Raw genomic sequence first — 52415 nt, 5'->3', positions numbered from 1 at the left:
GGGCCAACGCCATCAAAAACTAGGGGGTGCTTCCAAACAGTCACCAATTAGCTAGGCTAGAAGAAAGACATTTCCCTTAGCCAGGATATAAATTTTATCTGAGAACAACAAATTAGAATTTGTTAGCGGTTGTTGACGCGAGCGATCGCGAGTAACGGATTCCAAGGAAAACTCCTGATCCGGAGTAGGCGATTTCTGTTAGAAAGGCTACAATCAATGAGGTTTTAGCTAAAATTGCTCAACAGATTCCTGCACGAGACCAACCGCTGACGATTGCCTGTTCCCTGACCCTACGGGTCACACAGGATTTCTTTCAAGACCATCTCAAAGGTACCAGTGTGCGGAATCTAGAGCCTATTCCCCCGTCCAACCGCTTTCCTTAGCCGCATTCCATCATTGAAATGTGGCTGACGCTAGCGTCACCGAAGGCAACGGTTGCCGACAACACACCGACACCATATATTTAGGGAGATTTTACGAGGACAACGGCATGACCCAAGCAAATGTACTTGACGTTTACGACCCCGCAACAGCCCCCCTTGAAGATGAGGTGGCTCTGCTCAGTGACTATGGCCTTGAGGCTGTAGAGATTGAGGAAGAAGAGAGCGAAGACTTTGAGGAGGTCAGCGATGATCTCGACGACAAGCCTACAAAAGGTCGTGCCAGTCGACGACGGACCCAAGTCAAGAAGAAACATTACACCGAGGACTCGATTCGCCTCTATTTGCAAGAAATTGGCCGCATTCGTCTGTTGCGTGCCGATGAGGAAATTGAACTAGCTCGTAAAATTGCCGACCTTCTAGAAATCGAGCGGGTCCGCGATCGCCTGTGTCAAGAACTGGGCTGTACGCCTGAAGAACTAGAGCGGAATCCTGAAGCTTGGGCCAAAGAACTGGGGATGACGGTGCCGGCATTTCGCCATCGTCTTTTTGTCGGTCGCAAAGCCAAAGAAAAAATGGTTCAGTCCAACCTGCGACTGGTGGTGTCAATCGCCAAAAAATACATGAACCGGGGGCTATCCTTTCAGGACTTGATTCAAGAGGGCAGCCTAGGGCTCATCCGCGCTGCTGAGAAATTTGATCACGAAAAGGGCTATAAATTTTCCACCTATGCGACATGGTGGATTCGCCAAGCCATTACCCGCGCCATTGCCGATCAATCCCGCACCATTCGTCTGCCCGTGCACCTGTACGAAACCATTTCACGGATTAAGAAAACCACCAAACTCCTCTCCCAGGAAATGGGGCGCAAACCCACGGAAGAGGAAATTGCCGATCGCATGGAAATGACGATTGAAAAACTGCGCTTCATTGCCAAATCAGCACAACTCCCGATCTCCCTAGAAACGCCCATTGGCAAAGAAGAGGATTCCCGTCTCGGGGACTTTATTGAATCCGACGGTGAAACCCCTGAAGATCAAGTGTCGAAGCACCTGCTGCGCGAAGATTTAGAAATGGTGTTGTGCACCCTTAGCCCCCGCGAGCGAGATGTCTTAAAACTGCGCTATGGCTTGGACGATGGTCGCATGAAAACGTTGGAGGAAATTGGTCAACTCTTTAACGTAACCCGTGAGCGCATTCGCCAAATTGAGGCAAAAGCACTGCGGAAGCTGCGCCATCCCAACCGCAATAGCGTCCTCAAGGAATACATTCGCTAGGGAATAATTGCTGTTGCGTCCCCCATTGCCCTTAGCGTAGCAGTACTGCACCTAGTTCTATCCAAGCTTTCACCTGCGCAATAGCTCTGGTGCAAACCTGAGTAACCCATCATTCCTGGAGTCATCTCTAGACTCAGGGCCGGCACCATGCTACCGCACCAATGGCAGTGGGGGCAATATGGTCAGATAGAAAAACTTAAGATAGTCACGATAGCTAATGAAATGCCTTCTTTGTGAAAGCACAAGAATACAAAAACCGGAAAAATCAGAATTCAAGGCCTAGAGCATCCTGGGGGAACTCCCTTAGCTACTTGATGGGAGTGCATTACTGACAAAACAATCCGGATGATTTGGAGCGATCGTACTTGCAGTCCCCTGTTACATTCGAGTCTTTAATGTTAACCTAAGCATTTCTTTATTACTTCTTAAGCTTCAACCAGTATCTTTGTACAGACATAAGCAGCAGTTGCCCATGACTGGCTACTGCAGATTAGATTTAGGTGTTGAGGAGTGAATATGCGTTCTTGGTACAAGCTTTTAGGGAGCTGCCTACTTGGCCTGACTGTGATTTTAGGATTCAACGATGTAGCCATTGGTCGACCTGCAGCAGCGAAATTGTTAGGATCCCGGATACAGCCCCGTGGCACCATTCGTTTCAACAGTGAAGGGGCTGGCTTTGACAACTACCTCAGTGCAGAGACATTTATTCCTCTCTTCCAAAAACCAGGTGCTAGCATTGGTTTCTTTGAAGGTAAACTCCTAATGCCCACATCCAACACAGCCCTGGCTTACAATCTGATGCTGGGCTACCGAATGCTGATAGCGAACCAGAAATTCTCTCTCGGTGGTTACTTATCCTATGACTTTCGTAACACAGGGAGTACTGGCTTTAACCAGCTGGGAATTGGTCTAGAACTCTTAGGCAATGTTGATGTCCGGATAAACGGTTATGTTCCTCTAGGGAATCGGCAAGTTCTCCTTAATGAAGCAGTCGGATTGGTTGGCACCATTGAGAATAACCAAATTCTCCTCAATCGCAATCGCCTTTTCCAGGAAGCACTTACTGGTTTTGACTTGGAAGTGGGTACCCCTTTGGTTGCACTGGGTAAGGACTATCTGCGAGGCTACGCAGGTCTGTACTACTATACTGGTGAAAGCATTGCTGATTTTGTTGGCGTCCGTGCACGCTTATCTTTGCGCCCCATTGAGTACCTCAGCCTAAGCGCGACTGTTCAAAATGATGATCGCTTTGGTACCCGAGCTTGGTTTGGGATAGGGGTGTCTTTTCCGGGTATAGCCGGCAGTCGGCGCCGTACCCCTGAAAGCGGCCAAAACATAGCAGTTCGCTTGGGGGAATCCCTGGAGCGCGTCGGCTTTGTTACCATTGATAACGAAAGAGTTCAGGATCAAATTCCAGCAATCAACCCTACAACAAGCCAACCCTATCGAATTTTTACCGTTGATACTGGAACCGGTAGCGCTGCTCGGATTAATGATTTACCTCTTGCTCAACATGACATTGTCCTAGTCGGTGTTCTTGACACCGATGGTAATACCGCAGGTCAAGGCAGCGTGAATCTCCAAGATGGCGTTCAACTTCTTTCCACAACTGTGGATCGGCAACTGCCAAGTACAATAGGAACGATTACTATTCCTGCGCTCACGCCGAGTATCCAAAGACCGATCATCTCTGCCAATATTGTTTTGGCTAGAAACAACACCATTGATGGGTTCAATATTCAACCGCCCGCTGGCCAAGTTGCAATCATTGGTAATAATATCGATTCAGCTCGTATTATTAACAATCAAATTGCAGCAATTAATGCAGCCGGAATTCAGATAACAAATGCTCAATCTCCTATTGTGCGTGGTAACGCGGTTACAATCACAAGTACAACTGTGCCTGCCTTTAACCGCCGTGGAATTAGCATAACTGAAAGTACTAACGCTGTGATTGAAGATAACATTGTTAATGGTGGCATTGGGGAGGGAATTGGCCTAGATAATGCCCTTGGGAATGTGATCATTCGTAATAACACTGTGCGCAATGTTAGTCAAACAGCAACAGATACCAATCTGGAAGCAAGTATCTTCATCCGAAATAATCAAGGTAATGCCAATATCACGATTGAGGATAACGTTACTGAAAACAATCTGACGCCCGGGAACCGTGTGGATGGCATTGAGTTCAATCTTTGTCGAGGAAATAGCTTCAACGTCGCTGACCGCTTCACTGATAATCAATTTGCGAATTGCACCACTCCCGCAAGTGCAACAGTTATCGTACGGAACAATCAGATTCGCAATATTGGCACGGGCACTGATGGTAGCGACGGTATTGACTTCAATATTGGAGATGGCGCTAACCTCACAGCTATTTTAGAGGGTAACGTTATAAACAGTATTTCTGATGCAGGGATAACCTTTGATATTGTAAGCAGCGCCACCCCAATTGCAAGCCCTACTGCAAACATCACAATTCGCAATAATCAGATAAGCAACATTCTCAATGATGATGGGATTACTCTAGAGTCGGATAGCGCGGGACAAGTGGTGTTGAACATTGAGAATAATGTTATGAGTGGTATTGGCGGTGGTAATGATGGCATTGACATTGAGTTCACGACGGCTGCTGCTAGTCCAGCACCAGCACGGGTGAGAATTGTTGGGAATGAGCTGTCTAATGTCAGCGATCGCGGGATAGAGATTGATACCACTAACCAGGCTGCATTGCAACTTGAAGTTAGCAATAACCGTATCCAAACAACGGCTGGCGGTGAAGCAGTGCGACTGCGCGCTCAAAATGCCTCTCGTCTCAATGCTACAGTCAACAATAATATCCTCACTCAAGGAAACCCCGCTACGCGAAGTTTGGAACTGCGGGCTGATAATACTGCAACACTGTGTGCCAACGTATTTGGGAATACCCAAACCAGTGGTGCCGGTTTCCGGTTGCAGCGTAACAATACTAGCACCTTCCGTATTGTTGATCTTCCTAATTTAAGCGCGAATAACGGTGGTGTGGGGATCAATACAAGTGGGACAGTAACGAATATCACGGCTGCCACATTCAGCGCTGCACCCCCCGCCGGTTGTACATTCCCCTAACGCTCGGCAGAGTCTGGATATTCAGTGAAATTGGGCAAATTCCACTGCCAGCACTGTTCTAGCCAATCGACGAGGGTGCCACGGGAAGCAGAAAACTGCCGCACCACTGACCAGACTTGCAGCGCAGCTAAGGGGGAGCGAACTTCAACAGTAAGGGGTTGATAGGGGAGACACTCACAGGGCACCTCTAGCTCGGTCAAGCGTTGATAAATTGGCCAACGTAATTGCCACTGAACTGCAATAACCTGGGGGTTTATAGACATTCAATAAGTACTCCTTTATTGAAAAAGTGGCGATGGATAGTTTAAAATCGGCTTGTAAAGGTGTCAGCTCTTCTGCGAGTCTTGACGATGTCCGCATCAGTTGCTCCTTCTATAGAGCCGTTTTGAGGGTGGACTAACAGGACTCTATTTTGCAAAAAGGGCTGTAACTGGACTGCTTCACTATTCTGTCCGCAAAGGAGCATTGTCTTATGGCAACTAGTGCATTGCCACGCCAAGCTTTTGGCGAGATGGGTGACACGGTTGTGTTGCTGGAGAAAGCCACCACCACGCCGGTATGTGAGGGGATGAACCGGCTTTTGGCCAGTTTTCAAGCGCTGTACTTGCAGTACCAAAAACATCATTTTGTTGTTGAGGGGGCAGAGTTTTATCCACTGCATCAGTTCTTTCAAGACTGCTATGAACAGGTGCAGGGGCATGTTCACGATTTGGGGGAACGGTTGAATGGTCTGGGAGCTGTTCCTGTTGCCGGTTTTCAGCAGTTGGCGGCTCTCTGCTGCTTTACCCCTGAACCTGAAGGTGCCTTCAACTGCCGGCAAATGCTCAGCAATGATTTGGCAGCAGAGCAGGCCATCATTCCCATCCTGCGCCAACAGGCAACCCAGGCTGAGAGTTTGGGCGATCGCGCCACGGCCTACCTCTACGATCAAATCCTCTTGAAAACGGAGGAGCGTGCTTACCATATTGGTCATTTCCTAGCCAATGACAGCCTCAAGATGTAGTTTTCCGCAATCTGAGTTAACGAATCCTAGGATAAGTTGATGGTTGTTCATAGAATTCCCCCAACTTGGGGGTTTTTTAATGCAGATTTTTCCTACTACTTAGCCTAGCCTAGTTGCAACTAAATTGCAATAACTTTATCCAAGAGGACTTGTGGCAGGGCGCTGACGTGGGTACTGCTGCATCAGAGCCCGCACCTGTTCAGCATGGTAGGAACTGCGGGTGAGGGGAGAGGAAACCACCTGCAAGAAGCCCATCGATTCCCCCAGGCGGCGCCATTCCTCAAATTGCTCTGGTGGAATAAAGGCTTGTACCGCTAGATGTTTGGGACTGGGCTGCAGATACTGACCAATGGTGAGAATGTCGCAACCCACTTGGCGCAAATCCTGCATGAGGGCCACCACTTCCTCGCTAGTTTCCCCTAGACCCACCATGATGCCCGATTTTGAGTAAATCCAAGGGGCGCGATCGCGCACCCGCTGCAGCAGTTCCAAACTGCGCTGATAGCTGCCTTGGGGACGCACCCGCCGATAGAGACGGGGTACGGTTTCGGTGTTGTGGTTGAGCACCTCCGGACTGGCGGCAAGAATTTGATCCAAGGCCTGCCAGTTGCCGCAGAGATCGGGAATCAGGACTTCAATGGTGGTTTGGGGCGATCGCTGCCGCACAGCCGCAATCGTGGCCACAAACTGAGAGGCACCCCCATCGGCCAAATCATCCCGATTCACCGAGGTAATGACAACATGATTGAGACGCATCCGCACCACCGCTTCAGCTAGTCGCTGGGGTTCAGTGGGATCCAGAGGCAGTGGCTTTTTCTCAAAATCAATATCGCAGTAGGGGCAAGCTCGGGTGCAAGCTGGACCCATCATTAAGAATGTGGCCGTTCCCCCATGGAAACATTCACCAATATTGGGGCAAGAGGCCTCTTCGCAAACAGTATTGAGGTTTAAGTCCCGCAACAGCTCCTTGACGGCACCCACCCGCTGCCACTGGGGTGCTTTGACCCGTAACCACTCTGGCTTCACAACCACCGCTAACTCCACTGCAAATTCAAAAACAAACAAAGGGAAAACGTCAATTGGGCCACCAACAGAAAAATGTACATCAGAGCCCGGGGACGAAAAATCGTCAACAATAACCCTAGCCCCTTGAGATCGACCATCGGCCCGAGGACCAGAAAAGCAAGGATTGACCCTGGCGTAAACGTGGCAGCAAAGGCAAGGGCAAAGAAGGCATCAACAGTTGAGCAAATGGAAATCACGGTGCCCAGGATCATCATTGCCACAATCGAGCTCACTGGCCCTTGGCCAAGGCTAAGGATGAGTTCCCGCGGAGCAGCCACCTGAATAATTGTTGCCACTAGGCTACCGAGAACTAGAATCCCCCCCAATTCACGAAATTCCTGCACCAGATTCTCTAGGACTTGGGGCAGGCGTTGCTGCCAAGGAATCATTGCAGTCGGTGGCGAAAGCGTTAGGGTTTCCATGGCCAGGGGTTGACCGGGGGTTCCCAACAGGTAGGTGCCCGACTGGAGCAGGGCAGGGACAACAGTTGCCTGGGGTTGGCGGCGACGCATCAGACTGGTTACCGTGGGCTGCAAAAAGGGGGTTAGATCCTTTTGGAAACTAAAAACCCAGCCAATAATGGTGGCGATCGCCAGCGAAAAAAGGACACGGAAGACAACAACCTCCGGTTGATCGCGAAAGGCCGTCCAAGTTGCCCAAATCACAATCGGGTTGATTGTGGGTGCCGCCAACAAAAAACCAATGGCCACGGATGTGGGCAATCCCTGCACCAGTAATCGCCGCGCCACTGGCACATTGCCACACTCACACACTGGAAAAAGAAAACCGATGCAACTGCCCACCAAGGCCCCCAGCAGGGGCGATCGCGGTAAGCGACGAATCAGTGCCTGCTCATCTACAAATAGCAGCAGCAGGCTAGAGAGCAAAATGCCCAGCAGTAGAAACGGCAGTGCCTCCACCAGTAGGCTCAAAAAAAGGGTAAAACCACTTTGCAACTGATTCGCAAATGTCATGGGCGTAGAGCGGGGTCTAGGACACAATCTCCTTCAACCCGAGGGGACTCGGCTGAATATCCGTTTGCCGTGAATCGGTAATCAACCAATCGAGGGCAGCGGCCTTCAGGTCAATGGTTGTACCTGTTTTATCAACACAGTAGCGACCAAAGACCAATTTATCCACAAGACGAACGTCAGAACCCAGGCGAGAATATTCAAAAATGACACAGTTATCGACGACGGCACCGCTGCAAATGTGGCAATTGGGGCCAATCATCGTCGGTCCAATAATTGTCGCTCCATCTTCAATCTTCGTCATGCCGCCAATGTAGACCGGTCCCTGGATCGTGACCTTATCCCAGTTGACGGCCACATTCAGCCCCGTATAAATGCCGGGAAATTGCTCATGGCCGGGAATCGAAACATTTTTAATCGTGCCATTGAGAACACCGCGCACCGCTTGCCAATAGTCGGGGACTTTACCAATGTCAATCCATTCAAAGTCCATCGCCAAGCCATAGAAGGGGGCACCCATTTCCACCAGTTTGGGGAAAAGCTGGCTGCCAATGTCGTATTCCTGATTGGAGGGGATATAGTCGATCACTTCTGGCTCAAAAATATAAATCCCCGTGTTGATATGGTTGCTCAAGGCTTCTTCAACACTGGGTTTTTCTTGGAAGGCAACAATGCGATCGCTCTCATCGGTAACAACAACGCCATAGCTCGAGACGTCCTCTTTGGGCACTGTTTTCATAATCACGGTGGCGATCGCCCCCTTTTGGCGGTGCCAAGCCACGGCCGCTGTCAAATCCAAGTCAATGAGGGCATCCCCACACAGCACCACAAAGGTGTCATCAAAAAAGGGGTTAAAATCCTGAATTCGCTTGATCCCCCCTGCAGACCCTAGGGCTTTACCAACGAGTTCGCCATCCTTGATATAGCCCTCAAAGGAATAGGCAATGTCCACTCCAAACCGCTGCCCATCCTGAAAGTAGCTTTCAATTTCATGGGCGAGGTGGCTCACATTTACCATAATTTGGTTAAACCCATGCTGACGCAGGAGTTCCACTAGAAATTCCATCACGGGCTTTTGCAAAATTGGGATCATTGGCTTCGGAATGGTGTATGTAATCGGGCGTACCCGCGTGCCCTTTCCAGCCGCCAAGATCATTGCTTTCATAAAACTTTTACCAATCTCCTTAAACGTCTAGGGCAATTGCCCCCACTATTATCAATGCCCCTAGCTTACCTTAATCGAGGGCATACACCCGCCCATGGTAAAGCAAGCGGGTAATCCCTTTGGACTGAAGATAGCTGCGCACTTTCCGCAGCATTTCACCGTCAGGTACCTTGACAACGGTCTTGCGCCACTGGACATCACTGGCCTTATAGAGGCGTTGGTTTTGTTGGGAATAGCGCAGAGCCACAGGGCGGCTATCGAAAATGGGTAGGGTACTTTGTTGCGCTTCCTCACTGGAGAGGGCACCTAAACCGCGAAAGGCTTCTAGGGGGCGGGTGAGCAGTTCCGCCCGCCGATCGACGACAACGTAGCAGGGACGGGGCAGCACCGCTTCGGAAAGGGGAATGACCTCGACGGACTGCACCACTTCCACATCGGTGAGATCGGGGAGAGGAATGTCACCATCCAGTTCCTCTTCATCCTCGTCTTCGAGATCATCGTCCGCTGCATCGCTGTAGTCATCCTCATCGAGAACAACGGCCTCTGGCGTCTCTACATCTTCTTCTAGATCCTCTTCCTCTGGCACTTCATCCGTCGTCGCTACAGCCAGTAGAGGGGCTTCAGGGGCAGCCGCTTCCTCTTCCATTTGTTTGATCACACGCCGAATTGTGTTTTCACTAACACCAAATGCCGCTGCCAGAGCCTTGATCGTTTGTCCGGCAGTGTACTGTTGAAAGACGCGCTGGCGTTCGCTGTCACTGAGTCGCTTGTAGGTCATGGATCCAGATTAAGAAGCAGGTGGCAAGATCTATTATCTGGGGTGGCGGTGCCAGAATGCTGATTTTGTCTAAAGGCTTATTCAGTGGGCGATCGCCCCCTAGCGCAGGCGCACAAACCCTGCTTTTTCAATGGCCGCTTGTCCTTGATCAGTCAGTAAGAGATCAGCATAGGCACGGCCTGCCTTGGCATCGAGGCTATTGTCCGCCTTGGCAATCACAAATAGGCGGCGGGTAATTGGATAAGTCCCCTGTTGAAATACACGGTGATTCAGTTGGTGGCGCTCTTGGGGGCAACGCTCCACAGGAACGTAGGGTTCTTGATAGGGAGGCACATATTGATTGGCTTGGCGGCCGAGGGGAAGCGGGTGGACACTGCACTGACCCACCACTTCTGGAGCAGAGGCATAGTAAATCCTCCCCAGTGTCGCGGCAACGCACCGTAGGCCATCGGTAGTATCCCGAACCATAACCACATTGCAACCAAAGGGCTGCTTCCCAAGCACTTCTTGGATAAAGTATTCAACGGTGCCACCATCTTCCAGACGGCGAGAGAAGGGGATAATCCTTTGGTTGGGGCTACCCACCTGCTGCGAATTGGTTACTTTGCCCGTATAAATATCCACCACTTGTTGCACGGTCAGTCCAGGAATCTCTAGCCTCGGATTGACGGCGATCGCCAGCCCATCAATGGCAACGGGAATGGCAGTTAATTTCATGCCCCGAGCCGCCGCCTTGGCTAACTCTTCCTCGTTGAGGGGACGGGAAGATTGTGAGAAAGACAGTTGATCATTCAATAGCATGCGGATGCCCCTGCCCGATCCCGGTGTCCCTGTGGGCGGGTCTACGTAGCGCAGTTGAAAATTGGGCCAAGCCGCTTGCAGCAGCGGATTGACATCGCGGCGAATGGGTGCCCAAGTGGTGCTACCGCCGTAATTAAAAAGACCGCTGGGGACATTCTTCACCTGGGTAAAGGTGGATTGACCCTTGGCTCCTAAATTGAGACGGCCATTACCCATGGTTCCGCCGCTATTGATGAGGCGAAGCACCAGCCCCCCCAGCAATGCCCAGAAGTCCGAGGGTAGCCAGCAGGGAAAGGAGTAGGGGCAGCAGAGAATGACTTTTCCCTTGGGACATACACAAAGAATTGCGGTGATTTCTTCTAGCCTAGCTCAAAGGAATAGCGGGTGTTGGCTGCTGGGTTTCCTCAGTACGAGACAATAGTAAAGGAACTCTCGTTGAGTGCAGTATGCGCTACCGTCGCTTTGGTCGTACCGAACTGCCAATGCCTGTCTTTTCCTGTGGCGGCATGCGCTATCAGTTTTCTTGGCAGGATGTCAATCCCAGTACCATTCCCGCAGAAAATCAACGCAACCTAGAGGCAACCATTCGGCGTGCTCTGGAGCTAGGCATCACCCACATTGAAACAGCGCGCGGCTATGGCACCTCTGAAATTCAGTTGGGGAAAATTCTACCGCGGCTGCCCCGCGAAAAGCTGATTGTCCAAACCAAGGTGGGGCCGCGACCCACTGCCAAGGAATTTCGGGAAACCCTAGAAACGTCACTGCGGAATCTCGAGTTAGACTACATTGACTTACTCGCTATCCATGGCCTAAACCTACCGGAGCATCTAGAGCAAGTACTGCAGCCCGGGGGATGCTTGGACGTGGCGCGGGAATGGCAAGCATCAGGTAAGATTCGCTTCATTGGTTTTTCTACCCATGGCAGCTTAGAGGTGATTCGCCAGGCGATCGCCAGCGATGTCTTTGATTACGTTAATCTGCACTGGTACTACATCAATCAACAGAATTGGCCCGCCCTCCTCGATGCTCAAGCCCATGATATGGGGGTTTTTATCATTAGCCCAGCAGACAAAGGGGGAATGCTCTACAAACCACCCCAACGCCTTGTGGAACTGTGTGCCCCCTTAAGCCCAATGGTCTTTAACGATCTCTTTTGCCTCTCCCATCCCCAGGTGCACACCCTGAGTATCGGTGCTGCTTGTCCCAGTGACTTTGATGAACATCTCAAGGCCCTCGAGCTGCTGGATCAGGCAGGTGAGATTCTACCGCCGATCTTGGCACGGCTGGAGCAAGCCGCCATTGACCGCTTGGGGGAAGACTGGTACCACACTTGGCATGAGGGACTGCCAGACTACCAGCACACCCCCGGTGAAGTGAATATCCCCGTCATTCTCTGGCTGTGGAACCTAGTACAGGCCTACGATTTGCTGGACTATGCCCGTATGCGCTATAACCTGCTGGGCAACGGTGGCCACTGGTTTCCGGGAGCAAATGCTGCACGGATCAAAGACTTGGATTTAGGCCCCTGTTTACAGCACAGTCCCCATCGGCAAAAGATTCCAAGGATTTTACAAGCGGCCCATGATCTCCTCAGTGGCACTCCCCGGCAGCGACTATCTCAGGCCTAAGGATAGGGAGGTTCCCCCAACAAATTGCGGACAATTCCCCTAGGCGATCGCCCCCCCGGCCACGGAAAATGAAGGTATCAAGGGTAAGAGGTTAACACCATGGATTTCATTTATCACCTTAACAATGCCAGCCTTACCCTGCGGGTTGTGCAGTTCTTGCATGAATACGCCAAGCTACCAGTTCAGTTTGTTACCGTGATTCATCAAGTGGATGGGTGGGTAATCCGCATCAAAATGCATTCGCCTCTCACCGACAAAGAAGCAGGGGATTTCCGGGCCTTCTTGAACGAGGTGGGATTCTCCTACACACCAGGGATCGCCCTCAAAATGGCATTCTGGGCCCTGGAAACCGGCCAATCAATGGTGGATGTTATGCGCCGTTACCAAGTGGCGATTGTTTCCCACGGCTACCCCCACTACGATGACATTGAGGCATTTCGCAAACAGTTTATTCAAGGCTTGGGCTACTGTCCGGAAACTTTAGCCTAGGGCATTCTGGTCTTGCTCCCGGCGATGCTCCAAGATTCGTTCTGCAAGGGGTAGGTCGCTAGGGGTGGTTATCTTGAGATTTGTTTCTTCGCCTAAAACAATATGTACGGCATAGCCGAGGCGTTCAAAGAGGGCAGCATCGTCTGTGACTTCCCAGCCCTTAGCCACAGCCATTTCATGGGCAATACGCAAGGGTTCGACGCGAAAGCCTTGGGGAGTTTGGGCGGCCCAAAGGGAGTCTCGCTCTGGGGTTTGGACAACAACGCCTTCGCGATTAACGATTTTAATTGTATCTTTGACGGGCACCGCTGCAATTAAGCCCGCATAGGTCCCTAGGGCTTGGGCACAGCGATTAATCAGATTGGGGGTGGCAAGACAGCGGGCACCATCATGGATCAGCACCCGCTCAGCCGTTTCGGGAAGTGCCTGTAACCCATGAAACACTGAGGCTTGACGGGTCTGCCCCCCTGCGATGAGATGGACGGGCTGCCGTAGGTTCAATTCCCCCAGGAGGGCTTCCCAAAGGGGAAAGTCCTCTGGCTGGCCAATCACCCCAATCCATTCAATCGCTTCGGCAGCCGCCACCGCTTCTAATGTCCATGCCAAAAGGGGCTTACCCAAGAGTTGCAACCGCAGTTTATTGTGGTTTGCCCCCATGCGTTTACCCATGCCGGCGGCAGGAATGAGGATGTGCATTCATACCCCTTTCAAGACGGTTTTTGTCTTGGCTTTTATCTTGGCATAGGAAGGCTCTAGGCACTATGGCTCTGTGGAACGGCTGGCCAAATTAATGCGATCGCTGAGTTGCCGCAGCAGGCTGCCCATTTCTGGATCGGTCCGTTGCAGTTCGGCCACCTTGTCGCAGCTATACATGACGGTGGTGTGATCTTTGCCGCCAAACTCTTCACCAATTTTCGGCAGACTCAAGCCCGTGTATTGGCGCATTAGATACATCCCCACCTGACGAGCCATGCTAATTTCGCGGCGGCGAGAGTTGCCCTTGAGATCACTGATGGAGACATTGAGGACTTCAGAGACCACCTTCAGGATGACCTCTGGGGAGGTTTCAATTTTGCGCACCGTGGGACTCAGGACTGGGGCAATGTTTTCCACAGTCATCGGCAACCCAGAAATGGAAATATAGGCTACCGCTCGAATCAGTGCCCCCTCTAGTTCCCGGATGTTGGAAGTGTAGCTGGCGGCAATATACTCAATCACCTCCCGCGGCAGGCGGATATTCTCGTACTCTGCCTTTTTCTGGAGAATGGCCATGCGGGTTTCCAAGTCCGGGGGTTGAATATCGGCAATGAGTCCCATGGAAAAGCGGGAGCACAGGCGCTCTTGCAGCCGGGGAATTTGACTGGGGGGGCGATCGCTGGCCAAGACCACCTGCTTACCAGCTTCGTGCAGCGTGTTGAAGGTGTGGAAAAACTCCTCTTGGGTGTATTCTTTGCCCTCAATAAATTGAATGTCGTCCACGAGCATCACATCCACTGCCCGATAGTGCTCGCGGAAGCTCTGCATACTGTCTTTGCGGATGGCAGCAATCAAATCATTCGTAAACTGCTCGGTGGAGACGTAGAAGATCTTGGCATTGGGGTCAATTTCTAAGCGATAGTGACCGATCGCCTGCATGAGATGGGTCTTGCCCAAGCCAACACCGCCACAGAGAAAGAGGGGATTAAACTCCCGCCCCGGTGATTCTGCCACCGCCAAGCAGGCGGCATGGGCCATGCGGTTATTGGGGCCAACAACATAGCGGGAAAAGACATACTTGGGATTCAGTTCACTGCCGCGATGGCGAGCCACAGGGGGGGTGGCCTCTACTTCAGCACGACTGGTGGGGCGAATGCTGGTATCGTGCTCTGCCCCTTGGGCGATCGCCAGCTCAATCTCCACGGGCTGACCAATAATTTCCCGTGCCACATCGGCAATGGTTTTCAAATAGTACTTTTGCAGCCAATTGCGGGCAAAGGGATTGGGGGTGCAAATAGTCAAGGTCTGGCCATCAAAGGACTGCACCGTTGCCGTCTTAATCCAAGTTTCAAAGGTCGGTCGACTGAGTAACAGTTGCAACCGCTCCAAAATTTGGTGCCAGAGATTTTCGGCAGAGCTAATCACGCAAACCTCGTCCGTAGGATGTGAGCAATGATAGGCATCACGAGGCAGAGGGCAATAGCCCCACAGGACTACCGCTGCCTCACGGGAAGTGATATGATTGTAGATCGCTCTAACGACTGACTAGGGCGTGCCCTCTGGGGCAGTGTTTTTTTCTAATCAACCATCATAACTGCAACAGCCATGACGCAACGTACACTGGGCGGCACTGTCCGCAAACGTAAACGCACCTCCGGGTTCCGCGCGCGCATGCGTACCAAATCGGGTCAGAACGTCATCAAGGCACGGCGGCGTAAGGGACGGGCACGGCTTACCGTCTAGTGTTGCCGCGTCAACATCGCCTGCGCGATCGCCATGATTTTGACCGCGTCTATCAACACAAAACTGTCCACCACGGCAAACTGGCTGTTCTTTGGCTGGCGCCCCAATCCGCTAGGGAAGCACCACGGCTGGGTATTGTGGTCAGTAAAAAGGTCAGCAAGCGAGCCGTTGATCGGAACCGTTTGAAGCGGCAATGGCGGCGGGTGATTCGCCCCCTCTTACCGCAGATAGCTGCAGGGTGGGATATGATTGTGGTAGTGCGTCAGGCGGCACTGCAAGTGAGTGACGAAGACTGTCGCGCTGAATTGACGCAGTTAATGGCCAAAGCAGGGATACTGACGATGCCGGGAATTTCCGAAGATGTTTTCTACGAAGGCGGTCCCCATTGGGGTGACTTGGTGATCAACTTGCTGTTGGGGCTAACGGTGATCTGTCTGCCCCTGACTGCGGGTGCCATTGTCCGTGCTCTCTGGCTGCGGTACCGCATTACGAATCGGCGGATTACGGTGATTGGCGGCTGGCTGGGGCGCGATCGCTCCGATGTCATTTATAGCGAAATCACCAAAGTCGTCACCGTTCCTCGCGGCTGGGGCGCCTACGGCGATATGGTTGTGACCCTCAAAGATGGTAGCCGCTTAGAAATGCGCGCTGTCCCCCGCTTCCGTGAAATTTACGACTATATTTCTACCAAATTGAGTCCCGCTGCCAAAAGTGTCAGTGGCGCGATTGGTTCTTAGGACCTAAGATAGTTCTGTTAACTGTTCACCCCTAATTGCAGGATTCCATGGATTTTGGTATCGGTTTCCTCTCCAACAATGTCATGCTGCCAATCCTTGATTTTTTCTATGGGATTGTGCCCAGCTATGGCCTTGCTATTGTGGCTCTGACACTGGTGGTGCGCCTTGCCGTCTATCCCCTGAGTGCCGGGTCAATTCGCAATATGCGGCGCATGAAGGTTGTCCAGCCGATCATGCAAAAACGGATGCAGGAAATCCAACAGAAATACAAGGACAATCCTGCGGAACAGCAAAAGGCAATGGCAGAGGTCTATAGGGAGTTTGGCAATCCCTTGGCGGGATGCTTCCCTCTGCTGTTGCAGTTGCCGATTCTCTTTGCCCTCTTTGCAACGCTGCGCGGATCACCTTTTGCCGATGTGAACTACCAAATCAACCTGCAAATTGTTCCCCCGGAGCAAGCTGTCTTAGCCCAGCCCTTTGCCACCAAACCGCAAAATATCTACGTTGACGAGGGGGTACACTTCCCGATTCAAGCGGTGGTTCCCAGCGGTACCAGGATTCCAGTCGGTCAAGTGGTGGATCTGCAGTTCCAAACCAAGGAGGGTAAACCCTATAGTGAACTGGTGGCGGCGTATCCCAATAGTCACTTGCAACCAAAGTGGCAAATTCTTCGCGGTCAAGAGCGAGCAACCATTGATAGCGAAGGTCATCTACAAGCCCTGCAACCCGGTGAGGTAACAGTTCAGGGAACAATTCCGGGGATTGCTGCTGATAAAGGTTTCCTCTTTATCTCTGCCCTTGGCCATGTGGGTGTCGTAGATCAGGGGGAACTCTTCATGGCGCTGCCCGACGGCACACGCCAGTTTAATTGGGGCGCGATCCACTGGGATATTCTCATTATGATCCTTGGCTTTGGCGTCAGTCTCTATGTCAATCAGTTGCTCTCTGGCCAAGGCAGCAGCAGCAACCCGCAGCAGCAAACTGTTAATCAATTAACACCGATCATCTTCTCTGGGATGTTTCTCTTTTTCCCGCTGCCGGCCGGGGTACTGCTCTATATGCTCATAGCCAACATCTTCCAGACGGTGCAAACCTTTATTCTCCAACGGGAGCCGCTACCAGAGCATCTACAAAAACTTGTGGAGGAGCAGGAACGGGCTGAAGCCCTCAAAAATCGTGCTGCTCTTCCCTTTGAGGGGAAGGGGGCTAAAGGTGCTAAGGCCACCAAAGTCAAGCGTAATCCATCAAGTTGAGGGGAGGCATGACCGCTGATCCAATTGCTGCGGGGTGTGCATGGCTGGAACAGGCGCTTGCTTTAGCAGGCTTCAAGACAACCGTTGCCGTGGTGGAGTCGCCTTTGGCAGGTGTGGTGCCGGGCTACTGGCTAGAAATTGATCGCCAGTCCCTCAGTGCTGCGCAAATTGAGTCACTGCTGGCCAACAATGCCCAAGCCCTCGATGCGCTGCAATATCTGCTCAATGCTACGTTGAATTTGGGGCGATCGCGGGAGGAGCAAACGGCTTTTACCTTGGAGTTGGCGGGCTATCGCCGTGCTCGTTATCGCCAGTTGCAGGAGATTGCCCATCAGGTGGCGGCCCGAGTCCTCAAGACTGGTAAACCTCTTGAAATTTGCTCCCTTTCAGCAGCGGAGCGGCGTGTTGTTCACAGTCTCATTAAGCTAGAGAGCGATCGCCTGGAAACCTTTAGCCACGGTGAAGAACCCGATCGCCGCTTGGTGGTGCAGTTAGCCCAAGGGACTGAGGCCGAGGTGACGGCTGATGCGCTGGAGCAAGTATAGACCCAAAAGGGAGTTGCCACTCTTGTCGAGGGGTGGACTATAGCAGGCGATCGCCCCCTGTCGCGGCACAATGGCCAAAATCACGCCACTGACACCCGATTTCAGAGGCAAGCCAATTTCTAGGCCATAGCGGGGGGAGTCCTCGTAGAGGCCACAGGTGAGCATGAGCACATTCACCTGCTGACGATGGCGATCGCTCACCTTGGCATGGGGCAGTGCTAATAGGAGACCCAAGCGACCCACTTCCTCAATGGTTCCTTGGAAACAGCACACCTGATTGTAGATCTCAAGGGCAACCTCCGCATCGGCAATGCGTCCAGACTCGACTAAAAAGTGGGCAAGGGTGCGATTTTGCCAGTTGGGATGGCAACGGACTGCCCCTAAGACCTCCTGGTCCACCTGGAACTGCGTACCAGCACACTCATTAAGCCAAGTTTGAAGGGCCGTAGCACCACCAACATGGGCCAACTGGCTCGCGAGGGCGATCGCCCCACTATTGATCATAGGATTGCGCGGCCACCCCTGATCGAGGGTTAACTGCAACACAGAGTTATAGGGGTAATCTGAGGGGCGCTGCCCCACCCACGTCCACACCTCCTCCTGCCACAGCGTCAAGGCATACAGCAGTAAAAAGGGCTTAATCGCACTCATCAAAGGAAAGCGCAAACGGGAATGCCCAAGGGTAAACTGTTGCTCCGGTGTCACCACCGCAAAGGCAAAGGCCTCAGACCTCACCCCTGGTAGGCGCTGAAGCGGTTCCCCCTTGGAAATTTCTGTTGCAGCCGCCTCAAGCCACTCTTGGATGAGGTCAGGGTGGAGTTGCCCCAACATTACTGCACCTAGGCGTTGGCATCAAGGGAGAGTTGCTCGCTACTGGTCACCCGTCGCCGCCGCCGCCGACCCACGGGTACAGAGGCCTCTGGGGTGGATGCTTCACCAACGGATTCCACCTCAGTACTCACTTCTGGCTCACTGCTATTGAGCAGCGCGGTGGCCGGAATTGGCTGCACATTAATCGTGCTGACCCCAGGGGAGGGCAGCTCATCAGGAGTCTCTGGGGCCTCCTCTGGCCCTCCCTCACTAACGGGCCGCCTTGTTTTCTGGGGTAGGGGTAGGGGGTCTTGGCCGGGGCGTGCCACCATAACAATTGTTCCCCGCGGATTTTTCACCTCTTCAGGATAGAGAACCAAGGGTGAAATCCCCATCTCCGCATAGACCGCCTGCTCTTGATCCGTCATTGTTACGGTAATCACTTCCGCTGGTTCAGAGCGGCTCGGACGGGTAGGGCGCGGCGGACGGCTCTCCACTTTAACCACTGGCGGCGGAGCTGTTTCTGGAGGCGGGGTAACCACCTTGCGGCCATTACCATTTTCAGGGGTACGGCGAGGGCTGCGTGGGGTTGGGGGATGACTACTGCGGGAAGAACGGGGGCGAACCCCCCCCACCGCTTGATAGTCGGGGTGGTTAATGAGTTGAGTCTCTAGGCTGCTACTGGCAAAGCCGTTGGGCTCAGTGGGAGGTTCCAAATTGCGACGTGGCTCGGGTGGACGCGGTATCGGCGATCGCTCAACAATTTCGCCGGGGCTATCCTCCGGTTCACCGGGTAAATGCACCAAGTGACCCAAGCCACCACAGGCACTACAGGGACGACCAAAGAGTTCATAGATATTTTGGCCTTGGCGTTTGCGAGTCAGCTCCACCAGCCCCAGTTCTGAGAGTTGAGCAATTTGGGGACGGGCTTTATCCGCACGCAGGGCTTTACTAAAGTGCTCCAGCAGTTGCAACTGATCGCGGCGGGAATCCATATCAATAAAATCGACAATGATCACGCCAGCAATATTGCGCAGTCGCAGTTGGCGAGCAATTTCCGTAGCCGCTTCGCAGTTCGTCCACAGTACCGTTTCCCGCGAGGTGGCTGAACTGGTGAATGAACCGGAGTTAACATCAATGACCGTCAATGCCTCTGTCGGTTGAATGATGATATAGCCACCGGAGGGCAAATCCACGCGGGGTTTAAGGGCTTCACGGATGGCAGCATTCACCCGGAAGTAATCCAAAATGGGAATCGGTTCTTGGTGATAGTCAATGAGAACCCCCACGGCTCTATTGACATTCCAATTTTTCAGATGCTGTTTGACCCGTTTGACCCCATCGGGAGTATCCACCACAATGCGGTTGACATCGCTGCTATAGACATCCCGCAGCACTTTTTGGATAAAGTCATCATCCCGTCCTAGAAGCTGGGGAGGACGGCTGGAGGCTGCTTGCTGTTGAATCGCTTCCCACTGCCGTTGCAGGAGTTCGAGATCCTCAAGAATGGCCTCTTCGGAGACCCCCTCAGCCTCGGTGCGCACCAGGAGCCCCATACCCGCAGGTTTGACCAAAATACCCAAGGCGCGTAGCCGATGCCGTTCCGCTTCATTGGTAATTCGTCGCGATAGATTCACCCCCCGACCGTAGGGCATCAGCACGAGATAGCGTCCGGGCAACGATATATTTCCTGTGAGCCGGGGCCCCTTGGTGCCCGTGGGTTCCTTCATCACCTGAACCAGTACTTTTTGCTGTGGTGCCAGCAATTCCGTGATTGCCCCAGCAGTTCGCTTCAGGCGCAATGGGCCAAGGTCACTGACATGGATAAAGCCATTGCGGGAGGCGTCCCCCAAGTTGACAAAGGCAGCATCAATGCCCGGCAGGACGTTTTCAACAACCCCAAGGTAGATGTCCCCCACCTGATGGGTTCCCGTGGCTACGATTAATTCTTGAATTTGATCTTCGGCAAAGACCGCCGCTAGCCGATGTTCCTCGGCAATAATAATTTGCTTAGGCATCCATTATCCTTAGAATTTCTTAACAAAATAAACGTCAGCATCAATTGGCTAAAGGCATTTCGCACAGTACTTAGCCACTCTTGCCCCTGTAAGGGACGTGTGCAAGTTTGGCTTTAAGATGGTTGGGAAAAGGGTTCCTGTAGAGGCGGGTTGGCATTGGAACGCGAAACGCAGCTATGGTGATACCTAAAAAACTCTGCACGATTTGCAGAAAGGAAAGATGTCACCCCATGCCAGCCTTTACGAAAGTCTATGCTTAACCTTTGGTTTCTTAAGCGATGGAGGTTAAGCAACAGGAATTTTCTACAGTACCTCTAATGTTCCCTGATTATAGGGCTCTCTGTCAAGATTAGCTAGGGAATTTTGCAAAAATTTTCACCGTCGCTGCCCCTAACCCTCTTCAGCGCAAGCATAGTGTGCCACTTTGCAAACCTGATAGGACACTTTGGCGATCGCCCACAAAGCTGCTACAACTATAAGCATCTGTTATTAAGCGCTTTGGCTAAAAAATTAGCCACATTGAGGAGAATTGCCCATGGGAGTCCACATCAAGCAGGCAGTGGAAGTCGCAACCTATATCATCTCGCAACGCCTACAGGGCAAAAAGCGCTTTCCCCTCACCTTGATGCTTGAGCCTCTCTTTCGCTGTAATCTGGCCTGTTCCGGTTGTGGTAAAATTCAGCATCCCCTTGAGGTCCTGCGCAAATATCTCACCCCGGAGGAGTGCTTCCAGGCCGTTGAGGAATGTGGTGCGCCAATTGTCGCCATTCCCGGCGGGGAACCCCTGCTGCACCCGCAAATTGATGAAATTGTCAGTGGCTTGGTGGCACGGCGGAAGTTTGTTTACCTGTGTACCAATGGTATTCTCCTAGAGGAAAATCTCCATAGGTTCAAGCCCTCCCCCTACTTTAGCTTCAGCGTTCACCTCGATGGTCTGCGGGAGTGGCACGACAAATGTGTGGCTCGTCAAGGGGTCTTTGACACGGCTGTCAAAGCAATCAAAGCGGCTAAAGCCAAGGGCTTCCGGGTCACCACCAACACGACGATTTTTGAAGGGGTGGATCCCAAGGAAATCCAGGAATTCTTTGATTTTGTCAGTTCCCTAGGCGTAGACGGCATGATGATCTCCCCCGGCTATGCCTACGAATGGGCACCGGATCAGGAGCACTTCCTCAAGCGGGAGCAAACCCGTGCCCTCTTCCGTGAAATCCTTGCCCCCTACCGTGCCGGTCAGAAGAAGTGGAATTTCAACCACAATCCCCTGTTCCTTGATTTCCTTGTGGGGGAAAAGGACTACGAGTGTACCCCTTGGGGCATGCCCAGCTATAGTGTGTTGGGTTGGCAGAAACCCTGCTACCTCCTCAACGAGGGGCACTACAAGACGTGGAAGGAACTGATTGAAAATACCGACTGGGATAAGTATGGCCACAAAAGTGGCAATCCCAAGTGCCGTGACTGCATGGTGCACTGTGGTTATGAGGCCACTGCTGCTATGGATGCCTTTAATCCAGCCAATATGGTTAAGGCGGCGAGCAGTCTTTTCTAACGCGTCTAACGCGGGCGCATTAGTTGCCAACGTTGCTCTGCAGTTTCCACTGCGGCTTTCGGGGTTAATTTTCCAAGCAGAACGCTTTCGATCGCTCGCCCAAGGGTTTGGGAAAAGCGGGCATAGCCACGAAAGTTGGGGCGTGCTTGAGCCGCAGCCATCTGATCCAAAAAGACACGGAGGGCAGGTTGCTGGGCCACAAAGGCCTGATAGCGATCGTTGGTCCGCACCCGTTCATTGATGGGCAAATACCCTGTGCCCAAAGCCCACTCCGTTTGAAATTCTTCACTAAGAACGTAGTTCAAGAAGGCTAGAGCTGCCTCTTCCCGTTGGGGTGTTGAGCGAAAGACAAAGAGATTTTCGCCCCCCAGTGCGCTGGCAGGGGTCTTGAGGGCAGGCATGGGGAGAACGCCAAAATCCACCCCCGACTGTTGTAATTGCGCCAATGTCCAAGGCCCTGTAATCTGCATCGCCACCTCTCCACGGATAAATTGATCCAGTTCATAGCCCCGTTCGGGGGCCGAGAGTATTGCTAAGCCCTCTTGTCGCAGACGTTGCCAAAACTCAAGGGCCGCAATCGCGGCTGGGGTGTCAATGTGGGCGGTTTCTGGCGTTTCTCCGAGACTGCCACCGGCACTCCAAAAGAAGGGCAACCAAGTAAAGATGGCAAATTCCCCTTGACCAAGGGGAAGGAGCAGTGGGGTGATACCCTGGGCCTTTAGGGTTTGGCTCACCTGCTCTAGTTCCTGCCATGTGCTGGGTAGTGTTTTAATGCCAGCAGCAGCGAATAAACTCGGACGATAAAAAATTCCAAGGTTGTTGGTAGCAAAGGGAATTGACCAGTAATGGTTGTCGTAGCGCATTGTTGGTATTAGGGCAGGACTGACTTGGTCACGGTAGGGGGAAGCTTGCCACCAATCATCCAGGGGACGCAGGGCCCCCAGATCAACAAATTGCCCCGTGATCGTGGGGTTATACCAGAGCAGATCTGGGGCGGCATTGCCCACCACTGCGGCCAGAATTTTCGGCAACTGCTGGTCGGGTTGACCAACGTAGAGGGCTTGGACATGAATCTGGGGATGGCGGGCATTGAAGCGATCCACAAGACGCTGGAGTACGATACGGTTAGGGGGTGGGTTGACCCCATGCCAGAAAATCAGTTCAATGGGCTGTTCGGATTGGGGCGCTGTTGTGCAACCGATGAGCAGTAGGCTTAGGAAACCCAGCAGGAGTGCAAACCAGCCGCGTCTATTGCAAACGATCAATCGTACGGTATTGAATGGCTTCGGCCACATGGGCAAGGGCAATCGTTTCACAGTCGGCCAGATCAGCAATGGTACGGGCTACTTTTAGGATACGGTCTGTGGCGCGCGCCGATAGCCCCAGTTGGGCGATCGCCCTCTCTAGGAGATTGATCGACGCCTCATCCAAGGGACACCACTGGCGCAGATGACGACTTTGCATTTGGGCATTGCAGTGCAGATTGGGCTCGTCAGCAAACCGCTGTTGCGCTCGCGATCGCGCTGCCAAAACTCGCTGCCGTACCGTGGCTGAATCTTCCCCCAGGGGTTGGCGGGTCATTTCCTCTGGCTTGAGGCGGCTGACACTCACTTGCAAATCAATGCGATCCAACAGGGGGCCAGAGAGCTTTGCCCAATACTGTTGCCGTTGGCGCGGCGAGCAGGTACAGGGTTGCACGGGATCACCATAGTAGCCACAGGGGCAGGGATTCGTACTGGCCACTAAGGTAAATTGAGCTGGAAAAACCACCGATTGGCGGGCGCGCGCAATGGTGACTTGGCCATCCTCAAGGGGCTGTCGCAGCAGTTCCAACACATCCCGCTTGAATTCCGTCAATTCATCGAGAAAGAGCACCCCCCGATGAGCGAGGGAGATTTCCCCGGGCCGCGGATAACTGCCACCCCCCACTAGGGCAGCGCCAGAGGCAGAATGATGAGGACTGCGAAAGGGGGGCTCCTGGAGCAATTGCCCACGTTCTTTGAGCAAGCCAGCAACGGAGTGAATTTTCGTGACTTCAAGGGCTTCTTCAAACGTCAAGGGAGGCAAGATTGTTGGTAACCGCCGCGCCAACATTGTTTTGCCACTCCCCGGTGGCCCGACAAAGATCAGATTGTGCCCCCCTGCCGCCGCAATTTCGAGGGCACGCCGTGCCTGATACTGCCCCTTAACCTCCTTGAGATCAAGGGTAAATGGGGGGGAGGCAGCCGCAGCCCAACAGGGGGAGGGCGCCGCTGGCGATCGCGAGGTGGGGTCATTCAAAAAGGCTGCAACTTCGGCGAGAGTGTGGCAACCATAGACCTTTAGTCCCCGCACGAGCGCTGCTTCCGTCACATTGGCTGTGGGCACGACCAGGCCGCTTATTCCTTGGGTTTGGGCTGCCAGGGCGATCGCCAGTACCCCTGCCACGGGTTGCAAAGTACCATCGAGGGACAGTTCCCCGAGAAAAAGATGGTCGCCGAGTAAATCCGTTGCAACCTGTCCTGAAGCGGCCAAGATGCCAATACTAATGGGGAGATCAAAGCTGGGGCCTTCTTTACGTAAGTCGGCGGGGGTGAGATTGACGACAATTTGCCGCATTGGGAAGCTAAAACCAGCGTTACGAATGGCCGCCTTAACGCGCTCCCGCGCCTCTTGAACGCCAGCATCGGGCAGACCCACCACCACCGTCCTGGGTAAGCCGCTGGAAACATCCACTTCGACACCGACGGGAATGGCATCAATTCCTAGAACAGCAGCACTCCAAACCCGCGCCAGCATAGCCTCAACATCAGAAAGAGCACCGACGACTGGCCGTGTTTCGTCTCGGTGCTCTTAACTGGTTCGCTCCTCACACACTTAATGACCTTAGCAGAAAAATCCTAGATTTGTCACTATTGCGTAGGAATTTTCATGAAGTTTATTTGCAAAAGGCCAATTTCTGCCTCCAGGCTTAGCGGAGGCTGCCCAAGGTGTGCCGCCAAGCCAACTCTTTGCTGATAATTTCGAGCGATCGCTGCTCAGTACCAGTGAACAGGGGTGTAATTGTTTCGAGAATTTGCGCTAACAGCGGTGCTGCATAGTTCCCCGTTGAGCGTAACAAATGGGCATAGTAGCGAAACTGCGCTTGACCTTGGGCATTGCGATGAAAGGCCAGCACCTCGGCAGTAGTCAATTGCCACACAGGTGTATTTACGGGCACCACAAGAGTGGGCATCCCCTGCTGGCCGTAGGTTCCACCCGCCCCAGTAACCAAATGACCAATCAGGGCAATCCAGAGGAGTGTGCGGGTTTCACTGACTAAATCGGGACTGAGAAAGGTGTCGGCACTGCTGGTGAGGCGAGGGCTGATCTGATGCAACTGGGGATTCAACAGTTGAGAGTTGTAAATGACCCCGACCGCCCAGTGGCGCTGCTCATCCTCAAGCTTGACAAAACGACCAAAGCCATAGTCTTCTGGGGCGGGGGGGTGGGGAACATCCAATCGATCCACCAGTTGCGCTACATAATCGCAGTGGGCGTTGGACTTGACGATGTGTCCGAGGTAAATGGCCTGCTCACTCATAGCTTGTGGCTAAGACGCGCTGTTGAATCTCAATGAGTTGTTGAATACCTTGGCTGGCGACATCAAGAAGGCGATCGAGGGTTGCCCGGTCGAAGGAACCCATCTCCGCTGTGCCTTGAACCTCAATGAATTGACCACTGGCCGTCATCACCACATTGAAGTCCACACTGGCCGCCACATCCTCAGCGTAGCTCAAATCCAGATAGGGTTCACCATCAATCAGACCCACGGAGACTGCCGCTACTTGATGACGCAGGGGAGATTCGCTGAGTACCCCTTGCTGAAGAAGGGCACTAAGGGCATCCACAAGGGCAATGTAGCCACCCGTAATCGCCAGCGATCGCGTGCCGGCGTCGGCTTGCAGCACATCGGCATCCACAATTAGCGTGCACTCCCCCAATAGGGATAGGTTCAGGGCTGAGCGTAAGCTACGACCGATCAGGCGTTGGATTTCTTGGGTGCGCCCAGAGAGCTTGAGGAATTCTCGCTCTTGCCGTGGCCGCGTTGCACTTGGTAACATGCGGTATTCTGCGGTGAGCCAGCCTTGGCCTGTGCCTTCTAAAAACTTGGGCACACCTTCCTTGAAACTGACGGTGCACAGCACTTGCGTTTGCCCCGCTTGGGCAAGCACCGATCCTAAGGCAAATTGGGTAAAGTGCCGCTGAAACTGGTGCGATCGCAATTCCTGTGGTTGACGGCCATCGGGTCGCTGCCACCCCATGCTTGATCCCCTCTCAATCACCTTCCCTATTAGAGCTTATTTTCTAGAGCTAGGGCGAGACCTTCCCCTTGGGCGATCGCCCGATGATTGGAGATAATGTAGTTATTGCTACACGCTATACTCTTTTGCCAATGCTAAATAAAGATTAGCCCATTGCCATCAGGAAGGAGTTTGACATTGAAAAAGGTAGAAGCCATTATTCGTCCCTTCAAACTGGATGAAGTCAAGATCGCCCTTGTCAATGCGGGTATTGTCGGCATGACCGTCTCCGAAGTACGCGGCTTTGGGCGGCAAAAGGGGCAAACGGAACGGTACCGTGGTTCAGAATACACGGTGGAATTTTTACAAAAGTTAAAAATTGAGATTGTTGTCGAAGACGATCAAGTGGATATGGTCGTGGCCAAAATTATTGAAGCCGCCCGCACCGGCGAAATTGGCGACGGTAAGATTTTCGTCACCCCCGTAGAGCAGGTCATTCGCATTCGTACCAGCGAAAAAGATCACGAGGCGGTCTAGGGGCGGATGCCGAAGATCTCTGGCCAAACCCAGCTTCTGGGAGTCATTGGTGACCCGATTGAACACACCCTTTCACCGGCAATGCACAATGCCGCACTCGAGTATTTGGGGTTGAATTATGTCTATGTGCCCTTTTGGGTCAAGCCACAGCAGCTCGGGGTGGCGATCGCCGGCCTAGAGGCCCTGAACGTCGTTGGCTTTAATGTCACCATTCCCCACAAAGAAACCATCCTTCCCCATTTAGCAGATGTGAGCGACCTCGCGCAGCAGGTCGGGGCAGTCAACACCGTCTATCGCAGTGAAAAAGGATGGGTGGGCACGAATACCGATGTGCATGGCTTCTTGGCACCCCTGCGGCAACAATCCTGCCTCTGGTCGGAAATGGCTGTTTTAGTCTTGGGCTATGGGGGGGCGGCGCGAGCCGTAGTCACTGCCTGTTATGACTTGGGCTGTCGGCAGATCTATATCAGTGGTCGCCAAAGGGAACGGCTAGAGGCCTTTGTGGCCAGTTGGCCACAGATTCCCCTCCATCCTATGCCTTGGTCAGAGCGAGCCACTTGTTTGGCGAAAATCAGCCTGGTGGTCAATACCACTCCCATTGGTATGGCCCCCCATCCTGGCGCCACCCCCCTAGCAGCCGAAGACTTGGCAAAACTACCCGCCACCGCCATTGTCTATGACCTCATCTACAAGCCTCGCCCCACCCTGCTTTTGCAATTGGCGATGGCACGGGGACTGCAAACCTTCGACGGCCTTGCCATGCTTCTCCATCAAGGAGCGGCAGCCTTGGAGTACTGGATTGGCCAACCCGCCCCCACTGCCATCATGGCCACTGCCCTTGAAACGGCCCTAGGGATGGAGAAATAACATGGTACCTTGGCGGTCAGAACTGATGTGGTTAGCCGTGGTGTGGCTGGTGTCGCTTCTTATTTCCCTAGGGATTAAATTTGCCGCACCCCTCTATCCCTTGCCGCCAAGTTTCGGTGTGATTGCCTTGCTAGTCCTTTTACCGGCAGCGTTGATGGCGATTGTTTTACTGACCCTCAACCAAAGCGATAGCCAAAACCCCGCACCGTAAGAATGTACTGGGGATGACTGGGATCGGTTTCAATTTTCTCCCGCAGCCAGCGGATGTGGACATCAACCGTCTTGCTGTCGCCGATAAAGTCAGGCCCCCACACTTGATCTAGCAATTGCTCCCGTGGCCAAACGCGGCGGGGGTGGCGCATAAACAGCTCGAGCAGTTTGTATTCTTTGGGGGAGAGATTGATCTCCTCGCCCCGCAGGGTTACGCGGCATTCTTGGGGATAGAGACAAAGATCACGAAAGCGGAGCACCGTTAGCGCCGTGGACGGTTGAATTTGTGTCCGCCGCAAGAGGGCACGGCAGCGGGCCAGCATCTCCCGCATGCCAAAGGGCTTAGCCAAGTAGTCATCGGCACCAATTTCCAGGCCGACCACCCGATCAATTTCACTGCCTTTGGCACTGATCATGAGGATGGGGACGGTGCACCCTTCCCCGCGAATGATTCGGCATAGATCGAGTCCATTAATACCTGGCAGCATCACATCTAGAATGATGAGATGTATCTCTGCATCTTTAGGGAAGCTGTCCGTCAAGAGATAGTTATTCATCAGGCTGAGGGCTTCATAGCCATCGCTGGCCACAAGGGTATGGTATCCCTCCTCCTCCAAAGCAAGCACAAGGGTCTCGCGAATTAGGTCTTCGTCTTCAATTACCAATATGTTGGCAAGGGTAGTTAGGGGGATACGAGAGGCCTCTGGTGGTTCGGCAACAGTCTCGGTAGAGAGCATAGAAAACCGGCATAGTGCTTGGTTGGCTTTATTCTATCACCGAGATCTGCTGTCCCTATTCGTTCTTAAAGTTCATTGGACCCTTGTAGTTACTGAGCCGGCTCAGTTCACTTAGCGATCGCGTGCCGGAATAAAGCTGATCATGAATTTCCCATGTGGGATAGCCCTGAATGCCCTTGGCGCGGCAGCGTTCCACTTGGGGATTGGCACCATTGGGGTCACATTCCACATAGTTGAGTTCGCGTACCGCCTGCTTGCCAAAGAGTTCCTTTTGATCGTGGCAGTGGCTACACCAATAGGCGCCATACATAACCGCCCCCACCTGGGTTAAGTGGCGCGCTAAGGCCATTTCTGCAGGACCTGAAGTATTGACAACGGGAATGCCGGGGCCGTCGGTGTTAGCCATGCGCGCATTATAGATGCCAAAAACAGCCACGAGCGTAATAACCGCAACAATCACGCCGTTAAAAAAGAGTTGGCCGCGATCGCGCCACTCATGACCGACAATTGTCAAGAGGAGCAAGGTGACGCTAAAGACGGCCGAGGCAATGCAATAGAGACAACTGGCTTTAATTTCGGTGACCAGAATGTACATGAGGTAACCACTGAAGCTGGCCATAGCCATGGCCCCCAGAAAGAGCAAAAGCCAAGTGGTGGTTTCAACTTGACGGCGCAGTTCTTTCTGCTGGGGCTCCTTCAACAGCAGTGGCAATGCTGCCAGAGACAGCATTCCTGTGTAGGCCACAAAACCAAGGAGGGACAGGGGAATACCAAATACAGTTGCCCACGGACTGTTGAGGACAATATCACAGCCGGAGGTCGGGCACGCTACTTCCTGATCGGTCAATTTAACGAGCGTCAGATAGGCCGTTACCGCCATACCCGCAAGCGCAACCCCACCAATCAGCCACCGCGACCAACGATAGATCCAAGGGGTAGAGCGTCGTCGAACCATTGGTGAGCCTCAGGATTGAATCACTTAATTGATATCATCATACTAGCGAGTAGAGAGCACCGCTTGGGCATTGCGCCGCCATTGTTCCGGTTTGATTCGCCGCAGCGCCGAACCGCGGGTCAGCTCGTCCCACGTTTGCTCGCTGAGGGTAGCGAGTTCTTCGGCTGTAGTGTTGAGGAGGGGCGATCGCGCCCCAAAGTCAGACACATCCGTCGGTTGGGCAAAGCGTTGATTCCACGGGCACACCTCTTGGCAAATGTCACAGCCGGCAACCCAGCCTTCTAAGTGAGCAGCAATTGCGGCGGGGAGTTCGGGGGCACGGTTTTCAATCGTGTGGTAGGCAATGCAGCGGTTGGCATCCACCACATAGGGTTCGACGATGGCACCGGTGGGACAGGCGGCCAAGCAGCGGGTACAGGTGCCGCAGTGATTCGTGTGGGGGCGATCGCCCGTTAACGCCAAGGTGGTAATTAATTCCCCCAAGAGAATCCACGAGCCATACTGCCGTGAAATCAGATTGCTGTGCTTGCCGATCCAACCGATTCCTGCTTGTTCTGCCCAAACTTTGTCCTGCACAGGACCGGTATCCACATACCAACGGTAGTTCATCTCAGGTACCTGGGACTGAAGCCATTGCGCCAGTGCTCGCAAGCGTTTTCCCAAGACCCGATGGTAATCTCGCCCCCAGGCATAGCGGGCAATTTTCACCTTAGGAGGGGGCTGGGGATGCGGCTGATAGTAATTCAGGGCAACGGCAATGATCGATCGCGCTCCCGGCAGGACAGCTTGAATCTCCTGTCGGCGGGGATTGGCCATCCATTCCATGTCCGCTTGAAACCCTTGGGCTAACCAGCGCTGGAGGGCAGCCACTCCAGAAGGATGGTCATCCGTATAGGTGCGCAAATCCACAATCCCCACCCGATGGAACCCCAACTGATGGGCAAATTCCTTAATCGCAGCAGCACTCACCATAGGGAAATCATATCTCGCTCCGCAGAAAAGGGCTGTAGGATGAGGTTGCACCGTTTGTTGAGGGGGTAAGCAGGAGGAATGGCAGAGACACCGCTGGTTGCCATTGTCATGGGCAGTGATTCCGATTTGCCGACCATGCAGGGGGCGATCGCCATTTGTGAGCGCTTTGGCATTCCCCATGAAGTCGCTATCCTCTCAGCCCACCGCACTCCCCTTGCCATGGTGGAATTTGCTCAAAATGCCCATCAGCGAGGTCTAAAAGTCATTATTGCCGGTGCCGGGGGCGCTGCTCACTTACCGGGCATGATAGCCTCCCTAACCCCCCTGCCCGTGATTGGCGTACCCGTGCCGAGCCGCCATTTGCAGGGGGTGGACTCTCTCTACTCAATTGTGCAGATGCCGGCCGGGATTCCCGTTGCAACAGTTGCCATTGGCAATGCCCAAAATGCAGGCCTATTGGCGGTCCAACTGTTGGCCAGTCATGATCCAACGTTGCTGGAGCAAGTGCTTGCCTATCGTCAAGAATTAGCAGCCACTGTGAGCGCCAAGAATGAAAAACTGCAAACACTGGGGGCTAGCGCTTATCTGAAACAGCAGTAGTCCCTGATTCAGATCGGAGGGAAGAATCCGAGAGCCTTGCTTTTTGCAGATTATGTTTAAAGAGGGGGAGAATGCGGCAACATTGATCGACAAAACTCACTAACCACATTTCCAACTGCTGCTGTTGGCTTGAGTTGACCAAAACCTGCTGAGGCGGTAGAGCACCCTGGTAGGTAATGGAACCGTCATCGCTGACAAGGAAATCAGCACACCAGCTACTAGGAGGGCGCGAGGCTCGCCAGTAATTGGCAACAATTCTACTGCCTAGATACTTTTGAGCTACTTTGCTAACGCGATTCAAGTGCTCCAGCACCTGAGCCAGTTGCAGCGGAGCCTGAGCAGCAGAAGCGGCGATCATCTCAGAGGGCGCAACCTCTGTTGGTGGCGTCACCCCCAAGATATGGAATAGTTTTTGTTCTAGGCTTTTTCGCTGCACAGAGGCATCCAAATTCTCCGCGGCAGTGCCACTGAGGGAGCGGTGCAGGCGCACAATCATTTCCACTGCTGCCAATTCTGCAGGAGCTAAAGATTCGAGGCGAGCAAGAATATCCTGCTCCCGATGCTGCGCTGCTTTTTCCAAATTCTGCTCTAGCCACGCCAATGGATCGCTGCCTTGATTGAGCAAACGCAGGATGTAATGCCGAGTCATTGGCGTCAGTGGGGTTCCCATAGTTCTTGTTTTGCTCTTGTTTCTCTGAGGGATTCACGTGCTTAGTTGCCATGTTAGGGGAGATAAGAAATTTATCAACCCGTAACCCCAAAAATTAGGGGGGCAAGAAGCGTTGGCGCTCTAGTTCATCCCCGCGCTGGGGATGAAATTAAAGTAAAATATACGTACTCGAATTGATTGTGCTGCTTTCCCGATCGCCTGCCGCCATGAACGCTTTTGCACCTAGCTTGCCGACTGATATTGAATTACCCGATTGGTTAGCGACGTGCCTGCAAAATCCAAATCCTGAGAATGGGGATGATTTGGTCTGTCGAGCGTTTCAATTTGCCTATGACTTGCACCAAGGACAGCGGCGGGCTTCAGGGGAACCCTACATTGCCCATCCTGTGGCAGTGGCGAGTATTTTGCGGGATTTAGGGGGTGGGCCAGCCCTCTTGGCGGCGGGGTTGCTCCACGATGTGATTGAGGATACCGCTGTTACAGCAGAGGAGCTAGAAGCAAATTTTGGTGCTGAGGTGCGGCGACTGGTGGAAGGGGTCACCAAGCTCTCGAAATTTAACTTCTCCAGTAAAACGGAGCGGCAAGCGGAAAGTTTCCGGCGAATGTTTTTGGCGATGGCGCAGGATATTCGTGTCATCGTCGTCAAGCTAGCCGATCGCCTGCATAATATGCGCACCCTTGAGTATCTGCCGGAAGATCGCCGCCATGCCATTGCCCAAGAAACCCGTGATGTCTTTGCTCCCCTGGCCAACCGCCTGGGGATCTGGCGGATCAAGTGGGAGCTCGAGGATTTGGCCTTTAAGTACCTGGAGCCAGAGGCCTACCGCCGCATTCAAGAATTGGTGGCCGAAAAGCGCGCCAATCGCGAGGCACAACTGCAGCAGGCCATTCAAATTCTTCAAGAGCGGTTATCGGGGATGGGCTTTGGCTACCTAGAAATTAGCGGCCGTCCCAAGCACCTCTACAGCATCTACCAAAAAATGATGCGGCAGCACAAAGAATTCCATGAAATCTATGATATAGCGGGCATTCGCATCCTTGTAGCCACAAAGGATGAGTGCTATCGTGCCCTTGCGGTTGTCCATGACTGTTTTCTTTCGGTGCCGGGGCGGTTCAAGGACTACATTAGCTTGCCCAAACCCAACCAGTATCAATCGCTGCACACCGTCGTTATGGGTCTTGGGGGGCGCCCCTTGGAGGTACAAATTCGCACCTTGGCGATGCACCATGTCTCTGAGTATGGAATTGCTGCCCACTGGAAGTACAAAGAAACAGGTCAGTCCTTGCCGCAGCAGTGGAGTGTCCAAGATCAAAAATTTACGTGGCTACGCCAACTGCTGGATTGGCAAAATGACCTCAAGGATGCGCAGGAGTATCTTGACAGCATTCGCGATGATCTCTTTGATAAGGAGGTCTATGTTTTTACACCCCAAGGGGATGTCCTTGCCCTGCAACAGGGGGCAACGCCCCTTGACTTTGCCTACCGTATTCACACCGATATCGGCAATCACTGTGCTGGGGCACGGGTGAATGGTCGGATGGTGCCCCTAGATACCCCCCTGCGCAATGGCGACATTGTGGAAATTCTCACTCAAAAAACAGCTCACCCCAGTTTGGATTGGTTGAACTTTGTTAAAACAACAACGGCACGCAATCGTATTCGGCAGTGGTACAAGCGATCGCGCCGCGATGAAAACCTGCAACGGGGACGGGAGTTACTAGAGAAAGAACTGGGCAAAGCCGGTTTGGAAGCACTCCTGAAGTCACCGCAAATGCAGCAGGTGGCAGAGCGCAGCAACTACCAAAGTGTGGATGACCTAGTGGCGGCCCTGGGCTATGGTGAAATCACGCTGAATCTGGTGGTGAATCGGCTGCGGGCAATTACCCTGGCACGTCCAGAGACAACCCCACCGGAACTGCCTTCGGAATCTGCCCCTGTTAACCGTGTACCAGCGACCACCAAACCCACTGATTCCCCGATTCTAGGGGTGGAGGGCTTGGTTTATCACATTGCTGGCTGTTGTTGTCCTGTGCCCGATGAGCCGATTATTGGCGTGGTGACGCTGGGCAGTCGGGGTATTTCCATTCATCGGCAGGGCTGTAGCAGCCTAGAGGCGGTGTCGAGCGATCGCCTGATTCCAGTGAGTTGGAATACCAAAGTCAATCCACACCGTCCCCAAACCTACCCTGTGGATGTGCAAATTGAGGTAATTGATCGCGTCGGTATTCTTAAGGATATTTTGACCCGTTTAACCGATCATCAAATTAATGTACGGCGAGCCAATGTCCACACGCATCCGACGGGCACGGCAACTATTGATTTGTGTATTGATATTGTGAATGCGAAGCAGTTGGATCGTATCTTGGCGCAAATTAGAAAAATCACTGATGTCCTCAACATTCGCCGCCGTCAGCCAACGGAAGTCAGTTCTCCCTAGGTAGGATCGTCGGCTCCCAGCCCCCCAAGGACGATTCAGGAGACGATTAAGGAAATGCGTTTGTGACATCACTCCTTCTGGAACCCCTACAGCAGTACCCAGCGGAAGCCCTTTCCCCAACGTTGGTTGCCCTGCAAAAGACGCAACAAGTCTTGCCACCGCCTCATCCTGTGTGGTTGATTTCTACTAGTGTCTGGCAACAGTTGCGCGCTGGCGCCATTCCCCTGTGGCAAGCAGCCTGCGATCGCTGGCAGGAGCGACCTCCCACTGCCGCGGATTTCAAGGCACTGGCTCTGGAGATGACCGATCAATTACCGCCCTTGGATGTGGGAGAGTTAGAAACAATTTTTGCTGAGTGTCATCACTTTTGGCAACAACAGGGGGGAGACTCCCATCTGGTTCTCACCACCTATCTTTGGCAGGGTGCTGTGGACTTACCTTGGGGGCTAGGTCGTGGCACAGTCTTAAACCGTCCCAGTTTGCCCCTGTGTCATCAGGTGATCGAAGCTGCCTTTGCTGCCCTTGTTCAAGCCAAGAATCTCTATACCTATTGGCAGCAGGGATGGGATTTTTGTCAGCTCAAGGGGGTGATCTTGCTTTACCCCCTAAGTGCCATTGTTGCTTCAGGTTGGTGGATAGGGAGGGAGCCGACGTTGAAGGCGATCGCCAGCGGTGTGGCTCTACCCCATCAAGGCATTCCCCTGCCCCCAAGGGGAATTGAGCTGACGCCCGCAGAGGAGCACCACTTGCAGCAGGCCTGTCGCGGGGCAGCGTCCCATCTCTGGCTTTGGCATCGCAGCCAGACACAGGTTTGGTGGGGACAGTGTTTGCCGGAGCCTCTGCCGGTTGCCCCCTTGCCGCAGGCGGTGGAGCATACTCTACTCGCGCAAGGAATTCCCGCTGCTGGAGGGCAGGCGATCGCCCCTGCCATTGTGGTCACCGACCCCTGTGCCCCGGCTGCTGTGGCTGGACGGATTTTGGTGACCAAAAGTATTCCTCCCCACTGGTTGCCCCTCGTGAATGCTGCCGTTGGTGTGATTTGTGAGCAGGGAGGGCTAACGAGCCATGGGGCAATTCTGGCACGGGAATTGGGACGGCCAGCGGTGGTGGATGTGGCCAATGCCACACAGCAGATTCGTTCGGGAATGACACTGTTTCTTGATGGTCACCGGGGAGCTATCTATCAACTGCCCCCAGAGCCATTGCCGGTGGTGGCTACCCCCCCTCCGCAAACGCCCTCACCCCCGGCGGTGAAGCAATTGCCCTTGCAGGTCATGGTCAATGTGAGTCAAGTCAGTGCCCTACGACTATTGCGATCGCTTCCCTGCGATGGCATTGGCCTGTTGCGCTCAGAGCTGATGTTACTGGCTTTTTTGGAGCATCGCCATCCCTGTCATTGGTTGGAGCAGGGGGAAGCTGAGCAGTTGCGCGATCGCTGGGTGCAGCACCTGGGTGAATTTATGCGGGCGATCGCCCCCCGTCCCCTCTTTTATCGCACGTTAGATTTACGGCCAGCAGATTATCGGCAACTGTTGGGGGGACATCGCTTTGAACCGGAAACAGATTGGGGGCTGCGGGGCGTGAGTCGCTATTTCCATTGTCCGGAACTATTTCACTTGGAGCTGTCGGCGCTGGCGATCGCCCACCGTTTAGAAACCTGCCCTTTACGCATTGTTCTGCCCTTTGTCCGCAGTGTCCGTGAAGTGGTCTACTGTCAAAAAGCACTTGCGGAGCATGGTCTTACACTCAATGCGGGTGTGGAATTGTGGGTGATGGCGGAGGTGCCGGCTATTCTATTTTTGCTGGCTGATCTAGCCCATCTTGGCGTTGCGGGAATTACAATTGGCACCAATGATCTCACCCAACTGCTCTTGGGCATTGATCGCGAAACGGCCCTACCCGAATTAAATGAAGACCATCCTGCCGTTAAGGGGGCGATCGCCCAACTGATTCAAGGCGCCAAAGTGCATCATTTAGGCTGCAGTCTTTGTGGTGAAGCCCCCGCCCGCTATCCCCATTGGCTGCCGTGGTTAATTGACTTGGGCCTTGACAGTATTTCCGTGAGCCCAGAAGTGGTTAGCCAAGTGTTGAGTTACCTCTAGGGCCCCTCTGCCGACTATCCCCCTGGGGAATCTGACTGGATGGCTGCTTAGAAGCCGTAGTGCTCAATGGCTTCCAGAATCCCTTGGGCATAGTGACCCTTGGCAAAGTAAATGTGGGGGCGATCGCGCAGCTTTTCCAATTCCGGACTGTGATTGCCCACAACAACAGCAAGGGTATTCCCCGTCAGCATTTGCTCGTCATTGCCAGAATCGCCAGCCACCAACAGTTTTTGCAGCGGATAGCCCCACTTCAGGGCCAGATAGCGCAGAGCATCGCCTTTGGAAGCACGTAGGGGCAAAATATCCAAGAACTGATTGTGGGAGAAAATCGGCCGACAATGGAGTTTCTGCTGCCGCAGCAGCCGCAGCACTGGTGTAATGCTGGGGAGAACAGTGGTGTCAACGTTGTAGCTAATTTTGTGGGAGCGTTGATTCTCAGGGGGTTGCAGCCTTAGGCCGGCCACAGCGGCGAGGGTGTCTCTGACCCGCTGCGGTTCCCAGCGATAGCTAATGTGCTGCTGCCAACTGGTGTCGGGAACCAGGTGCGGGCCATAGTAAATTTCACTGCCCACGGATGTAATTAAAACATCGGGGATGGGCACCCCCCATTCATGGAGCACCTCTAGGGTAATTTCTAGGTGACGCCCCGTTGCCACCCCAAAACCCATTTCGGGACGGCGTTGGAGAAGGGTTAATAGTCGCTCAAGGGCCGCGCGATCGCCAATCAAGGTATTGTCAATATCACTAATCAACAGGCGTTCGAGGGTGAGCAGGCGGTTCCGTGTCAGGGTGGTTGGCAGTTGATGAGTCTGGCACTGAAGCGGTTGCCGTTGCACACTCAACACGGGCAACACCGATTTTGCCGCCAGTTGATCAAGGGCCTGCAAATAGGCCTCCACATGACTGCGCCAAGAGTAGTGGGCCTGTACCCCCTTCAGGCCATTGTCTGCCCAAATCTGCCACTGACTATCGCTTTGAAAGGCTTGATGCAGAGCGCTGCGAATTGCTTCTAGATCAAGGGCATCAAAGAGCAAGCCATTGCGACAGTGGCGGATAATCTCCTGCGGCCCGCCATCCGCTGTGGCCAAAATCGGCAATCCACAGGCAGCCGCTTCAATGAGGGTCAGGCCAAAGGGTTCCGTCAGCGCAGGATTGATAAAAACCCCCCGTTGCTGCGCGGCTAAACGGTACAGATCGGGGACTTCATCACTCGTGTGGGTTTTCGGATAGGCGACTTTGCCATAGAGATCATAGCGATCCACCAGCAAAAAGACTTCCGTCAATACTTGGCGAGGGCTGGCCTCCATCTTGCTAATATCGGTGCGATTGCCGAGAACTAAAACGAGATTTGCTCGCTCCTGCAAAAAGGGATCGCTGCCATAGACCTTGAGCAGGGCAGCCACATTCTTACGTGGTACTGGTCGAGAGAGGCAAAAGATAAAGGGCTTTTCCGGCTCCAGCAAAAAGCGACGCAATTCCTTGCGAAACGGTAAATCGGCTGGAACCGGGGCTGGATAGAAGCGGCTGGTATCTACCCCCGGTGGAATCACGGCCATCCGTGCCGGGTCGTATTGATCGTAGAGGCGATACTGCTCTTCGACTTCCTGGTGGGTACTGGCAATAATGAGTGCGGCACTGGCAAGGGTTTGTTCTTCGGCTTCGATGCGCGTCGTAAAGTGAAACTGCTCTTCAAGGGCATCGGGTTTACCGCCCTGGGCCAGGAGTCGCTGTTGCTTGACCCGTCCGAGGGAATGCCCAGTGTGCACAAGGGGAACCCCCAACCAGCCAGCCACACGGCAGCCCACATAACCCGCATCGGCATAGTGACTGTGGATGACATCGGGCATGCGCCCACTTTGGCGGAGATGGCGCAACAGTTCATCGGCAAAGACATCTAGATAGGGCCAAAGCACTTCTTTGCGCAAATAGCGGCGCGGACCACAGGCCAGACGGACAATGCGGGCGCGATCGCTAATTCGCTCAATGGGCTGGGCATAGTCGGGACTGACCTTGGCATCGGGAATTAGACGAGTGACCAAATCCACTTGTGCAACACGGGGATGGGCTGCAAGGGTTTTTGCCAGTTCGACCACATAGCGCGTTTGTCCTCCCGTATCGGCATCTCGCCCCAGTTCAAGGCGATCGCCCCGAATCAAACCATGAATGCTGATGAGGACAATGTATAATTCCTCTTGCATAGCCGCTCCTTACTTGGTGCCCAACAACCCAATTGGGGATCATCATCACCCTACCGAAAACCATGAGTATTGTCCAAAAACCCATGGCGGCAATCTCCACAGCAATTCATCTCAAAGAGGTCTCCTTTGGCTGGTCGCCAGAGGTTTTAGTGCTGGATCAGGTATCGTTAGAAATCCCGCGGGGGCAACTGTGGATGCTCCTAGGCCGCAATGGTAGTGGTAAGTCAACACTGGTGCGTATTTTGGGGGGACTTTTGCAGCCCCAAAGGGGTGAAGTCTATGTAGAGCAGCCCCTTGGCTTTGTCTTCCAGAACCCCGATCACCAACTGGTGATGCCGAGTGTGGGTGCCGATATTGCCTTTAGTCTCAATGGTGAAGCTCTGAACTATTGGCAGGTGCGTGAGCGCGTCAGTGCTGCTCTGCAAGCGGTAAATTTACAGGGGCTAGAACGCCGTCCCATCTATGCCCTCAGTGGTGGCCAAAAACAGCGGGTAGCTATTGCCGGGGCGATTGCTCGCCATTGCCGGGTGCTGTTGCTCGATGAACCCACGGCACTCCTTGACCCCGATAGCCAGCGGGAACTCTTGGGCTATGTGCGCCAACTGGTCAACACTCAAGGGATGACGGCGCTGTGGGTCACCCATCGCCTCGATGAACTAGCGCAAGCGGATGGTGCCATTGTTCTCGATCGCGGCAAAGTGATTGGCCAAGGGGCACCCACCGATATGATTCCTCTGCTGCACGCTTGAAGAGCCAACCGTTCCTTCACCAAAAGCGATTTTTCAAACCGCTGGCCCCTGCTTTGGCTGCTATGATCAAAAACTAAAGATATAGAATACTTGCATAGGAATTCACCTGTAGGATTGAACTGTTGCATTAGGAGCGATCGCCATGACTGAACCCCCCCAAACCCCACCCCCCGAAGAACCCACAGCCAAAGCTGGTCGTCCCGCCCGTCGCAGCAATCCGCCCACCAAGGAAAATAGCGGTCAAATGGTCTCCCTCGCCGAAAAAACGGCGCTTGCCCCCGCCGGCACCACCCAAGCCAGTGACATTGTGGTGTGGCAAACCTTTAATAGTGCCGGCCTACGCCCCATTGAGGCCAGTCCGGTGCAAGTGGTGCACATGATCAAAGATGCCGGTGAGCGGCCTGTGCTCAGCAGTGGCCTGCAAATCTACGACAGCATCAACTCCGCTGGTATTCGCCCCATTGTGGCAACCAATTTCCGGGTGGTTGAAACCCTCAACATCATGGGGGTGCGGCCAGTGGCGGCGGATGACTTTGAAATTGTTGAGACAGTGAATTGGATGGGCATTCGTCCGATTACCACCAGTGGCCTACACATTGCTGAAACCTACTATTCCGCTGGAGAGCGTCCCATTGCCTCCAATATCATTGATGATTCCCCTGTCCTCATGGGCTATCTGGACTAGGGTGACCGTGTTGCCAGTTTGCCCTTTTAGGTGAGGCAGTGGCAGTTTAGATGGCCATTGATCCCTATCGGCACCTGCTGCGGCCACTGCTTTTTTCTGGGTTGCAGGCGGATCCAGAATTTTTGCATCAGCAGTTTATCTCTCTCTGTGGGTGGCTCAATCAAGATCGTTCCCTAGGCACTTGGCTACGGCAACAACTCCAGCAACGGTATGCCCTTTCAGACCCCCGCCTAGAGCGGCAGGTGTGGGGGTTGCGCTTTCCGAACCCCATTGGTTTGGCAGCGGGGTTTGATAAGAATGGGGTTGCCCGCAGTGTCTGGTCGGCCTTTGGCTTTGGCTTTGCTGAATTGGGCACCGTTACGTGGCATCCGCAGCCGGGCAATCCTCGGCCGCGCCTCTTTCGCCTAGGGGCCGATCGCGCTGTCATCAATCGCATGGGGTTTAATAATGCTGGGGCAGAGGCGATGGCTGCCTCCTTAGAGCGATCGCCCCCACCCAATATTCCCATCGGCATTAACCTAGGCAAATCAAAAATTACCCCTTTGGAGGCCGCCAAAGAGGATTACTTAGCCAGTTTTCGCCGCCTCCATCCCCTGGGGGATTATTTCGTGATTAATGTGAGTTCGCCCAACACACCGGGACTGCGGGACCTGCAAGCCAAGGAACAACTGGAACCCATTTTGGAAACGCTCCAAACCGCCAATCACCCCCGCAAGCCCCTGCTGCTGAAAATTGCCCCCGATTTGAGTTGGGAACAGATTGCTGCCATTCTTGATCTCCTGCAGGCCTATGAACTTGCCGGGATTGTAGCCACCAATACCACCGTGGCACGGGAGGGGCTGAAAAGCCAGACTATTCCTCAGACGGGGCGATCGCCCGCGGCGGAGGCCGGCGGTCTCAGTGGCGCCCCTTTGCGCGATCGCGCTACCGCCGTGATTCGCTTTATCCACAAGCAGACCCAAGGCACTCTGCCGATCATTGGGGTAGGGGGGATTTTCACGCCCGAGGATGTCATTGAAAAACTGGCGGCCGGTGCAACACTAGTGCAACTCTACACCGGTTGGATTTACCAAGGACCGAGCCTATTGCGGGAGCTACTCAAAGGACTCTTAGCCCACGCAGCCGATCCAGAGAAACCAGAGAAATAGCCTTCATACCCTTGTCAAGGGGAGCATTCTGATTGTTAACTTTTCTATAGTATTGTCCCTATATTTTACGAAAGTATAAAAATATGACCGTTTCGCCCGAGCAGATTGACCGCATTGTTTCCAACCAGCACCACGATCCCTTTGAAATTTTGGGATGTCATCAGATTCAGGAAAATGGCCAATCCGTGTGGGCGGTACGTGCCTACTTACCGAATGCCGAGCGGGTGAGTGTCCTCTGTCCCGAGCAGCGGCAAGAATATCCGATGACGTCGGTGCACCACCCCCACTTCTTCGAGTGCCATATTCCCGTAGCAGAACTCAATAACTACCAACTAAAAATCTGCGAAAATGGCCACGAGCGGGTTATCTATGACCCCTATGCCTTCCGCTCTCCAAAGCTGACGGATTTTGATGTTCATCTCTTTGCCGAGGGTAATCACCACCGCATCTATGAAAAACTAGGGGCACACCTGCTCACAGTCGATGGCGTCGCGGGGGTGTATTTCGCCGTCTGGGCACCGAATGCCCGCAATGTCTCTGTCATTGGTAACTTTAACCACTGGGATGGCCGCAAACACCAAATGGCACGACGGGGCAATGGCATCTGGGAACTCTTTATCCCCGGGTTGGGTGTCGGCGAGCACTATAAGTACGAAATTAAGAACCAAGAGGGCCACATCTACGAAAAATCAGATCCCTACGGCTTCTACCAAGAACCGCGTCCCAAGACTGCTTCCATTGTCACCGACCTCAATAGCTACCAATGGGGCGACAACGACTGGCTAGAAAAACGGCGCCACACCGACCCCCTTACCCAACCGATTTCTGTCTATGAGGTGCACCTCGGATCGTGGCTCCATGCCTCCATGGAGGATCCCCCCATTGGGGCCGATGGCCAACCCCAAGAACCCGTACAGGTGGCAGAACTCAAGCCCTGGGCACGCTTTCTCACCTATCGTGAATTGGCGGCCAAACTTATTCCCTACGTCAAGGAATTGGGCTACACCCACATTGAACTTTTGCCCGTTGCTGAGCATCCCTTCGATGGCTCTTGGGGCTACCAAGTGACTGGCTACTATGCCCCCACATCCCGCTATGGCAGTCCCCACGACTTTATGTATTTCGTGGATCAGTGCCACCAAAACGGCATTGGCGTCATTGTCGATTGGGTACCGGGGCACTTTCCCAAGGACGGCCATGGGCTGGCGTTCTTTGATGGCACCCATCTGTACGAACACGCGGATCCCCGCAAGGGCGAACACAAGGAATGGGGCACCCTAGTCTTTAACTATGGTCGCCACGAAGTGCGCAATTTTCTGGTGGCCAATGCCCTCTTTTGGTTTGACAAGTACCACATTGACGGTATTCGCGTGGATGCCGTGGCCTCGATGCTCTATCTCGACTATGGCCGCAAGGAGGGAGAGTGGGTACCCAATGAATACGGTGGACGGGAGAATTTAGAAGCGGCCAACTTCCTGCGCCAAGTCAACCACGTGATCTTTAGCTACTTTCCGGGGATTCTGTCGATTGCTGAGGAGTCAACAGCCTGGCCGATGGTCTCCTGGCCGACCTACATGGGGGGATTGGGCTTTAACCTGAAGTGGAACATGGGTTGGATGCACGATATGCTTGACTACTTCAGCATGGATCCGTGGTTCCGCCAGTTCCATCACAACAATGTCACCTTCAGTATGTGGTACCACCACAGCGAGAACTTCATGCTGGCCCTTTCCCACGATGAGGTGGTCCACGGCAAGAGTCACATTATTGGCAAAATGCCGGGCGATCGCTGGCAGAAATTTGCGAACCTGCGCTGTTTGTTTGCCTATATGTTCACCCACCCCGGCAAGAAAACCATGTTTATGGGGATGGAGTTTGCCCAATGGAGCGAGTGGAATGTCTGGAGCGATCTGGAGTGGCACCTGCTACAATACGAGCCCCATCAGCAAACCAAACGCTTCTTTCAAGATCTGAATCACCTCTACCGTTCCCAACCGGCCCTCTATACCCAAGATTTCAAACAGGAGGGCTTTGAGTGGATTGACTGTAGTGACAACCGCCATAGCGTTGTGTCCTTCATCCGCTGGGACAAGGACTACCAAGATTTTGTCGTTGTCGTCTGTAACTTTACACCACAGCCCCATAGCCACTATCGTATCGGGGTGCCGGAGCATGGTTTCTATAGGGAATTGTTTAACAGTGATGCCCGCGAGTATGGCGGCAGCAATATGGGTAACTTAGGCGGCAAGTGGGCGGATGAGTGGCCCTACCACAACCGCCGCTATTCCCTTGATCTGTGTTTGCCCCCCTTGGCGGTGCTGATTTTGAAACTGGATCGTGAGAAGACGGCGGCGGAGCGGGCCCGCTATAACCTTAAGTCCTAAGTTTCCAGAATTCCTGCTTGGACTTGCCAAAGGCTGTAATAAACCCCCTGCTGAGCCAGGAGGGCTTCGTGGGTCCCCTGCTCCACAATTTCACCTCCCTCAAGGACATAGATGCAGTTGGCGTGGCGAATGGTGGAGAGGCGGTGGGCAATGGCAATGGTGGTGCGATGGGCAGTAATCTGGGCTAGCGATCGCTGGATGGCAGCTTCGGTTTCGTTATCCACGGCGGATGTGGCTTCATCGAGCACCAGAATCGGCGGATCTTTGAGAAGGGCACGGGCGATCGCCAGCCGTTGCCGCTGACCACCGGAGAGTTTTTGGCCCCGCTCCCCCACCACCGTGTCATAGCCCTGGGGCAGTTGCTCAATGAAGTCATGGGCTTCAGCCAGTTTTGCTGCCCGGATCACCTCAGAACGGGTTGCCTCCGGACTGCCATAGGCAATGTTTTCAAACACGGTGCCGTGGAAGAGAAAGACATCTTGGCTCACCCAGCCAATGGCTCTGCGCAAATCCCGCAGGCGATACTCGCGAATATCCACGCCATCAAGGAGAATGCACCCCTCTTGGACTTCATAGAATCGCAGTAACAATTTCACAAGGGTACTTTTGCCGGATCCCGTGGAGCCGACAATGGCGATCGTTTGACCTGCAGGGACGTGTAAGCTCACATTTTTCAGCACGGAGGCACGGCCAGCATAGGCAAAGCCGACCGCTTCAAAACGTACCTCCCCTTTGACATGGTGCGGATCAAGGGGGCGATCGCCCGGACAAATCGCGATCGGCGTTTCCAGTAAATTCAGCACCCGCTGCGTTGAGGCCATGGCTCGTTGATACTGATCCAGTGTTTCCCCCAAACGGGTCAGCGGCCAGAGCAAGCGTTGAATCAGATAGACCATCGTGCTATAGGCCCCCACATCCAAGCGTCCCTGAAAAGCAGCAAAGCCCCCCAGTACCAAGGTTCCCGTAAAACCAAATAGAATCACAAAGCGGATCAATGGAATGTAGGCAGCACTGAGGCGAATGGCGCGGCGATTACTCTGTTGGTAGGCTTCACTGTCCCAGCGCAGGCGCTCCAGTTCGTAGAGCTCAGCCGTAAAGCTCTTGATCGTTTGAATGCCCGTAATATTGTTGGCCAAGCGTTCATTGAGGAGTCCCGCCTTTTCCCGCACCTCTGCATAGCGAGGTGCCAGTCGCCGCTGAAAGATCACCGACCCCCAGAGAATCAGGGGCATCGGCAGCATTCCCCAGATTGCGACATTGGGTGCCAAATAAAAGAAAATGCCACCAATAACAAAGACGGTGGTTGTTACCTGCAACACCTCATTGGCACCGCCATCCAAAAATCGCTCCAGTTGGTTAATGTCATCATTGAGAATCGAGAGCAATACCCCACTGCTGCGCTCCTCAAAAAAGGCCAAATCCATTTCTTGGACATGGGCATAGGTCTCAAGGCGCAGGTCGTGTTGGATCTGCTGGGCTAAATTGCGCCAACTGCGGGCATAGGCATACTCAAAGAGCGACTCCAAGCTCCAAATCACAAACGATAGACCCGCTAAGGTCAAGAGTTGCTGCTCAAAGCTTGCTAGCCCCCAGCGAGCAAAGAGGGAATCCTGCCGCTTCACCACTAAATCCACAGCAATCCCAATCAGAACGGGGGGAGCCAGATCAAAAATTTTATTTAGGATAGAGGAGAGGGAGGCAAACCCCACTTGGCGTTGGTAGCGCTGGCTGTGGTGTAGGAGTCGTAGAAACGGATGCAAGGCTTCTTGGTCTCCCCAAAGTGCAGGACAATCGGCAGCAAGCAGATAGCTCGCCTCATTCTTAAGATAGGCTAAAGAACTGTCCACTTGGGGGACTACGTCTGCAATCTACTGCCTGCCTCTCAAACAGAAGCTTTGCCCGCCTCCCGAATCGGTACCCACTCCGTATGGAAGGTTCCCGGTTTATCGATTCGCTCGTAGGTATGGGCACCAAAGAAGTCCCGCTGCGCTTGGGTGAGATTTTGGGGCAGGCGATCGCGCCGATAGCTATCGAAGTATTCTAGGGAGGCACCAAAGGCGGGTACAGCAATCCCCGCACGGGTCGCTTCCACCAAAACCTCCCGCCACGCCGCCTGCTTATCCAAGATGGTCTGGCGAAACTCTGGCGCCAGCAGCAAATTGGCCAATTGAGGATTTTCGCCGTAGGCCTGCTTAATCTTATTCAGGAAGCCAGCCCGAATAATGCAGCCCCCTTTCCAAATGCGGGCAATCTCACTCAGGTTCAGTTGGTTATCAAAGAGTTCCTGGGAGCCTTTGGCAATCAGGGCCATGCCTTGGGCATAGGAGCAGATCTTCGAGCAGTAGAGGGCATCGCGAATTTTGGCAATGAATTCTTCGGCATTGCCGCTAAAGTGAGCCGCAGGACCAGGGAGCACTTGGGCAGCCGCCATCCGTTCGGCCTTGATAGAGGACATGATGCGAGCATTCACGGCAGCGGCAATGGTTGGAATCGCCACCCCCATCTCAAGAGCACTTTCCACCGTCCAGCGACCAGTTCCCTTTTGACCTGCCGCATCCACAATCACATCCACAAGGGGCAAATGGGTTTCTGGGTCAATATAGGTGAAAATCTGGCTGGTAATTTCAATCAAAAATGAGTTAAGTTCAGGGGTTTCATTCCAGCTTTTGAAGACCTCATGGAGTTGCTGGTGATTAAGGCCAAGAAGGTTTTTTAGTAGGTCATAGGCCTCGGCAATGAGCTGCATATCGCCATACTCAATACCGTTGTGCACCATCTTGACAAAGTGACCCGACCCCCCTGGTCCAATGTAAGTGACACAGGGGCCATCATCCACTTGCGCTGCAATTTTGGTGAGAATGGGTTCGAGGGCTTGGTAGGCTTCACGACTGCCGCCAGGCATGAGACTTGGGCCATTGAGGGCACCCTCTTCACCACCGCTGACCCCCATACCAAAAAAGCAAAGTCCCGCCGCCTCCATTTCGGCAACGCGGCGTTCAGTATCGGTATAGAGGGAGTTGCCACCATCAATGAGGATATCGCCGGGTTCAAGGAGGGGCTTGAGCTGCTGGATCAGATCATCCACAGGTTGCCCTGCTTTGACCATTGCCAAAATGCGGCGCGGCCGCGACAGGGAGGCAACCAATTCCTCAAGACTATAGGTGGCCTTGAAGCAACGGCCTGCGGCTCGTTCGGCCATGAAAGCTTCGGTGCGGGCGGGTGTGCGATTATAAACCGCCACGGAAAATCCATTGCGCTCCACATTGAGGGCAAGGTTTTCCCCCATGACGGCGAGGCCAATAACGCCGAAATCTTGCTGTGACATACATCCGTCCTGCAATGGCAAGGATCACTTCCACCATAGCGGCAAGCTCAGCCAGTGGAATGGAAGAAGGTATTAACTTTTAGGCCAATCCCACCAGTTTTTCGCTCAACTCCCAAAGACGGCGGGCTTTTTGCTCATCGCTGCCCTCTGCCGAGAGTTCTTGGACAAAGGCTTTGCGGCCTTCTTTTTGGCGATTCCCCCAGCTCCAGTGCACCCCCGACTGACGAAAGTCAGGGTCTGCCACGACCATTGCTACCCGCTCCCCCGCTGTTTCTTGGCTAACATAACCACCCGTAATGTACTTTTGAAAGAGGGGGAAGAGCTTCTGAAAGAGGGGGAAGTGGTGGCGAAACAGAGGCGTGTCGGCCACACAACCCGGGTAAAGGGAACTAAAAACAATTCCGGTGCTCTCGTGGAAGCGACGATGCAGTTCCCGTGCCGTTAGCATATTGCAGAGCTTGCTGTCTTTGTAGGCCTTGCCCGATTTGAAGGGCTTACCGTTAATCATGGCAATGGGTTTCTTAAAGCCCTTTTCAAAGCCCTCGAGGTTCCCCAAATCAGGGGGGGCCGGAATGGGAATTTTCCCGCCGAATTCTTTGCGGTTGGCCGTCACCGTACCGAGAATCACCAAGCGCTTATCGCTTTCGGGAGAATTTTTCAAGTCTTCTAGCAGGAGATTGATCAAAAGAAAATGCCCCAAGTGATTGGTGGCTACCGTCATTTCATAGCCATCCACACTGTAGATGGGTTCCTTAAGCAGCGGATAATAGACGGCAGCATTGCAGACAAGAGCCCGCAGGGGGCGATTCAATGCCCGAAATGACTCAACGAAGCCGCGCACGCTGGCTAAGGAAGACAAGTCCAAATGCAAAATGCTGTAGGCCTCCGGTGGAATCTGCATGTCCTTGGCCATTTTCTCAGCTTTTTCAAGATTGCGGCAGGCCATAACAACGTGCCAGCCCCGATTGGCTAAGGCTTTGGTAGCATACAATCCCACTCCAGAGGATGCACCCGTAATTATGACCGTTGGGCGTGGCTGATCACTCATAGGTTCTGTGGCATACTTGCGGTAACGTCGCTATTGATCCTGCCATAGAAGCGATCGCCCCCTAGGAGCACCCCCAGTGATCATTTACAGTTACTTAATAAATGGACTCGATAGTTAATCAAGTTTTGTATCTAGCTTGCCTTTTGCCTATTTTTAGGATTAACCCAACTCTATGACGCTCTGCCAACCCCTGCCGCCGTGGCTGCGCAAGCCCCTGGGCAAAGCCAGCGAGATCTCCACTGTTCAGCGCCTAGTGCGTCAGTACGGAATTCACACGATTTGTGAAGAGGGGCGCTGTCCCAATCGCGGTGAGTGCTACAGCCAAAAAACTGCCACTTTTTTACTTTTGGGTGCCACTTGTACCCGCGCCTGTGCTTTTTGTCAGGTGCAAAAGGGGCAGGCTCCCGCTGCCGTAGATCCGGAGGAGCCGGCCAAAATTGCCGCCGCCGTTGCCACCTTGGGATTGCACTACGTTGTGTTGACCTCCGTGGCTCGCGATGACTTAGCTGACCAGGGGGCAGGTCAGTTTGTGGCGACGATGCACGCCATCCGCCAGCGCTGCCCCCAGACAGAAATCGAGGTACTCACCCCCGACTTTCGCCTGGACCGGGGCCGGGTGTCCCAACGGGACTGCATTGCCCAAATTGTGGCGGCTCGGCCCGCCTGCTACAACCACAACCTAGAGACCGTCCGCCGTTTACAGGGTCCTGTGCGGCGCGGCGCCACCTATGAGAGCTCACTGCGGGTCTTGGCCATCGTCAAGGAACTGAATCCTCAGATTCCCACCAAGTCCGGCTTGATGCTCGGCTTGGGAGAAAGCGAAACAGAAGTTATTCAAACCCTCAAGGATCTGCGGGCGGTGGGCTGCGATCGCCTGACTTTGGGGCAATATCTACCTCCTTCGTTGCACCATTTACCCGTAGTGAAGTATTGGACACCCCAAGAATTTGAGAATTTGGCTAACATTGCCCGTGAACTGGGCTTTTCCCACGTGGCAGCGGGACCTTTGGTGCGTAGCTCCTACCATGCCGCCCAAGCAGGCCAACTATACGCCAACTAGTAGAATGTCAAAAAAATCACAACACCCTATTTGACAAATGACCTCGGCAGCAACTATAATGCACCAAACGTTGCATAACTAGCCTGCAACACATTCAGGCTGCATTGTGTAAGCTAGTACTAAGGAGTAGCAGAATTCATGAAGGATTCTGCTGAGCCTAATCCGTTGTGAGTGAGGAGTAGTCTCGTGAAAAAGACCTACTTGTTAGCAGGTAGCTTAAGTCTATTAGGGGTGGTTGCCGGGGCCGGCATTGCCACTGCCAATCAACCCGCTCCCCTTGAAAACCCGATTCCTGCTGAACCCCAAAATCTTCAAGCTGCTGAAGCCCCACCTACCCCCAGCACCGTCGCCGATGCCTCCAGCACCATTAGCACGGTGAATGAATTGCTGGCCAATCAAGACACCATGGGGCAGGTGACCTCGGTGTCCCAACTTTCGGATGTGCGCCCCACCGACTGGGCCTACCAAGCACTGGCCTCCCTTGTGGAAAAGTATGGTTGTATTGCCGGTTATCCCGATGGCACCTTCCGGGGCAACCGCGCCGCCACGCGCTATGAAATGGCAGCGGCCTTGAATGCTTGCCTTGACGTGATTAGCGACCGCTTTGCCACCAAGGAGGACTTGGCCACTCTGCAAAAATTGATGGACGAGTTCAAAGCAGAATTGGCGACCCTGCGAGGCCGTGTGGATAAGCTGGAGGCCCGCACTGCCCAACTGGAGGCCCAGCAATTTTCGACAACCACAAAACTCACAGGAACGGCAGTGATGTCCGTTCAGTATGGTGGCCGCCCCTCTAGCCCGCTTCCATCTTTGGCTGGTAATTTGGCGCCTGCTCCCGGCCGAACAAACCCCACGGTCATTGCGGGGGTTTTGCTGAACCTAAATACCAGCTTCACAGGTACCGACCTACTACAAACCACTCTCTCTACAGGGAATGCTGGCCGTGATGCCATTAGTACCTATGGTTTGGGTTCGCAAATAGCCACAACACTGGGTGCCCCACCCGATCCTTTCACAGTACCACTGCCCTACTTTAGCCCCAGTCAGTATTACTGGTCGGGTTTTGGTCCAGGCGTCAACCTATTCCGCCTTGCCTATAGCTTTAAGCCCACCAAGGACATCACAATTACAGCCGGCCCTCAATTTTATCCCAGTGATATTATCGACACCAACAGCTGGGCCAACTCTCCCGCCAGTGACTTTGGTACCTACTTTTTCCTGAATAATCCCTTCATTGTGCCCTATGCCATGAACTTCCTAGGAGGTGCCGGTGCCGCCATCCAATGGAATCCCAACGAAGGTCCCTTCACGGTGCGGGCATTGTATGTTGCGGCCGAAGCGGGACGGGCTGCAGCTGGGATTGCTCCTCCAAGTCCAGGGGGTGGCTTTGGCGGCGATCCCTTCCAAGCGTCGTTGGAGCTCGAGTATGCCAATAAGTTTGGTGGTGGTAAAAACAGCTATGTCGTCAAGCTGCAGGGTACCTACTCCAAGACCTACGGCATTGAGGCCCAAGCGGGAGGCATTAACTTTGAGCTGAACCTTGGTCGTTTGGGCATCTTTGGTCGTGCCGGTGTCGCGGGGATTCCCAGTACTTACTTTCCACAGGTTTCGCCCCTACCTTTCTCTATTTTCGGCGCACCAGCAGCAGGTATGATGGCCTACAACTTTATGGCCGGCATTGGCTACAAAGACTTGCTGGTACCGGGCTCGGTCTTAGCTGCCGCTGCGGGGGCACCGTTTATTAACAGTGCTCCTGTGGGTGGTCCCATCAACAATGCCGATCAAGTGAATGTGGAGGCCTTCTACAAATTCCCGATCAGCGACAACATTAGCATCACGCCCATCTTCACGGCCATTATTAACCCCAACAATACTAACGGTGGCGGCGTCGTTTCCGGCCAGCCAATTCTTCAAGGGGTGATTCGTACCACCTTTACGTTCTAGGGCCGCGGAGTTTATCTTCAGCTCTTTCCCCTCTCCCCTGCGGAGGGGGATTTTTTATGGGTTTTATTTTTTCCAGGGCCGTTTACTTGCCGTTGTCAAAGTTATTAACTTTTCTGAAGTCTTCTTTCATCTTTTTGCCAGCAGCGGTTAAATATAATTTAACTATCCGGTAATCGTTGGCTGTTGCCGAAGCTCAGCAGGACTTGGGCTGATGGAGACCGATCTAATGGCATCAGATTCTGGTTTGAGTGGCGGGGGAACATTGGAATCTACAGAAACACTTCAGCCTGAGGAATTGCTGCAGCAGCTGAGCACCTCAGGGGGTACCGGTTGCTTTAAGGTCGGCGTTGGGGACCAGAAATGGTTTCTTTACTTTGATCGCGGGGAGATTATCTATGGAACCCACACAATTGAGCCGGGCGATCGCTTTGAACGACATTTGCGGCAACTGAGCCACAGTGTCCCCGCCTTGGATCGTGAATTGCGGGCCCAAGTACGCCAGCAATGGGAACAGGCCAACACCCCCACCCCTATTTATGAATATGAGAGTTTGCGCTGGTTGCTTACCCAGAAGATCATTACCCCAGCGCAGTTTTCTCAGTTGGTGGAGGGGCTCATTCTTGAAGTCCTGGAGTCCTTTCTCTATCTCAAGAGGGGTCACCACGAATTGGTGCCCTACATTGATGTTCCAATTGTGAGTCGCTTTGACGCCAATCGCCTCATTGAGTCCTGTAAGGGGCGAATTCAGCAGTGGTTAAACCTTGGCCACAAGATTGTCTCGCCCTTTCAGCGTCCCTACTTTTTTAGTAGTGCCCACGTGAATTTAGCGCCTGAGCAGCAGCAACGTTTGGGCTCTCTGTTGCGGGGCTTTAGTTTTCGCCACTTGGCGGTGCTGCTCAATCAAAATGAAATTACTTTGGTGCGCAGCCTCTTGCCCTTAATTGATAAGGGGGCTGTGGTGGTTCGGGAACCCCAACATCCCTTTGACTTACTGCCCAACTTTGATCTCAGTTTGTGGCAGGAAACAACACCCACAGTGGTAGAGGAAAGTGGCGACTCAGGGAGTGGTTTTTTTACCTCCCAGGTCGCGAACCGCACCTATCGGATTATCTGCATTGATGATAGTCCAACAATCCTCAATGAAATGAAGCGGTTTTTAGCCGATGATGCCTTTGAGGTAATTGCCCTCAATGACTCCGTAAAAGCCCTGATGGAGGTGATGCGCCTTAATCCCGATCTCATTCTTTTGGATGTGGGAATGCCCAATATTGACGGTTATAAGTTTTGTAAAGTCATCCGCAACCATGAACGCCTTAAATCAGTACCGGTAATTATGGTTACAGGTAACACAGGACTCATTGACCGCGCAAAAGCCCGTCTTGTGGGGGCAACGGATTACATGACTAAGCCCTTTACCCAGGCAGAACTCTTGAAAATGGTGTTTCAATACTTGACCTAGGGGCAGGCAACGGGTGGCGGATGGCAGTATATTGACAATGATTGATTCTTTG

General features: G+C 53.4%; 44 protein-coding genes and 2 pseudogenes. 24 read left to right on the top strand and 22 right to left on the bottom strand.

What is annotated here, in order from left to right:
* Positions 1–490: 490 nt before the first annotated feature.
* Together rpoD and IGQ16_RS04785 are read left to right on the top strand one after the other, a co-directional pair.
* Positions 491–1657, top strand: coding sequence for an RNA polymerase sigma factor RpoD (gene rpoD, locus IGQ16_RS04790; protein WP_024123829.1), 1167 nt, complete (start codon positions 491–493; stop codon positions 1655–1657).
* A gap of 516 nt (positions 1658–2173) precedes the next feature.
* Positions 2174–4765, top strand: coding sequence for a right-handed parallel beta-helix repeat-containing protein (locus IGQ16_RS04785; protein ID WP_297060441.1), 2592 nt, complete (start codon positions 2174–2176; stop codon positions 4763–4765).
* Here IGQ16_RS04785 and IGQ16_RS04780 read toward each other — a convergent pair.
* Positions 4762–5028, bottom strand: a complete 267-nt coding sequence (locus IGQ16_RS04780; protein ID WP_024123827.1) for an Asr1405/Asl0597 family protein — start codon at positions 5026–5028, stop codon at positions 4762–4764. The two genes, IGQ16_RS04785 and IGQ16_RS04780, sit on opposite strands and share 4 nt — an antisense overlap.
* 209 nt (positions 5029–5237) lie before the next feature.
* On the opposite strand from IGQ16_RS04780, the gene IGQ16_RS04775 reads away from it, so the two are divergent.
* Positions 5238–5768: a Dps family protein gene (locus tag IGQ16_RS04775; protein WP_297060440.1), complete on the top strand. Its 531-nt coding sequence runs from the start codon at positions 5238–5240 to the stop codon at positions 5766–5768.
* A gap of 135 nt (positions 5769–5903) precedes the next feature.
* Here the strand turns inward: IGQ16_RS04775 and lipA (IGQ16_RS04770) are convergent, their stop codons facing one another.
* From lipA (IGQ16_RS04770) to IGQ16_RS04750, 5 genes and pseudogenes are all read right to left on the bottom strand, one after another.
* Positions 5904–6800 (bottom strand): lipoyl synthase, encoded by an 897-nt coding sequence (gene lipA / locus IGQ16_RS04770; RefSeq protein ID WP_297060438.1) that lies wholly within the window; start codon positions 6798–6800, stop codon positions 5904–5906.
* A gap of 2 nt (positions 6801–6802) precedes the next feature.
* Positions 6803–7807, bottom strand: coding sequence for a permease (locus IGQ16_RS04765; protein ID WP_297060437.1), 1005 nt, complete (start codon positions 7805–7807; stop codon positions 6803–6805).
* Positions 7808–7823: 16 nt separating this feature from the next.
* On the bottom strand, positions 7824–8969 hold the full coding sequence (locus IGQ16_RS04760; protein WP_024123823.1) for a sugar phosphate nucleotidyltransferase: 1146 nt from the start codon (positions 8967–8969) through the stop codon (positions 7824–7826).
* A 70-nt stretch (positions 8970–9039) separates the two neighbouring features.
* Complete coding sequence (locus tag IGQ16_RS04755; protein WP_024123822.1) at positions 9040–9747, bottom strand: helix-turn-helix domain-containing protein; 708 nt, start codon at positions 9745–9747, stop codon at positions 9040–9042.
* Between the two features lie 99 nt (positions 9748–9846).
* Positions 9847–10882 (bottom strand): annotated as a pseudogene (locus tag IGQ16_RS04750) (PstS family phosphate ABC transporter substrate-binding protein).
* Positions 10883–10994: 112 nt separating this feature from the next.
* On the opposite strand from IGQ16_RS04750, the gene IGQ16_RS04745 reads away from it, so the two are divergent.
* Complete coding sequence (locus IGQ16_RS04745; RefSeq protein ID WP_297060433.1) at positions 10995–12176, top strand: aldo/keto reductase; 1182 nt, start codon at positions 10995–10997, stop codon at positions 12174–12176.
* A gap of 99 nt (positions 12177–12275) precedes the next feature.
* The gene (locus IGQ16_RS04740; RefSeq protein WP_297060431.1) at positions 12276–12665 is read left to right on the top strand and encodes a hypothetical protein; all 390 of its coding nucleotides are present in this window, start codon (positions 12276–12278) and stop codon (positions 12663–12665) included.
* Here IGQ16_RS04740 and ispD read toward each other — a convergent pair.
* Together ispD and dnaA are read right to left on the bottom strand one after the other, a co-directional pair.
* Positions 12657–13361 (bottom strand): 2-C-methyl-D-erythritol 4-phosphate cytidylyltransferase, encoded by a 705-nt coding sequence (gene ispD, locus IGQ16_RS04735; protein ID WP_024123818.1) that lies wholly within the window; start codon positions 13359–13361, stop codon positions 12657–12659. The two genes, IGQ16_RS04740 and ispD, sit on opposite strands and share 9 nt — an antisense overlap.
* A 63-nt stretch (positions 13362–13424) precedes the next feature.
* On the bottom strand, positions 13425–14786 hold the full coding sequence (dnaA, locus tag IGQ16_RS04730; protein ID WP_297040979.1) for a chromosomal replication initiator protein DnaA: 1362 nt from the start codon (positions 14784–14786) through the stop codon (positions 13425–13427).
* 180 nt (positions 14787–14966) lie between these two features.
* On the opposite strand from dnaA, the gene rpmH reads away from it, so the two are divergent.
* From rpmH to IGQ16_RS04705, 5 genes and pseudogenes are all read left to right on the top strand, one after another.
* On the top strand, positions 14967–15104 hold the full coding sequence (gene rpmH / locus IGQ16_RS04725) for a 50S ribosomal protein L34 (protein ID WP_011056450.1): 138 nt from the start codon (positions 14967–14969) through the stop codon (positions 15102–15104).
* Positions 15104–15424: pseudogene (rnpA, locus tag IGQ16_RS04720) on the top strand (ribonuclease P protein component); the annotation flags it as partial. The gene rpmH and the pseudogene rnpA, both read left to right, overlap by 1 nt.
* A gap of 21 nt (positions 15425–15445) precedes the next feature.
* Positions 15446–15841 carry a PH domain-containing protein gene (locus IGQ16_RS04715; protein WP_041429969.1) on the top strand — a complete coding sequence of 132 codons (396 nt, stop codon included), beginning with the start codon at positions 15446–15448 and terminating at the stop codon, positions 15839–15841.
* Between the two features lie 47 nt (positions 15842–15888).
* The gene (yidC, locus tag IGQ16_RS04710; RefSeq protein ID WP_297060429.1) at positions 15889–17094 is read left to right on the top strand and encodes a membrane protein insertase YidC; all 1206 of its coding nucleotides are present in this window, start codon (positions 15889–15891) and stop codon (positions 17092–17094) included.
* 8 nt (positions 17095–17102) lie between these two features.
* Positions 17103–17639, top strand: a complete 537-nt coding sequence (locus IGQ16_RS04705; RefSeq protein ID WP_024125990.1) for a R3H domain-containing nucleic acid-binding protein — start codon at positions 17103–17105, stop codon at positions 17637–17639.
* On the opposite strand, the gene IGQ16_RS04700 is transcribed toward IGQ16_RS04705, so the two are convergent.
* Together IGQ16_RS04700 and IGQ16_RS04695 are read right to left on the bottom strand one after the other, a co-directional pair.
* Positions 17586–18470 (bottom strand): glutaminase, encoded by an 885-nt coding sequence (locus tag IGQ16_RS04700; protein ID WP_024125989.1) that lies wholly within the window; start codon positions 18468–18470, stop codon positions 17586–17588. The genes IGQ16_RS04705 and IGQ16_RS04700 overlap by 54 nt on opposite strands.
* Positions 18471–18478: 8 nt before the next feature.
* Positions 18479–20467 (bottom strand): Rne/Rng family ribonuclease, encoded by a 1989-nt coding sequence (locus tag IGQ16_RS04695; protein WP_024125988.1) that lies wholly within the window; start codon positions 20465–20467, stop codon positions 18479–18481.
* 535 nt (positions 20468–21002) lie between these two features.
* On the opposite strand from IGQ16_RS04695, the gene hpnH reads away from it, so the two are divergent.
* Positions 21003–22013: an adenosyl-hopene transferase HpnH gene (gene hpnH, locus IGQ16_RS04690; protein WP_024125987.1), complete on the top strand. Its 1011-nt coding sequence runs from the start codon at positions 21003–21005 to the stop codon at positions 22011–22013.
* Between the two features lie 5 nt (positions 22014–22018).
* Here the strand turns inward: hpnH and IGQ16_RS04685 are convergent, their stop codons facing one another.
* The 4 genes from IGQ16_RS04685 to rph all read right to left on the bottom strand — a co-directional run bounded on the left by IGQ16_RS04685 (position 22019) and on the right by rph (position 26296).
* The gene (locus IGQ16_RS04685) at positions 22019–23278 is read right to left on the bottom strand and encodes an ABC transporter substrate-binding protein (RefSeq protein WP_297060427.1); all 1260 of its coding nucleotides are present in this window, start codon (positions 23276–23278) and stop codon (positions 22019–22021) included.
* On the bottom strand, positions 23262–24791 hold the full coding sequence (locus IGQ16_RS04680; protein WP_024125985.1) for a YifB family Mg chelatase-like AAA ATPase: 1530 nt from the start codon (positions 24789–24791) through the stop codon (positions 23262–23264). The genes IGQ16_RS04685 and IGQ16_RS04680 overlap by 17 nt, the downstream gene beginning before the upstream one ends.
* Positions 24792–24963: 172 nt before the next feature.
* Positions 24964–25575 carry a hypothetical protein gene (locus IGQ16_RS04675; RefSeq protein WP_297060425.1) on the bottom strand — a complete coding sequence of 204 codons (612 nt, stop codon included), beginning with the start codon at positions 25573–25575 and terminating at the stop codon, positions 24964–24966.
* Positions 25568–26296 carry a ribonuclease PH gene (rph, locus tag IGQ16_RS04670; RefSeq protein ID WP_024125984.1) on the bottom strand — a complete coding sequence of 243 codons (729 nt, stop codon included), beginning with the start codon at positions 26294–26296 and terminating at the stop codon, positions 25568–25570. The genes IGQ16_RS04675 and rph overlap by 8 nt, the downstream gene beginning before the upstream one ends.
* A gap of 177 nt (positions 26297–26473) precedes the next feature.
* Here rph and IGQ16_RS04665 point away from each other — a divergent pair, with 177 nt between their 5' ends.
* From IGQ16_RS04665 to IGQ16_RS04655, 3 genes are read left to right on the top strand one after another with little or no spacing between them, the layout of a single operon-like run.
* Positions 26474–26812, top strand: a complete 339-nt coding sequence (locus tag IGQ16_RS04665; RefSeq protein ID WP_024125983.1) for a P-II family nitrogen regulator — start codon at positions 26474–26476, stop codon at positions 26810–26812.
* 6 nt (positions 26813–26818) lie between these two features.
* Positions 26819–27679 (top strand): shikimate dehydrogenase, encoded by an 861-nt coding sequence (locus IGQ16_RS04660; protein ID WP_297060422.1) that lies wholly within the window; start codon positions 26819–26821, stop codon positions 27677–27679.
* Position 27680: 1 nt separating this feature from the next.
* Positions 27681–27890 (top strand): hypothetical protein, encoded by a 210-nt coding sequence (locus tag IGQ16_RS04655; RefSeq protein WP_024125981.1) that lies wholly within the window; start codon positions 27681–27683, stop codon positions 27888–27890.
* Here IGQ16_RS04655 and IGQ16_RS04650 read toward each other — a convergent pair.
* The 3 genes from IGQ16_RS04650 to queG are packed head-to-tail and all read right to left on the bottom strand — an operon-like array spanning position 27856 to position 30553.
* A complete protein-coding gene (locus tag IGQ16_RS04650; protein ID WP_297040687.1) occupies positions 27856–28626 on the bottom strand; it encodes a response regulator transcription factor in 771 nt (256 codons plus the stop codon). The two genes, IGQ16_RS04655 and IGQ16_RS04650, sit on opposite strands and share 35 nt — an antisense overlap.
* Positions 28627–28681: 55 nt before the next feature.
* Positions 28682–29581 (bottom strand): vitamin K epoxide reductase family protein, encoded by a 900-nt coding sequence (locus IGQ16_RS04645; protein ID WP_297060420.1) that lies wholly within the window; start codon positions 29579–29581, stop codon positions 28682–28684.
* 42 nt (positions 29582–29623) lie between these two features.
* A complete protein-coding gene (gene queG, locus IGQ16_RS04640) occupies positions 29624–30553 on the bottom strand; it encodes a tRNA epoxyqueuosine(34) reductase QueG (RefSeq protein WP_041429330.1) in 930 nt (309 codons plus the stop codon).
* A 78-nt stretch (positions 30554–30631) separates the two neighbouring features.
* Between queG and purE the strand changes: the two genes are divergently transcribed.
* Positions 30632–31153, top strand: coding sequence for a 5-(carboxyamino)imidazole ribonucleotide mutase (gene purE / locus IGQ16_RS04635; protein WP_024125978.1), 522 nt, complete (start codon positions 30632–30634; stop codon positions 31151–31153).
* On the opposite strand, the gene IGQ16_RS04630 is transcribed toward purE, so the two are convergent.
* Positions 31128–31802 (bottom strand): hypothetical protein, encoded by a 675-nt coding sequence (locus tag IGQ16_RS04630; protein WP_297060418.1) that lies wholly within the window; start codon positions 31800–31802, stop codon positions 31128–31130. The two genes, purE and IGQ16_RS04630, sit on opposite strands and share 26 nt — an antisense overlap.
* 227 nt (positions 31803–32029) lie before the next feature.
* Between IGQ16_RS04630 and IGQ16_RS04625 the strand changes: the two genes are divergently transcribed.
* Positions 32030–34261: a bifunctional (p)ppGpp synthetase/guanosine-3',5'-bis(diphosphate) 3'-pyrophosphohydrolase gene (locus tag IGQ16_RS04625; protein WP_041429968.1), complete on the top strand. Its 2232-nt coding sequence runs from the start codon at positions 32030–32032 to the stop codon at positions 34259–34261.
* A gap of 62 nt (positions 34262–34323) precedes the next feature.
* A complete protein-coding gene (locus IGQ16_RS04620; RefSeq protein WP_297060416.1) occupies positions 34324–36363 on the top strand; it encodes a putative PEP-binding protein in 2040 nt (679 codons plus the stop codon).
* Positions 36364–36410: 47 nt separating this feature from the next.
* On the opposite strand, the gene IGQ16_RS04615 is transcribed toward IGQ16_RS04620, so the two are convergent.
* On the bottom strand, positions 36411–38561 hold the full coding sequence (locus IGQ16_RS04615; protein ID WP_297060414.1) for an HAD-IIB family hydrolase: 2151 nt from the start codon (positions 38559–38561) through the stop codon (positions 36411–36413).
* 62 nt (positions 38562–38623) lie between these two features.
* Between IGQ16_RS04615 and IGQ16_RS04610 the strand changes: the two genes are divergently transcribed.
* From IGQ16_RS04610 to glgB, 4 genes are all read left to right on the top strand, one after another.
* Positions 38624–39310, top strand: coding sequence for an energy-coupling factor ABC transporter ATP-binding protein (locus tag IGQ16_RS04610; protein WP_024125973.1), 687 nt, complete (start codon positions 38624–38626; stop codon positions 39308–39310).
* Positions 39311–39452: 142 nt separating this feature from the next.
* Complete coding sequence (locus IGQ16_RS04605) at positions 39453–39995, top strand: hypothetical protein (protein ID WP_024125972.1); 543 nt, start codon at positions 39453–39455, stop codon at positions 39993–39995.
* Between the two features lie 50 nt (positions 39996–40045).
* Complete coding sequence (locus tag IGQ16_RS04600) at positions 40046–41143, top strand: quinone-dependent dihydroorotate dehydrogenase (RefSeq protein ID WP_024125971.1); 1098 nt, start codon at positions 40046–40048, stop codon at positions 41141–41143.
* A gap of 83 nt (positions 41144–41226) precedes the next feature.
* Positions 41227–43527: a 1,4-alpha-glucan branching enzyme gene (glgB, locus tag IGQ16_RS04595; protein WP_024125970.1), complete on the top strand. Its 2301-nt coding sequence runs from the start codon at positions 41227–41229 to the stop codon at positions 43525–43527.
* Here the strand turns inward: glgB and IGQ16_RS04590 are convergent.
* The 3 genes from IGQ16_RS04590 to IGQ16_RS04580 all read right to left on the bottom strand — a co-directional run bounded on the left by IGQ16_RS04590 (position 43524) and on the right by IGQ16_RS04580 (position 47900).
* The gene (locus IGQ16_RS04590) at positions 43524–45332 is read right to left on the bottom strand and encodes an ABC transporter ATP-binding protein (protein ID WP_051372908.1); all 1809 of its coding nucleotides are present in this window, start codon (positions 45330–45332) and stop codon (positions 43524–43526) included. The two genes, glgB and IGQ16_RS04590, sit on opposite strands and share 4 nt — an antisense overlap.
* Before the next feature lie 77 nt (positions 45333–45409).
* Positions 45410–46852: an NADP-dependent phosphogluconate dehydrogenase gene (gene gndA / locus IGQ16_RS04585; RefSeq protein WP_297060411.1), complete on the bottom strand. Its 1443-nt coding sequence runs from the start codon at positions 46850–46852 to the stop codon at positions 45410–45412.
* A gap of 79 nt (positions 46853–46931) precedes the next feature.
* Positions 46932–47900, bottom strand: coding sequence for a protochlorophyllide reductase (locus IGQ16_RS04580; RefSeq protein WP_297060409.1), 969 nt, complete (start codon positions 47898–47900; stop codon positions 46932–46934).
* 172 nt (positions 47901–48072) lie between these two features.
* Between IGQ16_RS04580 and lipA (IGQ16_RS04575) the strand changes: the two genes are divergently transcribed.
* From lipA (IGQ16_RS04575) to IGQ16_RS04565, 3 genes are all read left to right on the top strand, one after another.
* Complete coding sequence (lipA, locus tag IGQ16_RS04575) at positions 48073–48960, top strand: lipoyl synthase (protein WP_297060407.1); 888 nt, start codon at positions 48073–48075, stop codon at positions 48958–48960.
* 186 nt (positions 48961–49146) lie between these two features.
* On the top strand, positions 49147–50904 hold the full coding sequence (locus tag IGQ16_RS04570; RefSeq protein ID WP_297060405.1) for an iron uptake porin: 1758 nt from the start codon (positions 49147–49149) through the stop codon (positions 50902–50904).
* A gap of 226 nt (positions 50905–51130) precedes the next feature.
* Positions 51131–52363: a response regulator gene (locus tag IGQ16_RS04565; protein WP_297039942.1), complete on the top strand. Its 1233-nt coding sequence runs from the start codon at positions 51131–51133 to the stop codon at positions 52361–52363.
* Positions 52364–52415 lie beyond the last annotated feature (52 nt).

The organism is Thermosynechococcus sp. M3746_W2019_013, assembly GCF_015296045.1.
Taxonomy (GTDB): domain Bacteria; phylum Cyanobacteriota; class Cyanobacteriia; order Thermosynechococcales; family Thermosynechococcaceae; genus Thermosynechococcus.
This window is presented reverse-complemented; position numbering and strand designations above follow the sequence as displayed.

Excerpts from the sequence above, each read along its gene's own strand:
- rpoD (WP_024123829.1), top strand. The coding sequence starts at position 491 with ATGACCCAAGCAAATGTACTTGACGTTTACGACCCCGCAACAGCCCCC.
- IGQ16_RS04785 (WP_297060441.1), top strand. The coding sequence starts at position 2,174 with ATGCGTTCTTGGTACAAGCTTTTAGGGAGCTGCCTACTTGGCCTGACT.
- IGQ16_RS04780 (WP_024123827.1), bottom strand. The coding sequence starts at position 5,028 with ATGTCTATAAACCCCCAGGTTATTGCAGTTCAGTGGCAATTACGTTGG.
- IGQ16_RS04775 (WP_297060440.1), top strand. The coding sequence starts at position 5,238 with ATGGCAACTAGTGCATTGCCACGCCAAGCTTTTGGCGAGATGGGTGAC.
- IGQ16_RS04765 (WP_297060437.1), bottom strand. The coding sequence starts at position 7,807 with ATGACATTTGCGAATCAGTTGCAAAGTGGTTTTACCCTTTTTTTGAGC.
- IGQ16_RS04760 (WP_024123823.1), bottom strand. The coding sequence starts at position 8,969 with ATGAAAGCAATGATCTTGGCGGCTGGAAAGGGCACGCGGGTACGCCCG.
- IGQ16_RS04755 (WP_024123822.1), bottom strand. The coding sequence starts at position 9,747 with ATGACCTACAAGCGACTCAGTGACAGCGAACGCCAGCGCGTCTTTCAA.
- IGQ16_RS04745 (WP_297060433.1), top strand. The coding sequence starts at position 10,995 with ATGCGCTACCGTCGCTTTGGTCGTACCGAACTGCCAATGCCTGTCTTT.
- IGQ16_RS04740 (WP_297060431.1), top strand. The coding sequence starts at position 12,276 with ATGGATTTCATTTATCACCTTAACAATGCCAGCCTTACCCTGCGGGTT.
- ispD (WP_024123818.1), bottom strand. The coding sequence starts at position 13,361 with ATGCACATCCTCATTCCTGCCGCCGGCATGGGTAAACGCATGGGGGCA.
- rpmH (WP_011056450.1), top strand. The coding sequence starts at position 14,967 with ATGACGCAACGTACACTGGGCGGCACTGTCCGCAAACGTAAACGCACC.
- IGQ16_RS04715 (WP_041429969.1), top strand. The coding sequence starts at position 15,446 with ATGCCGGGAATTTCCGAAGATGTTTTCTACGAAGGCGGTCCCCATTGG.
- yidC (WP_297060429.1), top strand. The coding sequence starts at position 15,889 with ATGGATTTTGGTATCGGTTTCCTCTCCAACAATGTCATGCTGCCAATC.
- IGQ16_RS04705 (WP_024125990.1), top strand. The coding sequence starts at position 17,103 with ATGACCGCTGATCCAATTGCTGCGGGGTGTGCATGGCTGGAACAGGCG.
- IGQ16_RS04700 (WP_024125989.1), bottom strand. The coding sequence starts at position 18,470 with ATGTTGGGGCAACTCCACCCTGACCTCATCCAAGAGTGGCTTGAGGCG.
- IGQ16_RS04695 (WP_024125988.1), bottom strand. The coding sequence starts at position 20,467 with ATGCCTAAGCAAATTATTATTGCCGAGGAACATCGGCTAGCGGCGGTC.
- hpnH (WP_024125987.1), top strand. The coding sequence starts at position 21,003 with ATGGGAGTCCACATCAAGCAGGCAGTGGAAGTCGCAACCTATATCATC.
- IGQ16_RS04680 (WP_024125985.1), bottom strand. The coding sequence starts at position 24,791 with ATGCTGGCGCGGGTTTGGAGTGCTGCTGTTCTAGGAATTGATGCCATT.
- IGQ16_RS04675 (WP_297060425.1), bottom strand. The coding sequence starts at position 25,575 with ATGAGTGAGCAGGCCATTTACCTCGGACACATCGTCAAGTCCAACGCC.
- rph (WP_024125984.1), bottom strand. The coding sequence starts at position 26,296 with ATGGGGTGGCAGCGACCCGATGGCCGTCAACCACAGGAATTGCGATCG.
- IGQ16_RS04660 (WP_297060422.1), top strand. The coding sequence starts at position 26,819 with ATGCCGAAGATCTCTGGCCAAACCCAGCTTCTGGGAGTCATTGGTGAC.
- IGQ16_RS04655 (WP_024125981.1), top strand. The coding sequence starts at position 27,681 with ATGGTACCTTGGCGGTCAGAACTGATGTGGTTAGCCGTGGTGTGGCTG.
- IGQ16_RS04650 (WP_297040687.1), bottom strand. The coding sequence starts at position 28,626 with ATGCTCTCTACCGAGACTGTTGCCGAACCACCAGAGGCCTCTCGTATC.
- IGQ16_RS04645 (WP_297060420.1), bottom strand. The coding sequence starts at position 29,581 with ATGGTTCGACGACGCTCTACCCCTTGGATCTATCGTTGGTCGCGGTGG.
- queG (WP_041429330.1), bottom strand. The coding sequence starts at position 30,553 with ATGGTGAGTGCTGCTGCGATTAAGGAATTTGCCCATCAGTTGGGGTTC.
- purE (WP_024125978.1), top strand. The coding sequence starts at position 30,632 with ATGGCAGAGACACCGCTGGTTGCCATTGTCATGGGCAGTGATTCCGAT.
- IGQ16_RS04630 (WP_297060418.1), bottom strand. The coding sequence starts at position 31,802 with ATGACTCGGCATTACATCCTGCGTTTGCTCAATCAAGGCAGCGATCCA.
- IGQ16_RS04625 (WP_041429968.1), top strand. The coding sequence starts at position 32,030 with ATGAACGCTTTTGCACCTAGCTTGCCGACTGATATTGAATTACCCGAT.
- IGQ16_RS04615 (WP_297060414.1), bottom strand. The coding sequence starts at position 38,561 with ATGCAAGAGGAATTATACATTGTCCTCATCAGCATTCATGGTTTGATT.
- IGQ16_RS04610 (WP_024125973.1), top strand. The coding sequence starts at position 38,624 with ATGAGTATTGTCCAAAAACCCATGGCGGCAATCTCCACAGCAATTCAT.
- IGQ16_RS04605 (WP_024125972.1), top strand. The coding sequence starts at position 39,453 with ATGACTGAACCCCCCCAAACCCCACCCCCCGAAGAACCCACAGCCAAA.
- IGQ16_RS04600 (WP_024125971.1), top strand. The coding sequence starts at position 40,046 with ATGGCCATTGATCCCTATCGGCACCTGCTGCGGCCACTGCTTTTTTCT.
- glgB (WP_024125970.1), top strand. The coding sequence starts at position 41,227 with ATGACCGTTTCGCCCGAGCAGATTGACCGCATTGTTTCCAACCAGCAC.
- gndA (WP_297060411.1), bottom strand. The coding sequence starts at position 46,852 with ATGTCACAGCAAGATTTCGGCGTTATTGGCCTCGCCGTCATGGGGGAA.
- IGQ16_RS04580 (WP_297060409.1), bottom strand. The coding sequence starts at position 47,900 with ATGAGTGATCAGCCACGCCCAACGGTCATAATTACGGGTGCATCCTCT.
- lipA (WP_297060407.1), top strand. The coding sequence starts at position 48,073 with ATGACGCTCTGCCAACCCCTGCCGCCGTGGCTGCGCAAGCCCCTGGGC.
- IGQ16_RS04565 (WP_297039942.1), top strand. The coding sequence starts at position 51,131 with ATGGCATCAGATTCTGGTTTGAGTGGCGGGGGAACATTGGAATCTACA.